The sequence below is a fragment of the Sphingomonas sp. AOB5 genome (genome assembly GCF_029433115.1).
Lineage (GTDB): Bacteria > Pseudomonadota > Alphaproteobacteria > Sphingomonadales > Sphingomonadaceae > Sphingomonas.
This window is the reverse complement of record NZ_JARNTV010000005.1, coordinates 1-55,580: the sequence shown is the minus strand read 5'-3', so window position 1 is coordinate 55,580 and position 55,580 is coordinate 1. Positions and strand designations below refer to the sequence as shown.

General features: G+C 64.9%; 53 protein-coding genes, 3 tRNA genes and 1 pseudogene (1 of these 57 running past the window's edge). 43 read left to right on the top strand and 14 right to left on the bottom strand.

What is annotated here, in order from left to right; translation table 11 throughout:
• The 3 genes from tig to P1X14_RS03745 form a co-directional block, all read left to right on the top strand.
• On the top strand, positions 1-17 hold the final stretch of the coding sequence (gene tig, locus P1X14_RS03755) for a trigger factor (RefSeq protein ID WP_277313976.1). It extends 1,615 nt beyond the left edge of the window; the window shows 17 of its 1,632 coding nt (coding positions 1,616-1,632); its start codon lies off the left edge, out of view; the stop codon is at positions 15-17.
• A 128-nt stretch (positions 18-145) separates the two neighbouring features.
• Positions 146-1,630: a S41 family peptidase gene (locus P1X14_RS03750; RefSeq protein ID WP_277313975.1), complete on the top strand. Its 1,485-nt coding sequence runs from the start codon at positions 146-148 to the stop codon at positions 1,628-1,630.
• A gap of 54 nt (positions 1,631-1,684) precedes the next feature.
• Positions 1,685-2,668: a glycosyltransferase family 2 protein gene (locus tag P1X14_RS03745; RefSeq protein WP_277313974.1), complete on the top strand. Its 984-nt coding sequence runs from the start codon at positions 1,685-1,687 to the stop codon at positions 2,666-2,668.
• A gap of 1 nt (position 2,669) precedes the next feature.
• Here the strand turns inward: P1X14_RS03745 and P1X14_RS03740 are convergent, their stop codons facing one another.
• Positions 2,670-3,677 carry an aldehyde reductase gene (locus P1X14_RS03740; RefSeq protein WP_277313973.1) on the bottom strand — a complete coding sequence of 336 codons (1,008 nt, stop codon included), beginning with the start codon at positions 3,675-3,677 and terminating at the stop codon, positions 2,670-2,672.
• A gap of 63 nt (positions 3,678-3,740) precedes the next feature.
• The gene (locus P1X14_RS03735; RefSeq protein ID WP_277313972.1) at positions 3,741-4,640 is read right to left on the bottom strand and encodes a hypothetical protein; all 900 of its coding nucleotides are present in this window, start codon (positions 4,638-4,640) and stop codon (positions 3,741-3,743) included.
• Positions 4,641-4,833: 193 nt separating this feature from the next.
• On the opposite strand from P1X14_RS03735, the gene P1X14_RS03730 reads away from it, so the two are divergent.
• Positions 4,834-5,466: an ATP-dependent Clp protease proteolytic subunit gene (locus P1X14_RS03730; RefSeq protein ID WP_277313971.1), complete on the top strand. Its 633-nt coding sequence runs from the start codon at positions 4,834-4,836 to the stop codon at positions 5,464-5,466.
• A gap of 225 nt (positions 5,467-5,691) precedes the next feature.
• Positions 5,692-6,948 (top strand): ATP-dependent Clp protease ATP-binding subunit ClpX, encoded by a 1,257-nt coding sequence (gene clpX, locus P1X14_RS03725; protein ID WP_277313970.1) that lies wholly within the window; start codon positions 5,692-5,694, stop codon positions 6,946-6,948.
• 74 nt (positions 6,949-7,022) lie between these two features.
• Here the strand turns inward: clpX and P1X14_RS03720 are convergent, their stop codons facing one another.
• Positions 7,023-7,853 (bottom strand): energy transducer TonB, encoded by an 831-nt coding sequence (locus tag P1X14_RS03720; protein WP_277313969.1) that lies wholly within the window; start codon positions 7,851-7,853, stop codon positions 7,023-7,025.
• A gap of 79 nt (positions 7,854-7,932) precedes the next feature.
• On the opposite strand from P1X14_RS03720, the gene P1X14_RS03715 reads away from it, so the two are divergent.
• Positions 7,933-8,658 carry a hypothetical protein gene (locus tag P1X14_RS03715; protein WP_277313968.1) on the top strand — a complete coding sequence of 242 codons (726 nt, stop codon included), beginning with the start codon at positions 7,933-7,935 and terminating at the stop codon, positions 8,656-8,658.
• Here P1X14_RS03715 and P1X14_RS03710 read toward each other — a convergent pair.
• From P1X14_RS03710 to P1X14_RS03695, 4 genes are all read right to left on the bottom strand, one after another.
• Positions 8,648-9,226, bottom strand: a complete 579-nt coding sequence (locus tag P1X14_RS03710; protein ID WP_277313967.1) for a hypothetical protein — start codon at positions 9,224-9,226, stop codon at positions 8,648-8,650. The two genes, P1X14_RS03715 and P1X14_RS03710, sit on opposite strands and share 11 nt — an antisense overlap.
• Positions 9,227-9,238: 12 nt before the next feature.
• On the bottom strand, positions 9,239-10,687 hold the full coding sequence (locus tag P1X14_RS03705) for an NCS1 family nucleobase:cation symporter-1 (RefSeq protein WP_277313966.1): 1,449 nt from the start codon (positions 10,685-10,687) through the stop codon (positions 9,239-9,241).
• 38 nt (positions 10,688-10,725) lie between these two features.
• Complete coding sequence (locus P1X14_RS03700) at positions 10,726-11,781, bottom strand: serine hydrolase (RefSeq protein ID WP_277313965.1); 1,056 nt, start codon at positions 11,779-11,781, stop codon at positions 10,726-10,728.
• A gap of 1,215 nt (positions 11,782-12,996) precedes the next feature.
• The gene (locus tag P1X14_RS03695; protein ID WP_277313964.1) at positions 12,997-14,691 is read right to left on the bottom strand and encodes a M1 family metallopeptidase; all 1,695 of its coding nucleotides are present in this window, start codon (positions 14,689-14,691) and stop codon (positions 12,997-12,999) included.
• Between the two features lie 88 nt (positions 14,692-14,779).
• On the opposite strand from P1X14_RS03695, the gene lon reads away from it, so the two are divergent.
• The 6 genes from lon to P1X14_RS03665 all read left to right on the top strand — a co-directional run bounded on the left by lon (position 14,780) and on the right by P1X14_RS03665 (position 19,268).
• A complete protein-coding gene (gene lon / locus P1X14_RS03690) occupies positions 14,780-17,188 on the top strand; it encodes an endopeptidase La (RefSeq protein ID WP_277313963.1) in 2,409 nt (802 codons plus the stop codon).
• A gap of 211 nt (positions 17,189-17,399) precedes the next feature.
• Positions 17,400-17,672 (top strand): HU family DNA-binding protein, encoded by a 273-nt coding sequence (locus P1X14_RS03685; protein WP_277313962.1) that lies wholly within the window; start codon positions 17,400-17,402, stop codon positions 17,670-17,672.
• A 170-nt stretch (positions 17,673-17,842) separates the two neighbouring features.
• A tRNA-Val gene (locus P1X14_RS03680) sits at positions 17,843-17,917 on the top strand.
• A gap of 96 nt (positions 17,918-18,013) precedes the next feature.
• Positions 18,014-18,352, top strand: a complete 339-nt coding sequence (locus P1X14_RS03675) for a hypothetical protein (RefSeq protein WP_277313961.1) — start codon at positions 18,014-18,016, stop codon at positions 18,350-18,352.
• A gap of 2 nt (positions 18,353-18,354) precedes the next feature.
• A complete protein-coding gene (locus P1X14_RS03670; protein WP_277313960.1) occupies positions 18,355-18,711 on the top strand; it encodes a hypothetical protein in 357 nt (118 codons plus the stop codon).
• A gap of 98 nt (positions 18,712-18,809) precedes the next feature.
• Positions 18,810-19,268 (top strand): hypothetical protein, encoded by a 459-nt coding sequence (locus tag P1X14_RS03665; protein ID WP_277313959.1) that lies wholly within the window; start codon positions 18,810-18,812, stop codon positions 19,266-19,268.
• 21 nt (positions 19,269-19,289) lie between these two features.
• On the opposite strand, the gene P1X14_RS03660 is transcribed toward P1X14_RS03665, so the two are convergent.
• Entirely contained in the window at positions 19,290-21,926 is a 2,637-nt protein-coding gene (locus tag P1X14_RS03660; protein WP_277313958.1) for a TonB-dependent receptor, read from the bottom strand.
• Positions 21,927-22,347: 421 nt separating this feature from the next.
• Between P1X14_RS03660 and P1X14_RS03655 the strand changes: the two genes are divergently transcribed.
• From P1X14_RS03655 to P1X14_RS03640, 4 genes are all read left to right on the top strand, one after another.
• Positions 22,348-24,024 (top strand): hypothetical protein, encoded by a 1,677-nt coding sequence (locus P1X14_RS03655; protein ID WP_277313957.1) that lies wholly within the window; start codon positions 22,348-22,350, stop codon positions 24,022-24,024.
• Positions 24,025-24,108: 84 nt separating this feature from the next.
• Positions 24,109-26,823: a TonB-dependent receptor gene (locus P1X14_RS03650; RefSeq protein ID WP_277313956.1), complete on the top strand. Its 2,715-nt coding sequence runs from the start codon at positions 24,109-24,111 to the stop codon at positions 26,821-26,823.
• A 158-nt stretch (positions 26,824-26,981) separates the two neighbouring features.
• Entirely contained in the window at positions 26,982-27,893 is a 912-nt protein-coding gene (locus P1X14_RS03645; RefSeq protein ID WP_277313955.1) for an ABC transporter ATP-binding protein, read from the top strand.
• Positions 27,886-28,725: an ABC transporter permease gene (locus tag P1X14_RS03640; protein ID WP_277313954.1), complete on the top strand. Its 840-nt coding sequence runs from the start codon at positions 27,886-27,888 to the stop codon at positions 28,723-28,725. The genes P1X14_RS03645 and P1X14_RS03640 overlap by 8 nt, the downstream gene beginning before the upstream one ends.
• Positions 28,726-28,752: 27 nt before the next feature.
• Here the strand turns inward: P1X14_RS03640 and P1X14_RS03635 are convergent, their stop codons facing one another.
• Positions 28,753-29,415: a 2OG-Fe(II) oxygenase gene (locus P1X14_RS03635; RefSeq protein ID WP_277313953.1), complete on the bottom strand. Its 663-nt coding sequence runs from the start codon at positions 29,413-29,415 to the stop codon at positions 28,753-28,755.
• Positions 29,416-29,525: 110 nt separating this feature from the next.
• Here P1X14_RS03635 and P1X14_RS03630 point away from each other — a divergent pair, with 110 nt between their 5' ends.
• The 14 genes from P1X14_RS03630 to P1X14_RS03565 all read left to right on the top strand — a co-directional run bounded on the left by P1X14_RS03630 (position 29,526) and on the right by P1X14_RS03565 (position 41,012).
• A complete protein-coding gene (locus P1X14_RS03630; RefSeq protein ID WP_277313952.1) occupies positions 29,526-30,548 on the top strand; it encodes an ATPase, T2SS/T4P/T4SS family in 1,023 nt (340 codons plus the stop codon).
• A 55-nt stretch (positions 30,549-30,603) separates the two neighbouring features.
• Positions 30,604-30,680 (top strand) — tRNA-His (locus tag P1X14_RS03625).
• A 131-nt stretch (positions 30,681-30,811) separates the two neighbouring features.
• On the top strand, positions 30,812-31,864 hold the full coding sequence (locus P1X14_RS03620; protein WP_277313951.1) for a Glu/Leu/Phe/Val dehydrogenase dimerization domain-containing protein: 1,053 nt from the start codon (positions 30,812-30,814) through the stop codon (positions 31,862-31,864).
• A gap of 234 nt (positions 31,865-32,098) precedes the next feature.
• Positions 32,099-33,745, top strand: coding sequence for a DUF1800 domain-containing protein (locus P1X14_RS03615; RefSeq protein ID WP_277313950.1), 1,647 nt, complete (start codon positions 32,099-32,101; stop codon positions 33,743-33,745).
• 11 nt (positions 33,746-33,756) lie between these two features.
• Complete coding sequence (locus tag P1X14_RS03610) at positions 33,757-35,136, top strand: DUF1501 domain-containing protein (protein ID WP_277313949.1); 1,380 nt, start codon at positions 33,757-33,759, stop codon at positions 35,134-35,136.
• A 165-nt stretch (positions 35,137-35,301) separates the two neighbouring features.
• A complete protein-coding gene (locus tag P1X14_RS03605; RefSeq protein ID WP_277313948.1) occupies positions 35,302-35,652 on the top strand; it encodes a PilZ domain-containing protein in 351 nt (116 codons plus the stop codon).
• Positions 35,653-35,806: 154 nt separating this feature from the next.
• On the top strand, positions 35,807-36,097 hold the full coding sequence (locus tag P1X14_RS03600) for a hypothetical protein (RefSeq protein ID WP_277313947.1): 291 nt from the start codon (positions 35,807-35,809) through the stop codon (positions 36,095-36,097).
• 52 nt (positions 36,098-36,149) lie between these two features.
• Positions 36,150-36,911 (top strand): heme ABC transporter permease CcmC, encoded by a 762-nt coding sequence (gene ccmC / locus P1X14_RS03595; protein ID WP_277313946.1) that lies wholly within the window; start codon positions 36,150-36,152, stop codon positions 36,909-36,911.
• Positions 36,908-37,036, top strand: coding sequence for a hypothetical protein (locus P1X14_RS03590; RefSeq protein WP_277313945.1), 129 nt, complete (start codon positions 36,908-36,910; stop codon positions 37,034-37,036). The genes ccmC and P1X14_RS03590 overlap by 4 nt, the downstream gene beginning before the upstream one ends.
• Positions 37,036-37,470: a cytochrome c maturation protein CcmE gene (gene ccmE, locus P1X14_RS03585; protein WP_277314061.1), complete on the top strand. Its 435-nt coding sequence runs from the start codon at positions 37,036-37,038 to the stop codon at positions 37,468-37,470. The genes P1X14_RS03590 and ccmE overlap by 1 nt, the downstream gene beginning before the upstream one ends.
• The gene (locus P1X14_RS03580) at positions 37,467-39,392 is read left to right on the top strand and encodes a heme lyase CcmF/NrfE family subunit (protein ID WP_277313944.1); all 1,926 of its coding nucleotides are present in this window, start codon (positions 37,467-37,469) and stop codon (positions 39,390-39,392) included. The genes ccmE and P1X14_RS03580 overlap by 4 nt, the downstream gene beginning before the upstream one ends.
• Entirely contained in the window at positions 39,389-39,916 is a 528-nt protein-coding gene (locus tag P1X14_RS03575) for a redoxin family protein (protein WP_277313943.1), read from the top strand. Before P1X14_RS03580 ends, P1X14_RS03575 begins: the two co-directional genes overlap by 4 nt.
• Positions 39,913-40,341: a cytochrome c-type biogenesis protein gene (locus P1X14_RS03570; RefSeq protein ID WP_277313942.1), complete on the top strand. Its 429-nt coding sequence runs from the start codon at positions 39,913-39,915 to the stop codon at positions 40,339-40,341. The genes P1X14_RS03575 and P1X14_RS03570 overlap by 4 nt, the downstream gene beginning before the upstream one ends.
• The gene (locus P1X14_RS03565) at positions 40,338-41,012 is read left to right on the top strand and encodes a tetratricopeptide repeat protein (protein WP_277313941.1); all 675 of its coding nucleotides are present in this window, start codon (positions 40,338-40,340) and stop codon (positions 41,010-41,012) included. Before P1X14_RS03570 ends, P1X14_RS03565 begins: the two co-directional genes overlap by 4 nt.
• Before the next feature lie 152 nt (positions 41,013-41,164).
• Here the strand turns inward: P1X14_RS03565 and ald are convergent, their stop codons facing one another.
• Entirely contained in the window at positions 41,165-42,271 is a 1,107-nt protein-coding gene (ald, locus tag P1X14_RS03560) for an alanine dehydrogenase (RefSeq protein WP_277313940.1), read from the bottom strand.
• A 136-nt stretch (positions 42,272-42,407) separates the two neighbouring features.
• On the opposite strand from ald, the gene P1X14_RS03555 reads away from it, so the two are divergent.
• The 5 genes from P1X14_RS03555 to P1X14_RS03535 all read left to right on the top strand — a co-directional run bounded on the left by P1X14_RS03555 (position 42,408) and on the right by P1X14_RS03535 (position 45,968).
• Positions 42,408-42,875 carry an Lrp/AsnC family transcriptional regulator gene (locus P1X14_RS03555; RefSeq protein WP_277313939.1) on the top strand — a complete coding sequence of 156 codons (468 nt, stop codon included), beginning with the start codon at positions 42,408-42,410 and terminating at the stop codon, positions 42,873-42,875.
• 135 nt (positions 42,876-43,010) lie between these two features.
• Entirely contained in the window at positions 43,011-44,945 is a 1,935-nt protein-coding gene (locus P1X14_RS03550; protein ID WP_277313938.1) for a potassium transporter Kup, read from the top strand.
• Complete coding sequence (locus P1X14_RS03545) at positions 44,942-45,451, top strand: 2'-5' RNA ligase family protein (protein ID WP_277313937.1); 510 nt, start codon at positions 44,942-44,944, stop codon at positions 45,449-45,451. Before P1X14_RS03550 ends, P1X14_RS03545 begins: the two co-directional genes overlap by 4 nt.
• A gap of 53 nt (positions 45,452-45,504) precedes the next feature.
• A tRNA-Met gene (locus P1X14_RS03540) sits at positions 45,505-45,581 on the top strand.
• A 93-nt stretch (positions 45,582-45,674) separates the two neighbouring features.
• On the top strand, positions 45,675-45,968 hold the full coding sequence (locus P1X14_RS03535; protein ID WP_277313936.1) for a hypothetical protein: 294 nt from the start codon (positions 45,675-45,677) through the stop codon (positions 45,966-45,968).
• A 31-nt stretch (positions 45,969-45,999) separates the two neighbouring features.
• Here the strand turns inward: P1X14_RS03535 and P1X14_RS03530 are convergent, their stop codons facing one another.
• Complete coding sequence (locus P1X14_RS03530; RefSeq protein ID WP_277313935.1) at positions 46,000-46,605, bottom strand: peptidylprolyl isomerase; 606 nt, start codon at positions 46,603-46,605, stop codon at positions 46,000-46,002.
• A gap of 165 nt (positions 46,606-46,770) precedes the next feature.
• On the opposite strand from P1X14_RS03530, the gene P1X14_RS03525 reads away from it, so the two are divergent.
• The 3 genes from P1X14_RS03525 (at position 46,771) to trxB (ending at position 48,243) form a co-directional block, all read left to right on the top strand.
• Positions 46,771-46,908, top strand: a complete 138-nt coding sequence (locus P1X14_RS03525) for a hypothetical protein (RefSeq protein WP_277313934.1) — start codon at positions 46,771-46,773, stop codon at positions 46,906-46,908.
• Between the two features lie 105 nt (positions 46,909-47,013).
• Positions 47,014-47,157 carry a hypothetical protein gene (locus P1X14_RS03520; RefSeq protein ID WP_277313933.1) on the top strand — a complete coding sequence of 48 codons (144 nt, stop codon included), beginning with the start codon at positions 47,014-47,016 and terminating at the stop codon, positions 47,155-47,157.
• Between the two features lie 114 nt (positions 47,158-47,271).
• Entirely contained in the window at positions 47,272-48,243 is a 972-nt protein-coding gene (gene trxB, locus P1X14_RS03515; protein WP_277313932.1) for a thioredoxin-disulfide reductase, read from the top strand.
• A 28-nt stretch (positions 48,244-48,271) separates the two neighbouring features.
• On the opposite strand, the gene P1X14_RS03510 is transcribed toward trxB, so the two are convergent.
• From P1X14_RS03510 to P1X14_RS03500, 3 genes are read right to left on the bottom strand one after another with little or no spacing between them, the layout of a single operon-like run.
• On the bottom strand, positions 48,272-49,069 hold the full coding sequence (locus P1X14_RS03510; protein WP_277313931.1) for a hydrolase 1, exosortase A system-associated: 798 nt from the start codon (positions 49,067-49,069) through the stop codon (positions 48,272-48,274).
• Complete coding sequence (locus tag P1X14_RS03505; protein WP_277313930.1) at positions 49,057-49,776, bottom strand: hypothetical protein; 720 nt, start codon at positions 49,774-49,776, stop codon at positions 49,057-49,059. The genes P1X14_RS03510 and P1X14_RS03505 overlap by 13 nt, the downstream gene beginning before the upstream one ends.
• On the bottom strand, positions 49,773-50,045 hold the full coding sequence (locus P1X14_RS03500; protein WP_277313929.1) for an acyl carrier protein: 273 nt from the start codon (positions 50,043-50,045) through the stop codon (positions 49,773-49,775). Before P1X14_RS03500 ends, P1X14_RS03505 begins: the two co-directional genes overlap by 4 nt.
• A 72-nt stretch (positions 50,046-50,117) precedes the next feature.
• Here P1X14_RS03500 and P1X14_RS03495 point away from each other — a divergent pair, with 72 nt between their 5' ends.
• The 5 genes and pseudogenes from P1X14_RS03495 to P1X14_RS03475 all read left to right on the top strand — a co-directional run.
• Positions 50,118-51,620 (top strand): acyl-CoA ligase (AMP-forming), exosortase A system-associated, encoded by a 1,503-nt coding sequence (locus P1X14_RS03495; RefSeq protein ID WP_277313928.1) that lies wholly within the window; start codon positions 50,118-50,120, stop codon positions 51,618-51,620.
• Positions 51,617-52,831, top strand: coding sequence for a pyridoxal-dependent decarboxylase, exosortase A system-associated (locus P1X14_RS03490; protein ID WP_277313927.1), 1,215 nt, complete (start codon positions 51,617-51,619; stop codon positions 52,829-52,831). Before P1X14_RS03495 ends, P1X14_RS03490 begins: the two co-directional genes overlap by 4 nt.
• Positions 52,832-52,918: 87 nt before the next feature.
• Entirely contained in the window at positions 52,919-53,959 is a 1,041-nt protein-coding gene (locus P1X14_RS03485; protein ID WP_277313926.1) for a spore coat protein U domain-containing protein, read from the top strand.
• A gap of 203 nt (positions 53,960-54,162) precedes the next feature.
• Positions 54,163-54,810, top strand: a complete 648-nt coding sequence (locus P1X14_RS03480; RefSeq protein WP_277313925.1) for an XrtA/PEP-CTERM system exopolysaccharide export protein — start codon at positions 54,163-54,165, stop codon at positions 54,808-54,810.
• 4 nt (positions 54,811-54,814) lie between these two features.
• Positions 54,815-55,580, top strand: a pseudogene (locus P1X14_RS03475) (chain-length determining protein); the annotation flags it as partial.

Genomic DNA, 55,580 nt, shown 5'->3' with positions numbered 1-55,580 from the left:
AGAAGAAGGCCGACTAAGGCTTTTTTCTCCCGAAGGAATCGAACCCTCCGTCCCGACCCCGGGGCGGAGGGTTTTTCTTTTTTACGAGCCAGGGAATGGGCTCGGCCCCTTGCGGCTCCTCCCGGTTTTTGTCTCTACTGCGGTCATGAAGAACGGGATCGCCGTAGCGCTTGTCGTGGCCGTGGGTGGCTTGGGGGTGCTCGGCCCGGTTCCGGCTGCGACGGCTCAGGTCGCGAATAGCGAACGCCTGTCCGCAAAGGCGGTGCGGTCCGATTTCGCGATCCTCTATACGACGCTGCAGGAGGCGCATTTCGACCTGTACGCGCACCGCTCCCGCCGGGAATATGACGCCTATTACCGGTCGCTTATGGCATCGATCCGCGGGCCGATGGATCGGGTAGAGGTCTCGAAGCTGTTCCAGAAGTTCGTGGCCTATGGCCGCATCGGCCATGCCCATATCGATGCGCCGATCACCGCTTTCGTGAGCCATTTGCAGGCTGGCGGGACGGTGCTGCCGATTTTCATCCGCGTCGATGGCGGCCGGGTGTTGCTGACCGAAACGGCGGAGGCGAGCGGGACGCTGCGCGCCGGCACCGAAATCACCGCGATCGATGGCGTGCCGATCCGCAAGCTGATGGATCGTGTGGGAGTCTATGTGTCGGCGGAGCGGCCTTACATGGCCCATGCCCAGATGGAGCGCAGCTTTCCCGCGCTGCTATGGCTGGATCGCGGTACGGTGGCTTCGGCGCTGGTAACGGCGAATGTCGCGGGAAAGCGGGTGACGGTCCGGGTCCCGGCCGTGACGCGCGATGGGCGACGGGCGCTGGCGGCGAAATTTCCTGCTCCGAGCCTTTCCATCGACTTCGGCACGCGCGAGTACAGGCAACTGGAAGGCGAGATTGCCTATCTGCGTCCTGGGCCTTTCTACGAAGCCGGACAGGCGGTTGGCGGCAGCGGGCCTTCCTATCAATCGGCTTCGTTTATCGCCTTTATCGACGATAGTTTCAGCAAGATCCTCGCCAGCGGCGCGACCGACCTGATCATCGACCTGCGCGACAATCCGGGCGGAGACAACAGCTTCAGCGATCCGATGATCGCCTGGTTCGCGAACCGGCCGTTCCGGTTCGCATCGTCGTTCATGTTGAAGGCAAGCGCCGCGACCAAGGCGGACTATGCGCGCCGGCGATCGACGGGCGAACCGATCGATCCCGATTTCGCGAAACAGATGGACGCGGAGGACGCCCAGCCGAACGGCGTCCGCTACAGTTACGAACTGCCGCTGAAACAGCCGCGGAGCAGGCCGCGTTTCCAGGGGCGCGTGTGGGTGCTGGTCAACCGGCACAGCTATTCGAATGCGGCATCGGCCGCCGCGCTGATCCAGGACTATGGCTTCGGCAAGGTCATCGGCGAGGAGACCGCCGATGTCGCGTCGAACTATGCCTCGGTTCAGTCCTTCACCCTGCCGGACACCAAGATCGTGGTGACCTATCCGAAGAGCCATTTCATCCGCCCCAACGGCAGGGACGAGGTGGCGGGGGTCCTGCCCGATATCGTGATCGGCCGCCCACCGATCGAGGCGACCGACGATGTGTTCCTCAGCGCGGCGCTGGCACGCATTGCCGCCCGTTAGGCACCGGCGGATAAAATTATCGAATCGAAACGGTTTCCCCCTTATGGCGGCGGCATGAAGCACAACGTCGCCGTGATCCTGCCCTGCTATAACGAGGAAGCCGCGATCGCGCAGACGGTCGCCAGCTTCCGCGCTGCGCTGCCGGGCGCGACCATCTATGTCTATGACAATAACAGCCGTGACCGGACCATCGAGGTCGCGCGCGAGGCCGGGGCCGTGGTCCGCAGCGAGCGGATGCAGGGCAAGGGCAATGTCGTCCGCCGGATGTTCGCGGACATCGATGCCGATATCTATGTGATGGCCGACGGCGACGCGACCTATGACGCGACGTCGGCCCCCGCGATGGTCGCGCGGCTGGTGGAGGAGGGGCTCGACATGATCGTCGGCACCCGCGTCCATGAGGAGGCCGAGGCGTACCGGCGCGGGCATGTGCTGGGCAACAAACTGATGACCGGGTTCCTGGCAGGGCTTTTCGGGCGCAGCTTCACCGATATCTTCTCGGGCTATCGCGTCTTTTCGCGCCGGTTTGTGAAGAGCTTCCCGGTGCTGTCCTCGGGGTTCGAGATCGAGACCGAGATCAGCGTGCATGCGCTGGAACTCAAGATGCCGGTGGGTGAGGTGGAGACGACCTATTTCGCGCGGCTGGAGGGGTCGGTTTCCAAGCTCAACACCTATCGTGACGGGTTCCGCATCCTGCGCGTGATCGTGCAGCTCTACCGGATCGAGCGGCCGATGCTGTTCTTCGGCTGGATCGCGGCGCTATTTGCGGCGCTGGCGGTGGTGCTGAGCATTCCGCTGGCGATCACCTATGCCCAGACCGGGCTGGTCCCGCGCTTCCCCACCGCGATCCTGGCGACCGGCCTGATGATCCTCGCCTCGCTCAACCTGTTCGCCGGGCTGATCCTCGACACAGTGGTGCATGGCCGCCGCGAAGTCCGCCGGCTGGCCTATCTGGGCCAGCGCGCGCCGCATGCGGATCCGGAGGAGAAAGTGAGTAACTTCGTGCCGGGCCTGACCCCGCGCGAGGCGGCGGAGTAGCCTAAACCAACCCCAACTTCTTCAGGCTCTCCGCTGTGGCGAGGATCGCTTCGGCATTGCTCAGCGGTTCCCAGCCGAGCGCCTTGGCCTTGACGTTGCTTGCCTCGCCGCGAATGCCCAGCCGCGGCACCGCCTCGCGGGCCATCGGGTTGAAGATCGCGAGGGTTCGCACCAGCCAGCTCGGGAGCCGGCGCGGCAGTTTCGTGCCGATCCGGTCGTGCAGGATCACCGCCATTTCGTGCAGCGAGGTGGACTTGCCTGCGACCGCGAGGAAACGCTCGTTCTTCGCTTCCGGCGCGGTCATCGCCAGCAGCTGAAGCGAGGCGACGTCGCGCACGTCGATCACGCCGAACCACAGATCGGGCGTGCCGGGCAGCTTGCCGCTCATCATCTGGCGCACCAGCTCGATCGAGGTCGAAAGGTCGTTGTTCAGCGCCGGGCCGAAGATGCCGACCGGATTGACCACCGCCAGCTCCAGCCCATTGCCTTCCTGGCCAATGAAATCCCATGCGGCACGCTCGGCCAGCGTCTTGGACTTCATATAGGGCTGGACCGCGGGGCCGTTCACATCGGTCCAGTCGGCCTCGGTATAGGGAGTGGCGCGCTGGCCATGGCCATAGCCGATCGCGGCAAAGGACGAGGTGAGCACGACCCGCTTCACCCCCGCATCGCGTGCGGCGCGCAGGACGCGCAGCGTGCCTTCCACCGCGGGGCGGATCAGTTCCTGTTCGTCCCTGGGTTGGTTGAGCGGGAAGGGGGAGGCGACATGCTGGACATAGTCGCAGCCCGCGACCGCCTCGGCCCAGCCATCGTCCTTTTCCAGATCGGCGGCGAAGAAGGTCAGCCGCTCGCCGGGATCGGCGCCGTTCGCCTTCAGCGTCTCGCGGACCTGGGCCTCGCGGGAAAGGTTGCGGACGGTGGTGCGGACATTATGGCCCGCTTCCAGCAGCTGGAGGATGACATGGCTTCCGACGAAGCCCGAGCCTCCGGTGACGAGGACATTGATCATCCACACATGATGGTTACGCAGCCGTGCCGATACAAGCACTGCCTTCGCAACAGGATCATCGCGTCACATTGGGTCGACATTCTCGCACAGGATGTCCTCTTGCCGGCCCGGTGTGAACTTTGGGGAGCCATAACTGCCCCCGCCCTGATGATATTCGAACAGATCGAGCGTCATGAACCTGCACCTGCCATCCGGCATCCTGAAGGCGATGCGGGTGCCTATCTGGCGATATTCGGGCACGCTCGTCACCGGGTTGTGCTTGATGAACCAGTCAGCGTTGTAGATGCCTTGCCGGATAAAGACGTAATCCGGGTGGTTCGCTTCGAACCAGTCGCGGAAGCGCTTCTGCCATGCCGGGTTGGTGCTGCGTGCTGGGGGCAGGCGGACCGAGGCGATCGCGGCGTTGCGATTCTCACCGGCCCGCGCGGCGGCCTGGTTGTCCGATCCCGCGGCGGCGAGCGAAGATTCGATCGCCGCCAGCACCGTGCGCGCTTCGGCCATGTCGGGGAAAACGCGGGAGATCGCCGCGACGAAGCTGCGCCGCGAAAGGATCTCCATCCGCGCCGAGCGAACCGTGCAACTGTCGGTCTCGCCCTTCATGATGTCTTCCCAGCGCCGCACCTCGTCATGCGCGGTGGCCGCGGCGCGGAGGTAGCGGGCGCGTTCGAGGCCGGTTTTCTTCGCATCGACCGGGCCGGCGAGGAAGCGATCGACGAACGCTTCGAAATCGCGGCGCTGTCCCTCGAACGCGGCGATGCCCGCCTCGCAATTGCTCGTGTCGCGCAGATAGCGGGGCTGGGCGAAATGGCGGAAGAATGCCCAGGTGCGCGGGGTTGCGGCGCCGGACAGATCGACCGAGGCGAGGCTCCGGTCGTTCGATGCGATCGTGCGTCCGCCACGCTGGGCGAGCGCAGGCGTGACGATCAGGCATGCGGCGATGCCGATGGCGAGCGGCTTGAGCATGGCAATTCTCCTCCGGCACAGGAGATCGCGCGAAACCGGCGGCTACCCCATCCCATGAAATCGGGAGGGGCGAGTGGGCGGCTTCGTGGTGAACGCGGCAGCCGCCCCCTTGCGCGCCGCGTTCGGAGCGCCGATGTATCAACCGGGCAAAACGACAAATGAGAAATTACCCATGCATCCGCTTTCCGGTCAGATGACCATCGATCCCACCACCGGCTACCTGATCCCGACCGTCGTCGAGCAGTCGAGCCGTGGCGAGCGCGCCTTCGACATCTACTCGCGCATGCTGCGGGAGCGGATCATCTTCGTCACCGGCGGCGTCGAGGACAACATGGCGTCGTCGATCACCGCCCAGCTGCTCTTCCTCGAGTCCGAGAACCCGAAGAAGGACATCTGGATGTACATCAACTCGCCGGGTGGCGTGGTGACCGCCGGCATGGCGATCCACGACACGATGCAGTATATCCGTCCGCGCGTCGGCACGGTGTGCATCGGCCAGGCGGCGTCGATGGGCAGCTTCCTTCTGGCAGCCGGCGAGCCGGGCCTGCGCGTGGCGCTGACCAATGCCCGCATCATGATCCATCAGCCTTCGGGCGGTGCGCAGGGCATGGCTTCGGACATCCAGATCCAGGCGAAGGAAATCCAGCGCATCAAGGACCGGATGAACGGCCTGTACGTGAAATATACCGGCCAGACCCTCGAGCGCGTCGAGCGTGCGATGGATCGCGACACCTTCCTCGAAGCCGAGGAAGCCAAGGAGTTCGGCCTGGTCGACGAAGTCTATGACAAGCGCCCGAGCGTTTCGGAAGACGCACCGGCGGCCTGATCGTTTCGTAACCGGCCCCTGCCGTTCGCGGCCGGGGCCGGCTATCGGCGTTTCACGGGTCCGGCGCAGGGACACCCGACGCCGCATCCTTGCCCTTGTTTCGCCCCGCAGCATGGGCATATTAGGTTTCTTGTTAGGGATGCCGGTGTATCCTCGGCTCCCCGCGCGGCAAGGCGCGAGCAATTGCGTACCAATGGCCTCTGCGGAGGCTCGTAAGGAATTTCTATGACGAAGCTGAGTGGCGGCGACTCGAAGAGCACACTCTACTGCTCGTTCTGCGGGAAGTCGCAGCACGAGGTCCGCAAGCTCATCGCCGGCCCGACGGTCTTCATCTGCGACGAATGCGTCGAGCTCTGCAACGACATCATCCGCGAAGAGACCAAGTCGGCGCTCGTCAGCAAGAAGGACGGCGGCGTGCCCACGCCGCAGGAAATCTGCGACGTTCTCGACGATTACGTCATCGGCCAGAAGCAGGCGAAGCGCGTCCTCTCGGTCGCGGTGCACAACCACTACAAGCGCCTGAACCATGGCGCGAAGGGTGCGGACGTCGAACTGGCCAAGTCGAACATCCTGCTCGTCGGCCCCACCGGCTGCGGCAAGACGCTGCTGGCCCAGACGCTGGCGCGCATCCTCGACGTGCCCTTCACCATGGCCGACGCCACCACGCTGACCGAAGCCGGTTATGTGGGCGAGGACGTGGAGAACATCATCCTCAAGCTGCTCCAGGCGTCGGATTACAACGTCGAGCGGGCGCAGCGCGGCATCGTGTACATCGACGAGATCGACAAGATTTCGCGCAAGGCCGAGAACCCCTCGATCACGCGCGACGTCTCGGGCGAGGGCGTGCAGCAGGCGCTGCTCAAGCTGATGGAAGGCACCACCGCCAGCGTTCCGCCTCAGGGCGGCCGCAAGCATCCGCAGCAGGAGTTCCTGCAGGTCGACACGACGAACATTTTGTTCATCTGCGGCGGCGCCTTCTCGGGTCTCGAAAAGATCATCGGCGACCGTCTGGAAGGCAAGTCGATCGGTTTCGGCGCGCATGTCGCCGCACCCGACGAGCGCCGCACCGGCGAGCTGCTGCGCAAGACCGAGCCGGAGGATCTGCTCAAGTTCGGCCTGATCCCCGAATTCGTCGGCCGCCTGCCGGTGATCGCGACCCTCGAGGATCTCGATATCGATGCGCTGATCAAGATCCTGACCGAGCCGAAGAACGCGCTGGTGAAGCAGTATCAGAAGCTGTTCGACATGGAGTCGGTCGGCCTGCGCTTCACCGACGATGCGCTGGTGGCGGTTTCGAAAAAGGCGATCGAACGCAAGACTGGCGCCCGCGGCCTTCGCTCGATCCTCGAAGGCATATTGCTCGACACGATGTTCGACCTGCCCGGCATGGACGGCGTCGACGAAGTGATGATCGACAAGGACGTGGTCGTGGGCTCGAAGGAACCGGTGCGCGTCTATGCCAAGAAGGAAAAGGCGGGCTGATAGGCCTCGGGCCGTTCGCTAGCCAAACGAAGGGGCGTCGCTGAAGCGGCGCCCTTTTCGTTTGGGGGCAACCGTCAGCGGATCGGCCTCGCATCGTCGTGGCGGATCATCGGCGGTGGCGTCCACAACTTGGTCAGTTCCATGGTCCCCAGCGTGAGGCGGCCAGCGGCGTCCTTCGCCGGATCGAACCGCGCGCGGCGGCGATAGATTGCGCAGGTCGCGTCATCGAGCACCTTGTGGTCCGATGAGTCGATCACCGTGCAGTCGCGTACAAAGCCATAGACGCCGACCGTCAGCCGAACCCGTACGCGCCCGCCGATCTCTGCCCGGCGCGCCGCCACCGGATAGTCGTCTTCGGTCATCAGCGCGTCCTGCGTGCCGCGCAGTTTCGGCGGCGTGCGGGCCGGGGCGCCCGATCCGGCCTCGCGCTGCTTCAGATCGGCGATGCAGCGATCGAGATCGGCCAGTGCCAGCGCGCCCGGCGGCATCGCGATGGCGGGCTTGTCTTCGCCATCCGCCCGCACCGCGATCGATCGCGCGGCCAGGAGCTTCGCCGGTTGCGCCTGATACACCCCGATCCGAAACCCGCGATGATGCGGCCCGTCGTCAATGCCCCATCCGATGCCGTGGACGATCATCAGCTGGCCGTCCGCATCCAGTTCGATCGGGTACTGCCTGTCCTTTTCGAACGACCATCCCGCGCCGCTGGCCGAAAATTCGGTCGATCCGACCACCGTCCTGCGCAGCTCGATCCGCGTCGCCGCCACATCCTTTGCGCTGTGCCCCAGCGTGCAGGCGCCGCCCTGCTGGGTGATCTGCCAGCTGCCGCTCCATCCGAACGGCGTCTGCGCCGCAGCGGGCGTGGCGATCGCGATCAGCGGGATGGCGAAGGCCAGCGTCCTCATTGTGCCAGTGTCAGCCTGTCCCATGCCGGGGTCAATCCTTCGCTGGCAACCGGCTGGGTGCGAGCTATGCTCGCGCCTCGTGACGGACGATGCGATCCAGCCCGGCGAACCGACGCCCGATACGGTGGCATCTGCCGAGCCGCGTCCCGAGCGCAAGCCATGGTTCGCGCCCTATCGTGGGGTCCGCTTCTCGATCTCGCTCAAATGGCTGCTGGCCGGCACGCTGATCTACGCATTGCTGCTGCTGGTGATGATCCACGCCAATCCGCGCGAGGCGACCTTCCCGATCGTGGGACCCAGCCTCTACCTGACTCCGATATTCGGCCTGCCGCTGGTGCTGCGGCTGATGCACCGGCCGGGGCGGATACGGCGGCTGCTCTATTTCCTGCTGCTACTGCCGCTGGCGCATATCGCCGCCAATTATGTCGCCTGGTATTATGCGGTCAGCAATTTCTACCAGCTCGACGCGCAGGCTGTGCTGATCCGCAATTTGACCGCGGGTGCATGGGGCGGGGTGACCGGTGCTACCTTCGCCTTCACCCTGTTGTACCTGACCGGGCTGACCGCGCGCCGCCGGGCCGAACTGGCGACGATGGCGGTGGCCACCATCGCGCTGACCGTGATCGGCGCGCTGGGCATGGCGCAGGGGCTGGTCTTCACCGGGCAATCGGCCGACACGCATGATCGCGAGGCGCTGATCCTGTGGTTCGAGACGATCCATTTGCCGTGGCAGATCATATTCAGCCTCGCGCTGGCATGGCTGATGCGGCCGCCCCGGGCGGTGAAGAAACCGGTCAGCGGTTGAAGCCGTCCGGCCAGGTAAAGGCCTTGAGCAGCGTCATCGCCTCGCCGTCGAAATTGGCCGGGCCGCGCCAAGTGGCGTAATATTTGACCAGCCATTTCCCGCCGGGCACGCAATAGAGATAGATGCTCGACTTGAGCGTGGGATCGGGTTCGCCGCCGGTCGGGAAGCGTGCGCTGGCGTGATAGGCGGCGCTCGCAGTGCGTCCGCTGGGAGAAGTGAAGCGGTCCTCGGACAGGATTGCGCCGCCGCCGCCAGTCACTTCGTTCTTCACCGCGGACCAGTCAGCCGCGCAGCCGCCTGAGGTGGCCGGATAGACATAGACCGCGACCAGACCGCGCGTGCCGTCCGCACCGTCGCGGAAATAGGTGCTGCTGACGTCGTTGCCGGCGGTGTCGTACTGGTTGACCTTGTCGCGTGAGAGCTTGCCGTTCAGTTGGGGGAAGCTCACGCCCGAGGCGTTATGCTTCCACGGGCCGGCCGGGTTCGCCTGCTCGCCGGCCTGCGCCATGGCGGGGGTGGCGGTGAGGGTCAGCAGCGCTGCTGCGGCAGCGATCAGGATCGACTTCATCTTGGACTCTCCTCAAGCGGCCGGCGCGCGGACTCGCATCAGCAGCGTATAGATTGCCAGCGCAATTCCCAGCCCCACGAACCATGCCCAGGTGTAGATCGAGAGCCATGGCTGACCGACCCAGCCGAAGCTGCCGGGAAAGGCGATGGCGAGGAAGCCGGGCAGGTTGGGCAGTACGCCCGCCGCAAAGGCGATCAGCGCCGCGGGGTTCCAGCCGCCGCGATAGGCGTAGCGGCCATCGGCGCGGTACAGCGCGTCCACGTCCAGCTCGGTCTTCCGGATCAGCCAGTAATCCGCGATCAATATCCCCGCGATCGGCCCCAGCAGCGCGCTGTATCCCGCCAGCCAGACGAAGATATATCCGCCGCTGGTTTCTAGCAGCTTCCACGGCATGATCAGGATGCAGATGACGGCGGTGATCATGCCCCCGGTCCGGTAGGAAATCCGCTGCGGCGAGAGCGACGAGAAGTCATAGGCCGAGGAGACGAGGTTCGCGGCGATGTTGCACGAGATGGTGTCGATGCTGATGACGAGCAACGCGAGCAGCACCAGCGGCCCGGCAAAGGTGCCGGAGAGCGCGACCGGGTCCCAGATCGCCTTGCCATAGATTACGACGGTGGCCGAGGTGGTGATCACGCTGGCGAGGGCGATCAGGCCCATCATCGGCGGCAGGCCGACCGACTGGCCGATGATCTGGTCCCGCTGGCTGCGGGCGAAGCGGGTGAAATCGGGAATGTTCAGCGCCAGTGTTGCCCAATAGCCGATCATCGCGGTGAGCGCTGGCCAGAAGACCAGCCAGAACTGGCCCTCCTTCGCGCCGCCCGCGACGAACTGAGACGGTGCCGCGAAGATCGGGCCGAACCCGCCCGCGGCGTCCACCGCCCACCACACCAGCGCGACGCAGACGAGCAGCTTGAACGGCGCGGTCCATGTCTCGAGCCGGCGGATCGTGGTCAGCCCCTTGCGGACGAAGAAGAGCTGGAGGCTCCAGAAAGCGAGGAAGCCGAGCAGCTGGCCGAAGCCGATTCCCAGCACCGGCAATGGCGCGCCGCGCAGATCGCTGCCCAGCGCGATGCCGAGCAGGGTCAGCAGCGCCTCGCCCCCGATCCAGGTCTGGATGCCGTACCAGCCGCACGCGACCAGCGCGCGGGCCAGCGCCGGCAGCCGCGCGCCGATGGTGCCGAACGACGCGCGGACCAGCACCGCATAGGGGATGCCGTGCTTGGCGCCGGCATGGCCGACCAGCAGCATCGGGATCAGTACGATGGCGTTGCCCAGCAGCACGGTGAGCGCCGCCTGACCCGCCGACATGCCCGCATCGATCAGCCCTGCGGCAAGCATCCACGCCGGGACCGCGACGATCATGCCGACCCACAAAGCGGCATAGTGATACCAGGCCCAGTTGCGCTGATCGGGTCCGGTCGGCGCCAGATCGGCATTCCAGAGTGTCTCGTCGGTCATCGCGCGCTCCCCCGAGGCGTTTCGGCGAGTGTCCTTCGTTACGGGGCCGGTTTCAAGAGCGCGGGCAGGATATGCTTCTCGATCAGCGCGGTGGTCAGATCGTGCATGTCGCGGCGATTATAGTTGGTGCTCAGGATCACCACGACCGCGTTCAGATCGGGGAACAGCACCACCTTGTTGCCGCCGTTGCCGGACATGTAGAAGCCGGGCCAGGGCTTGGGATTGCCCGGTTCGCGCCAGTCGCGCACCCACCAGAGATAGCCATAGGCGTCGAGCGGGGTGGCCCTGGCGCGCGGGCGGAGCATTTCGCGCAGCCATTTGCGTGAGACGATCTGCTCGCCGCCTTTCACCGTGCCGCCATCCATCACCAGCTGTCCGATCGCGGCGAAATCGCGGACACGCAGGCTCAACTGGCCGCCGGACTGGATCTCGCCGCTAGGGGAGGTCCTCCACTCCGCCCCGGTGATGCCCAGCGGATCGAACAGGCGGCTCTGGACATAGGCATCGAAGCGCTGGCCGGTCGCGCGTTCGACGATGCGGCCGAGCAGGAAGGCGCCGGCGGTGCAATAGGAGTAGCGGCCAAGGCCCTGAAGGTCGCGCGCATAGTTTGTGGTCAGCGGGATATCGAGCGCGAACCGGGTCCAGTCGCGCGTGTCGTACATGCGCTCCTCATTGCCCGGGCTGGCATCGGCCCAGTCGTCGCAATCGAGCGCGGACGACATGGTGAGCAAGTCGCGGATGGTGATCGTGCGCTTGAGTGGGCCGTCATGGGCGAAGGGTTCGCGGTCCTTGAAGAAGGCGAAGACCGGGGTGTCGACGCTGGCGATCTTGCCCTCGTCGATCGCGATGCCGACCGCGATGGCGGTGATCGACTTGCCCGCGGACCGCGCATCGATGCGGGTCTCGGCGGTGTTGCCGCGATAGCTGGCCTCGAACAGCACCTCGCCGCCGCGCTGGACGCGGATGCCCTCGATATTGCGATACCGGCCGGCCTCGATCTCGGCGGACATGGCGGAAAGGTCGAGCGGAGCGGGGCGTGCGATTGCGGGGGTGGAGAGGAGGAGTGCGGTGGACGCGATCATACGCAGGAACATCGACCGTCTCCGGGATATGCGGGTTCGGGAGGTGGTCTTAGCTTGCGCCATATCCGCGCGAAAGCTCGGTTGACCATGCCTGCATGGCTGCGCAGGATGGCGGCAGGCGAAGCGGGGGCAGCCGATGGCGGATATTTTCCTGAGTTACCAAAGGAACGATCGTGCGTTGGCCGAACGTATAGTCGCGATGCTTCGGACCGAAGGTCTATCTGTCTGGTGGGACGATGACATCACCCCGCGCGAGCGGTGGGACCGCACAATCGAGCGCGAGATCGCGGCAGCGAAGCATGTACTTGTTCTTTGGACGCGAAATTCAGTCAGTAGCGATTGGGTGAAAGAAGAAGCCAATTACGCCAAGGAAAGCGATCCGTGTAAGCTAGTTCAGATAGTATTCGATGATTTGTCGGTGCCGTTTGGTTTTGGAATGATCCAATTCACCAGTATGCCGCGGCGTCTCTCCTCGAGATCTTCGGGCTGGGTTCGTTTGCTTCGATGGCTTGACGATGGAACGGAAGATCGTGTGCCAACAGCATCTGTTGAGGGTAAGCCGTCTCGATCCGAGTCCATCTATGCCTTCCGCCTTCTGCTGGTTGGGATTCTACTCGATATATTTGCCCTCGCTCCTTCTTTCCCGGCTGCGCTGAAGGGCGACCCTCCGTTGGTGGGAATATATGCCTTTCCGTTGATTCCATTTCTATTTGGTGTTCCTTATGCAATCTTCACGCGACATCGGCCGGGGGCATGGAAAAGGTCAGGTTTCTTCATCGTAGGCATAGGTGCTACGGGTATTGTGGGATCACTCTTGGGATTGCTGAGTACCTATTTATTCGTTCTATTGAGTTTTCGCCTCGCAGGAGGTCCTGGCGGCTTACATTCTGACACGCAGAATTTCCTATTTGGTGGGTTTCTCGTAGGCAGCGCTGCTTTGTTCGGTGCAATAGTCTGTATCGGTTTCGGTAAAGGTCTGCGCGTCTTGCGCGGTAAAATATCAGCGAGAGTTCGACTAGGAATCTTGTTCCTTACGTTGCTAGCGACGCTCGTGGGTTCTCTCGGTTTCGGGCTGGCGGGCACCAATGGAATCGACAGCTTCGAGGCTATCCCAATCGCGTGCGGACTGGTCGCGTGCCTAGTTTGCTTCGCCTATATCCTGTCTCAAACTATTGAGGCTGCGGACGGTCGAGAGGGGGGGCACTTAGACCACCCACCTCGTACCCCTCACCGCCGCCGCTGCGCCGCCTCCACCGCTTCGCTCCGCTTGAGGATCCGCGAGTACGGATCCAGCACCACATGCGCCCCATCCGGTACGCTCAGCGTTGCCGTCCCGCCGGTCATCGGCACCAGCTGGACTACGCCATCCACCTGTACTTCCACCGGCAGCGGGAAGGGCTTATCCTTCGGGGCCTTCCAGCGCAGCGTCATGCGGCCCGCGCCACGTTCCATCAGCAGTTCGGGCAGGGCGGCTTCGCGCAGATAAACGTCGAAGAACCAGCCATAATCCTTGCCGGTGGTGATCTTTACCGCTTCGATGAACTCGTCGGACGAGCTGAAGCGCGGCTTGAAATTGCCCGGTAGCGGATCGGGGCGGCCATAGACAACGCGGCGGGTGACTTCCCAGAAGGCCTTGTCGCCGATCGTGTTTCGCAGCGTGTGGAGGATCCACGCGCCCTTCATGTAGATGTCGCCGCCCGGGCCGCCATTCTCGTCCTGATAGACTTCCTCGCTGGTAGGGTTCCTGCCCGAGATCAGCGGGGCGCGGTTGGCGATGGACATGCGGAACTCTTCCATCATCACCGCATAGCGGGCCTCACCCTCGCGCCAGCGGCCGTAGAGCGGCTGCATGTACTGGGCATACCCCTCGTGCAGCCAGAAATCGTCCCAGCGGGCCGCGGTCATCTGGTTGCCGAACCATTCGTGGGCGAATTCGTGCTGGAGCAGCCAGTCGAAGCCGGTCGCGTCCTTGCGATACTCGTTGCCGTACGCGTTGATCGTCTGGTGTTCCATGCCGAGATAGGGCGTCTCGACCACGCCCATCTTCTCGTTTGCCCAGGGGTAAGGGCCGACATTGGCCTCGAAGAAATCGAGGATTGGCGCGAATTCCTTGAACAGGCCCTCGGCCTGGCGCTCGCGGCCGGGCAGGTACCAATAGGTCATCGGGAATTTGTTGCCGAAGCGGCTGGTATAGGTCGCGGTGATTTCCTTGTACGGCGCGACGTTGAGCGAGACGAGGTACGGGTTCACGCTGCCCGAGCGCCAGTGCCAGGTGGTGCGGCCGTCGGCGAGTTGCTCCTTCTTCACCAGAACGCCGTTCGAAGGCGCGGAAAGGCCCGCGGGCACGGTGATGTGCAGATCGACCGCGGCGGGCTCGCCTTGCGGAAAGTCGAGGCACGGCCAGAACAGGTCGCAGCCATAGCCCTGTGCGGTGGTGCTGAGCCATGGCTTGCCGTCGCGAGTCTTGGACCAGACGATCCCGTCGTCCCACGGCGCGCGGATCGCGACATGGGGCATGCCGGCATAGGTGATCTTGACCACCGTCTTCGCACCCGCGCGCAGCGGGCGGGCGAGGGTGATCGACAGGCGGCCCTCGGGATTGGTCCAGGCCGAACTGGGCAGGGCGCGGCCATCGACGCTGATCGCGCTGACGGTGAAATTCTTGTCGAGATCGATCAGCAGCTTCGATTGCGGCGCCGAGGTGGTGAGGCTGAGCGTCGCCACGCCCGACAGCGTCTTCGCGTCCGGGTTCACGTCGATCGTCAGATCGGCATGGTCGAGCCGCAGCGCCATCCGCGCCGGCTCCACATCGCCGCCGGTGCGCATGGTCAGCGGGGTGATCGCGGGAAGGCCGGGGCGCTGGGCATGGGCCGCCTGCGGGGCCAGCAGGGTGAGGGCCAACACGCCGCCCACAGCTTTCATGCCCCTAAGGGATCGCCGCGATTGATGGAATCGTCCGGCTCCCCATATAGTGTCGAAAGAGGTCCACTTGGGCTTCGCCGGAGTCTTCATGAAGCAATCCTATCCCGTACTGCCGCTTCGCGACATCGTCGTATTTCCGCACATGATCGTGCCGCTGTTCGTCGGCCGCGACAAGTCGGTTGCCGCGTTGGAAGCGGCGATGGCCGACGACAAGGAGATTTTCCTGGTCGCGCAGCTCGATCCCAGCGAGGACGATCCCGGTCGCGAGGACCTGTTCGACACGGGCGTTTCGGCCGAGGTGCTTCAGCTGCTGAAGCTGCCGGACGGCACGGTGCGCGTGCTCGTTTCGGGCAAGGAGCGCGGCAAGCTGGACGTGCTGACCGAGGATGGCGCGTTCCTGACCGCAACGGTGCTTCCGGTCGAGGAGGATGATTCCAGCCTGGAGGATGCCAGCGCCGAGCTGAAGGCGCTGATGCGTTCGGTGATCGACCAGTTCGAGAATTACGCCAAGCTCAACCGCAAGCTGCCGGCCGAGACCGCGGTCCAGCTTGCCGAGCTGGATGAAGCGTCGCGCCTTGCCGATGCGGTCGCTGCCAATATCGCGGTGAAGGTTTCCGACAAGCAGGCGCTGCTGGTCGAGGCCAATGCGCAGAAGCGGCTGGAGATGGTGTTCGCCTTCATGGAAGGCGAACTGGGCGTGCTTCAGGTCGAGAAGAAGATCCGCAGCCGCGTGAAGCGGCAGATGGAGAAGACCCAGCGCGAATATTATCTCAACGAACAGCTCAAGGCGATCCAGCGCGAGCTGGGCAATGAGGGCGAAGAGGGCGATGGCGACGAGATCGCAGATCTGACCCAGAAGATCGCCACGCTGAAGCTGTCGAAGGAGGCCCGCACCAAGGCCACCGCCGAGCTGAAGAAGCTCAAGACCATGGCGCCGATGAGCGCCGAGGCGACGGTGGTGCGCAACTATCTCGATGTGCTGCTGGGCCTGCCCTGGGGCAAGAAGTCGAAGGTCAAAAAGGATATCGCCGCCGCGCAGGCGATCCTCGACGAGGATCATTACGCACTGGAGAAGGTGAAGGACCGGATCGTCGAATATCTCGCGGTCCAGGCGCGCACCAACAAGCTGAAGGGGCCGATCCTGTGCCTCGTCGGCCCGCCGGGCGTGGGCAAGACCTCGCTGGGCAAGAGCATTGCCAAGGCGACGGGCCGTGAGTTCATCCGCCAGTCGCTGGGCGGCGTGCGCGACGAAGCCGAGATCCGCGGCCATCGCCGGACCTATATCGGCTCGCTGCCGGGCAAGATCGTGTCGAACCTGAAGAAGACGGGGACCAGCAACCCGCTGTTCCTGCTCGACGAGATCGACAAGCTGGGCCAGGACTTCCGCGGCGATCCGGCCTCGGCGCTGCTCGAGGTGCTGGATCCGGAGCAGAACAACAAGTTCAACGATCACTATCTGGAGATCGACATCGATCTTTCGGACGTGATGTTCGTGTGCACCGCGAACTCGCTGAACCTGCCGCAGCCGCTGCTCGATCGCATGGAGATCATCCGTCTCGAAGGTTATACCGAGGACGAGAAGGTCGAGATCGCCGAGCGCCATCTGGTCGCCAAGCAGGTCGAGGCGCATGGCCTGAAGGATGGGGAGTTCACGCTCACCACCGAAGGGCTGCGCAAGCTGATCCAGCAATATACGCGCGAAGCCGGCGTCCGCACGCTGGAGCGCGAGATCGCCAAGCTGGCCCGGAAGGCGCTGCGCCGCATTCTGGAAGGCAAGACGGAGAGCGTGACGGTCACGCCCGAAAACCTGGCCGAGTTCGCCGGGGTGCAGAAGTATCGCCATGAGCTGGGCGAGGAAGAAAACCAGATCGGCGCGGTCACCGGGCTGGCCTGGACCGAGGTGGGCGGCGAATTGCTAACCATCGAAAGCGTCACCGTGCAGGGCAAGGGGTCGATCAAGACCACCGGCAAGCTGGGCGACGTGATGAAGGAGAGCGTGGAGACCGCGTTCAGCTTCGTCCGCGCGCGGGCACCGACCTATGGCATCAAGCCGAGCCTGTTCGGGCGCAAGGACATCCATGTCCATCTGCCCGAAGGCGCGGTGCCGAAGGACGGCCCGTCGGCGGGCATCGGGCTGGTCACCGCGATCGTATCGACCATGACCGGTATTCCGGTGCGCCGCGATATCGCCATGACCGGCGAGGTCACGTTGCGGGGCCGCGTGCTGCCGATCGGCGGGCTGAAGGAAAAGCTGCTCGCCGCACTTCGGGGGGGCATCAAGACGGTGCTGATCCCGCAGGAAAATGAGAAGGACCTGGCCGAAATCCCTGCGAACATTCGCGAAGGTCTGGAGATCGTTCCGGTCAAGCATGCCGACGAGGTGCTGGCCCGCGCGCTGACCGAGCCGCTTCAGTCGATCGAATGGACCGATGCGGACGAACTGGCGGCGCAACCACCGGCCGGGGTGCCGGGAATCGAATCGGCGCAGCGGCACTGAAAATGCGTCCCTCCCTCGCTTGAGCGGGGGAGGGATTCCGCTTCCGTAACGGTCCGCGGGCAACGTCATCAATTCGCCATTTACGGCAATTTGCCGCCTGATTCCCTTTGACAGCGATATCCGGGGCGTGCTGACTGGCCCTTCCGGCTCGCGCCGCGACTCAATTCAGAAACATTAACGGTTTGACGAAATTACAGGGGGTTATCCGCGAATGAACAAGCAGGAACTGATCGGCACGGTCGCCGATACTTCGGGCCTGGGCAAGGGCGACGCCAGCAAGGCGGTCGAGGCCGTTTTCGACGCGATCACGGCGGCGCTCAAGAAGGGCGACGAAGTGCGCCTGGTCGGCTTCGGCACCTTCTCGGTCAGCAAGCGCAAGGCCTCGACCGGCCGCAACCCGCGCACGGGCGAGGAAATGACGATCAAGGCGTCGAACCAGCCCAAGTTCAAGGCCGGCAAGGGCCTGAAGGACTCGGTCAACTGATTGGTTAGGCGGCACCGGCCCGCTCCCCCACCCGGCCTCCCACAGAATATGCTGGATGGGAGGCCGGGTGGGGGAGCGGGCCGGTGCCGCAAAAGAACAGGGCCTAGGGCTGGACAGCCGGTCCGGCCTTGCCTAAAGGCCCGCTTCCGGTTTTTCCGCTTGGGCGGTCCGGGCGCGTAGCTCAGCGGTAGAGCACACCCTTCACACGGGTGGGGTCACAGGTTCAATCCCTGTCGCGCCCACCATTAAAAGCCCGCCGGTCGCAGGATCGGCGGGCTTTTTGGTTTCCGGTTTCGCTCCGCTATAGCGGCGGACCGCTCAACTCAGGCATCCGGATCGATATGGCCCGCAAGCATTCAAGACACGATCCCTATGATGACCGGGACCAAGAGGACGAAGCGCCCGCGGCACCGGTCCCGTGCTGGCTGTGCGGCCGACCGACCGGCAAGACCATCATCTGGCATCACCCGGTGCCCAAGAGCCGCGGCGGGCGCGATGTCGTTCCGATGCACTCGATCTGCCAGCAGACGCTGATGGCGAACTTCACCAATTCCGAGCTGCAGCGCCACGGCATGGATGTGGAGGGCCTGCTGTTGAACCCCAATGTGCGCAAGTTCGTCGACTGGGTCGCGAAGAAGGACCCGGATTTCACCGCGACCATCGCGAAGAAGCAGCGCTGAGCGTGAAGGATCCGGCGAAGCCCTGGGACGGCGCATTGGTCCGCAACTGGCTGGAGCGCCGCTTTGAGGCCGCACGGCTCGATCAGGCCACGGCGGACAAGCGCGGTTATTCGGCGCAGGACGATTATGACAAGGCAGCGGCCGAGGAATGGGTCTGCCGCGCCCTGAAAACCGCCAACGCCGACGATCAGGCGGCGTTCGCCGCACGCATCAAGGAACTGCTCGTGCAGGACGAGTATCGCGTCACCGGCATCTATGACGACCGGCGCTTCGAGCGGCATGTCCGCGCCAGCCTCAGGAACGTCGCCAAGATGACCAAGGCCAATGAGGGGTTCGGGAACACGCTACACTATCAGTGAGCGTTGCCCGTTAAGCAGTTCGGTTCATCGCCCGGATTGGTTGTCCATGTCATCCTTGCCGGATGAGAAACCCCGCAGCCTGGCTCTGGTGCGCTTTTATGCTCGTCTCGGCCTTCCCGGCCGCGGCGCAGAACGCTTCCCAGCATAAGCCGCCACTCAAGCTGGACCGGCCCGGCTGGCTCCCGCTGACCGGGCCGCAGATCATGCAGACCTTCGCGGATCGCATGCTGATCCTCGACGAAGCGTTCGAGCCGTATCCCGGTGTTCGCGTCGTCACCTTCGGGATGGGCGGCTGTCCGCCGACCGAGACATTCTCGGCGAACGGCGGCTGGACCCGATTTGAGTGTCGGCGCGGCCCGCACACCTATCAGGGTAGCTGGACCACCGAGAAATTTCGCGGCGGTGAGCGGCTGTGCGTACAGGCGCCGGACTTTCCCCGGCTATGCCGCTTCGTATGGGCGGGAATTGCCGGCGACCGGATCATCATGGGGGCGAACCGGGAGCATCAGGACGATCCGCAGACCTACAATCCCTACCGGCTGACCCGCACGCGATAAAGCGCGCGGGTCAGAGGAGCATCAAAACCGCACCCGGATGCCCGCCGAATAACGCCGCTCCGACAGCGCATAGCTGTTCAGCGCGATCGGGCCGACAAGGCTGTATTCGACCGTCGCCGATTCATCGGGCATCAAATTCTGCGCGTTGAAGCTCAGCGAGAAATTGTCGGTCAACGAGATGCCGATCTGCGCGTCGAGCTGGGCGCGGGGGCCGATATAGCTCGGGCGGCCTTCGGTGAACTCGAACACCGCCTCGTCGCGCCAGTTATAGGCGATGCGGGCCGAGAAGGGGCCTTTCTCGAACAGGCCGATGATGTTGTAGCTGTGCTTCGAGGTGGCGACGAGCGGGAAGCCGTTCGAATCCTTGGCGTCGGAATAGGTGTAGTTCGCGATCAGCCCCAAACCGTCGAACGGCGCGGGCAGGAAGTCGAAGAATTGCTGGATGCCGACTTCGAAGCCCTTCACCTTGGCCGAAGCGACATTGTCCGGCCGGGTGAAGGGGATGATCCCCAGCGATTCATAGCCCGGGAACACGCCCAGCGTTGTGTTGGTGGCAATGAAGTTGCTCACGTCCTTGTAGAAGATCGCGCCGGAGATCAGCGACGTGCGTCCGGTATAATATTCGAACGACAGGTCGAGATTGGTCGCGCTGGGCGGGATCAGTTGGGCATTGCCGCCGCTTGCGGTGCGATTGGTGGTGTTGACGAAGATCGACGGCGCCAGTTCGGCGATGCCCGCGCGCTGCATCGTCTGCGAGGCGGAGGCGCGGACCAGGAAGTTATCGGTCACGTTGAACACGATGTTCGCGCTGGGCAGCACGTTGGTATAGCTGCTCTTGTCGTTGACCGGATTGAACACCGGCGCGGCAGTGGTGCCCGACTGGAGCAGTGAGTCGACCGAGAAGTCGGTCGAGATCAGCCGCACGCCGGCATTCACCTTGGTCGGCATGCCCAGCACATGGCCCTCGGCCGCGAACATCAGATAGCCGCCGATCGTCTTTTCGATCAGGTCGTAATCGCGCGCTGGATTGGGCAGCAGGCCGCCGGAGACCGCCGGATTGGGCTGGGCCGCCTGGGCGCGATTGAAGACATAGTCGTAGGTCGGGCCGGTGCTGAGGAAGATGCGCGGGAAATCGCCGGGGATATCGGGCAGGAAATAGCCGTCGCCCGTGACACGCAGATACGGTTCGATCTCGGCCCGGGTCGGTGTCACCTGGCTGCGATAGGCGTTCGAGCGGGCCTTGAGCGCGGTGTAGCGCACGCCGCCATACAGGGTGACGCCGCCATCGAATTTATAGCTGAGGTCGATCTTGCCGGTCCATTCCTCCAGCACGCCGATCAGCCGGTTGCTGCGCACGCCGCTGGTGGCGGGATTGTAGCTGGAATAGCTGGTCAGGTTGAACGGGGTGCGGACGCCGGTGGGACTGATCGTGCCGAGGAACAGGCTGGGTACCGGTCCCGCGCGGAAATCGAAGGTGCCGGGCACCGCCGCGGTCGCCTGCAGCGTGATGATCTGGATCGTCTGGTCGATCGTGCCCTTGCTGTAATAGCCGTCGCCGACGATCGTCAGGCGGCCATTGTCGTATTTGCCGTTGAGCGCGAACAGATAATTCTTGGTCGGCTCGTTGCGGATCTGGCCGGCAGTGGTCAGCGTGCCATTCGAGGTGCCGGCCACGATCACGCCATCGACGATGGTCGGATTGGTGACGATCACCCCGCTGGTCGGCAGGCGCCAGGCGAGGAAATCCTGGAAACGGCCGGTGGTGAGCTGCGAATAGAGGCCCTCGGCAGTGAATACGAGTTCGGGCGTCGCCTCGAACTGGACCGCGCCGTTGAAGCCGAGGCGCGAGCGATCGACCACGAAATGCTCGTACTGGAGCAGGGCAGGGGCGAGCAGGTTGGTCGCGCCGCCATTGTTCTTCGTGAAGAAGTTGTTCCGCTCGAGTGTCTGGGTGGTCGAGGTGCGCTTCTGATATTCGCCCGAGACGAGGATGCCGATGCGCCCGTCGGCGATGCGGGTGGAGAACAGGCCGGTGACGGTCGGTTCGAACTTCTCGCTGTTCTGGCCATAGGTGCCCTGGGCGTTGAGCGAGAACTTGTTGCCCTTGAAGTCGAATGGCTTGGGCGTGACGAGATTGACCGTGCCGCCAAGACCGCCCTCGACCTGGCTGGCGAGGGGCGACTTGCGCACTTCCAGACGGCCGAACAGGCTGGAGGGGACGGAATCGAGTCCCGAGGAGCGGCCAAGCTGGTCGTTCTCCGGCGGCGAGAGGCGCGCCGACCAGCCGAGCAAGGTGCGGCCATCGACTTCGACGCGGACCTGCTGGAGGCCGCGGACCGACACTGCCTGACCTTCGCCGAATACGCGGGTGATCTGCACGCCGGTTACCCGCTGCAGCGCTTCGGCGACGTTCGCATCGGGCAGCTTGCCGACATCCTCCGAGGTAATGACATCGATCACCTGCGGCGCTTCGCGCTTGATCTCGGCGGATCGGGCGAGCGAGCCGCGGATGCCGGTGACGACGATCGCTTCGCCCTCTTGCGCGTCTGCAGACTGCGGCTCCTCGCTGGTCTGGGCCAGCGCGGCCGGCGCGGTCAGCATCGCCGCCAGGATGACACCGGTCGCTGCACCGGATCGCACGAATGCCTTGAACTTCATCAGCTCCACCCCTCTTCAACGGCGGCTTGGTGCCGCTCGCAATGCCGGTTCGTGGAGGGGCGGGCGCGGATTCGCGGTCCCGTGACGGTCCTCTCCACTCATTGCCCTTATTGGGCTTGCAGCGATTGGTAAGGCCAATATGTAACCGGTGTCAATGCAATTGTCCTGACCATTGCGCGCGCGGTGCAGGCTTCCGTTTCCGCCGTGTTGCCCGGGCATTTCCCGCGGATGTGCGCAGCTGTGGTGCGGTGGCCACGTCACGAACTTGTCATGAAATCGTCTCGCGAAAGACTTCGATCTCGCACCGACGAGTCACGCACCGTCCCTAGCGGGAGGCCTGCGACCGGCAGGGGGAACACCGAGTCGCGCTTCACAGCACGACCCCACCCCATGCCCGGCACCCGCCCGGAACGGAGATTTTATGGCCAGCTTCAAGCGTCTCAGCCTCATCCTCATGACCAGCTGCTGCGGCGGCGCTTTGCTCTCGGGCTGCGACGGCGCGCTCAGCGTTGCCTCGCCCGGCGAGGGCGTGATTGTCGTCCCGGCGCCGACCCCGGCTGCCCCGACGCCGACCCCGACTCCGACGCCGACCCCGGGTACGCCCGCGGCTTCGTGCCCGGCCGGCACCATCGATCGCGGCGTCGTCGGTTCGTTCCGCGGCTGCCGTCTGCCGTCGCTGATCACCGGCACCACCACCCTCGCGAAGCTCCCGGGCGTTGCGTATGAAATCAACGGCCGCGTCGATGTGGGCATCGACATCGGCGGCGCGGGCACCGCGCCGGGCGGTTCGTCGGCGATCCTCACCGTCGCTCCGGGCGTGATCTTCTACGCCAACGAACTCGACGCCGATAACGACTATCTGATCGTCAACCGCGGCTCGCGCATCCTCGCCGAGGGCACCGAAACCGCACCGATCATCTTCACTTCGGGCCAGAACCTGCGCGGCACCGCGACCGACGAGTCGCAGGGCCAGTGGGGCGGCGTCATCCTCGCCGGCCGCGCGCCGATCTCGAACTGCAACCTGGGCGGCGTCTCGGGCGGCGATGCGGGCTGCGAGAACGTTGTCGAAGGCACCGGCACCGCGCTGTACGGCGGCAACGCCCCGGCCGATAACTCGGGCGTCTTCCGCTATGTCCAGATCCGTTATTCGGGCACGATCCTGGCCGAAGGCGTCGAGCTTCAGGGCCTGACCCTGGGCGGCACCGGCTACGGCACCGCGATCGATCACGTCCAGGTCCACAACAGCTCGGACGACGGCATCGAAATCTTCGGCGGCCGCACCAACCTGAAGCACATCGCGATCACCGGCGCAGACGATGACTCGCTGGACTACGATGTGGGCTGGCGCGGTCAGGTCCAGTTCCTGCTGGCGATCCAGAAGCCGACCAACACCCAGAGCGACAACTACATGCTCGAGATCGACTCGAACGGTGGTGAAGACGCCCTGCCGCGCACCTGGGGCCAGATCGCGAACTTCACGTTCGTGCACACGACCACCGGCACCAACGCCGCGATCCGCATCCGCGGCGGCGCCGACAGCCGCTTCATCAACGGCATCGTGACCACGCCGCAGGCATGCCTCAACATCGTCGCCGGCGCCGATGCGGGCGGCAAGACCACCATCCGCGCTTCGGACTCGACCCCGTCGACCACCAGCCCGCTGGTGACCGGCTCGCTCGGTGCGCTGCAGGAATATGGCCCGCCGCTGTTCCACTCGATCTACTTCGCCTGCGGCACCAACAAGTATGCCGCCAGCACCGTGAACGGCATCACCGTGACCACCGCCGAACAGCAGACGGTCGTCGAGAACGCGCCGAGCACGAACATCGTGATCGGCGGCACCATCGGTGCGGCTCTGGTCAACATGTACCAGATCGGCACCGGCCCGGCTGCAGTCACCGCGACCAACGCGGCGAACTTCAACCCGGCTCCGGCAACCGGCCTGGCCGCCTTCTTCGTCAACGCGCCGTATCTCGGTGCGGTCTCGCCGACGGCGGGTGACTCGAACGCGACCTGGTTCCAGCGTTGGACCTGCAACTCGAACCGCGCCAACTTCGGTACGACGAGCGGCAACTGCACCGCGGTGCCCGTCAACTAAGCGAAGCGTGAACCTGCGGGGCGGCGGCATGACCGCCGCCCCGCTCGTCACATCGAATTCCCTGAACTCCGACCGGACAGGCACATGAAAAAGCAGCTCGCTTTCGGCACGCTCCTCCTCGCCACCACGATTCTGATCGCCCCGGCCGCGCTTGCGCAGGACGCCGCTCCCGCCACGCAGGACGAACAGGCCCAGGACCCGGCCACGGAAGATCAGGAAGTTGAAATTTCCGCGCCCGGCGCAGACGATACCGGTGAGATCGTCGTTCAGGGCCGCAATATTCCCAACGTCGTTCGCGCCACGCCGCAGGTGGTGTCGGTGCTTTCCTCGGAAGACATCGCCCGTACCGGCGAAGGCGACATTGCCGGCGCGCTCGAGCGCGTCACCGGCCTGTCGGTCGTCGGCGACGGCTTCGTCTATGTCCGCGGTCTCGGCGATCGCTACTCTTCGTCGCTGCTCAACGGTTCGCCGCTGCCGAGCCCCGAGCCGCTGCGCCGCGTCGTCCCGCTCGACATCTTCCCGACCAACGTCGTTGCGTCGGCGCTGGTGCAGAAGAGCTATTCGGCCAACTATCCCGCCGAGTTCGGCGGCGGCGTAATCAACCTGACCACGCGCGCGGTGCCGAAGGAATTCTTCTTCCAGTTCGGCGCCTCGATCGGCGCGGACACGATCACGACCAGCAACCTGGGCTATGTCTATGATGGCGGCGATGCCGACTTCTTCGGCTATGACTCGGGCGAGCGTAACGTTCCCGCCTTCATCCGCGATGCCGGCCGCAACCGCACCGCGATCCTGCCGTCGAACGTCATCACCGGCCTGACCAATGCCGAAACGACGCTGGCGCAGACCAACTATCACATTCCGCCGAACCTCAGCTGGGATGCCAGCCTGGGTGGTTCGGTCGATGTCGGCGGTGTCCGGCTCGGCCTGATCGCCGCGGGCGGCTTCAGCAATTCGTGGCGCACCCGCGACGCGATCCAGCAGTTCGCGATCGACAATGACGGCGGTCTGGCGAAGGACTTCCGCACGGTCACCACCGACAACCGCATCCTCGTCAACGGGATGGTCGGCCTCGGTGCCGAATTCGGCGAGCACAAGATCCGCTGGACCAACATCTATATCCACGACACGCTGAAGCAGACGTCGCTGGGTGCTGGCGGCCAGGGCAATAACTTCGACGTGATCGACGGCAAGCAGTCGTTTCTCGATCAGTCGACCAACTGGTTCGAGCGCCAGCTGATCAACACCCAGCTGGTCGGCGAGTTCAAGTTCGGCGACCTGAGCGTCGACCTGCGCGGCGCCTATGCCAACACCAAGCGCAAGTCGCCGTACGAGCGCTATTTCCGCTACACCTATGTCGATTTCCGCGGCACCGTGCCGATCCACGATTACATCAACAATCTCGGCACGCTGACCCCCGCGACGATCGCGTTCAGCGATCTGAACGAGGATCTGTGGTCGGGTCAGGCGGACCTTTCGTACCGCTTCAACACCAGCTTCCCGTTCTCGGTCTCGGGCGGCTACGCCTATAGCGACGCCGATCGTACCTCGAGCCGCTACTCGTTCCAGTTCTTCGGACCGGGCGGCGTGGCGCTGCCGGACGTGCTGGCCCAGCTGCGGCCGGACTATCTGCTGTCGGACGACACGATCCTGAACGGCTGCCGCCGCTTCATTCCGGGCTTCGATCCGAACAGCACCAACTGCATCGAACTGCGCAACACCTCGGCAAACTCCGGTTCGGCGGAATATACCGCCCAGCTGAAGATCCATGCCGGTTATGTGCAGACCGAAGTCGAGCCGATGGACGGCCTGCGCTTCAACCTGGGCGTGCGCTATGAAAAGGCGGACGAGAGCGTCAACACGGGCGGGGCGGTCAACACCAACCTGAACAACGCCTATTGGCTGCCCGCGGCCACGCTGACCTGGAACTTCGCCGAGGACATGCAGCTGCGCGTCCATGGATCGAAGACGATCGCTCGCCCGCAGTTCCGCGAACTCGCGCCGCAGCTTTACCAGGATTTCGAGAGCAACCGTCAGTTCTTCGGCAACCCGCTGCTCAACGACTCGCAGCTCTATAACGGCGAAGTCCGCTTCGAGTGGTTCTACGCCCGCGAGCAGCGCATCACGCTGGCCGGCTTCTTCAAGAAAATCGACAAGCCGATCGAAACGGTGGCCTTCTTCCCGGGTGGTTCGACCACGCCGCAGGTCGGCTTCTCCTATGCGCCCAGCGCCCGCCTGTACGGTGCCGAAGTCGAAGCGGTGAAATATATCCCGCTCGAGTTCATCTCGCCCGCGCACCGGCTGTTGCTGATCGCCAACTACACTTACACCAAGTCCGAGCTGAGCGTGGACGACAGCCTGGTGCCGAGCCCGCTTCAGGGTGCGGTGGCGACCTATGTCCGTGCGAACCAGCTGTTCGTCGATGGCGATCCGCTGGTCGGCCAGTCGGATCACCTGGTGAACCTGCAGGTCGGCATCGAGAATCGCGATCGCCTGTCGCAGGTCACATTCCTGGTGAACTATGCCAGCGAGCGCGTGACCAATCGCGGTCCGGTTCCGCCGTCGGGCACCGGTATCCCCGAGCCGAACATCATCGAGAATCCGGGCTGGCGCTTCGATATCGTCGCGCGTCAGGGCTTCACCATCGGTGGCCTCGATCTCGAGCTGAAGTTCGAGGCGCGCAACCTAACCGCGCGCCGCTACGAGGAGTTCCAGATCTTCCCGAACGGCGTTCGCCGCGACGTGAACACCTATGACATGGGCCGCAGCTTCTCGATCGGGATCAGCGCGAAGTTCTGATCGCGCCTCGCGATAAAAGGGGGATCAGGCCCCGGAGCGAGGACAGCCGCTCCGGGGCCTTATTCTTTGTGCCGCCGATGGCTTGACGCATCCCGCGTGCTAGTGTCTTATTCATATAAGACAGTTGTGGCGATGGATCGAGGGCGGGACATTATCCGATGATCGAGAATCCGGTTTTGGAGATTGCTGGGCTCAGCAAGACCTATGGCCGCGGCGGCGTGAAGGCGGTGCAGGACGTGTCGCTGACCGTGCGCGCTGGCGAGGTCTATGGCTTTCTTGGCGCGAATGGCGCGGGCAAGAGCACCACGATCCGCATGTTGCTGGGCCTGATCACGCCGACATCGGGCAGCATCAAGCTGTTCGGGCAGGATCTGCGATACGGCCAGCCGTCGCGGCGGCTCGGCTCGCTGGTCGATGGCGGAGCATTCTATCCCTTCCTGTCGGGCCGCAAGAATCTGGACGTGCTGGCGCGGACGCAGGGGCTGGGGCCGGAGCGGATCGACGGCCTGCTTGCGCAGGTCGGGCTGGAGCGGGACGGCAAGCGCAAGGTGAAGGGCTATTCGACCGGCATGCGGCAGCGGCTGGGGGTGGCGGCGGCTCTGCTCAACGATCCCGATCTGGTGATCCTCGATGAACCGGCCAACGGCCTCGACGCAGCGGGAATCCAGGAAATGCGCGGGCTGATCCGCTCGCTGGCCGAGGAGCAGGGCAAGACAGTGTTCCTCTCCAGCCATCTGCTCAACGAAGTGCAGCAGGTGTGCGACCGCATCGCGATCATCGATCGCGGCGTGCTGATCCGCGAGGATACGGTGGCTGGCATCTTGGCGACCGAGGAGCGGTTCTGCATCGTCGCGACGCCGCTGGAAACGGCGCGCGCCACGCTGGCCGGCAAATGGCCGTGCGAAGTGGAGGGCGACGCGTTGCAGGTTCGCGCGGGCAATGCCGATGCGCCCGAAATCCTCCGGCTGCTGGTCGCCGCCAATGTTGATGTGTTCAGCCTCGCGCCGCACCAGCGCACGCTGGAGGAAGCCTTTCTTGCAATCACCGGAACGGAGACGGCCGATGCGTAACACCATCTCCGCCGAATGGACCAAGCTGCTGCCCCACAAGGGCACCTGGATGCTGGTGTGGATCTATCCCGCGCTGTTCTTCGTCGTGCTGACCATCGCGATCTTCGCTGAGGGCAAGAACCCCGATGCCGCGACGGTGAAGGGCTGGATCGATGACACGACGATGGTCTGGTACACGCCGACCATCACGCTGGGCCGCTATTTCATCGCCGCCTATGTCGCGCTCGTCTTTGCGGGCGAATATGGCTGGAACACCTGGAAGCTGGTGGTGCCCCATGCCGCGCGATGGAAGCTGGTCGCGTCCAAATATGCTGTTGCGCTGGGATTGCTCTATATCGCGTGGATCGCGACGGCTCTGCTGTCGACCGTCATGCAATATATCCGCACGGCGGTGGTCGGCGGATCGGTTCCGGATGGCGTGACGTTCGGCGGTCTGCTGGCCGGACACTTCGACCTGATCGTGCTGGGCATCGCGCCGCTGCTGATCGCCGCGACCTATGCCAGCCTGGTCGCAGTGCTGACGCGATCGACGCTGGCGGCGTTCATCGTCTCGCTGGTGCTGATCACGCTCGACGAGCTTTATGGCAAGATCGTGCTGTGGCTCAGCACCTTCGGCATGGAATGGCCCGCCATCCCGTACCGCATCCTGCCCGGCTACCATCTGGAGAATCTGCACAACTGGATTCAGAGCGGCGCGGGATTCCAGTACAAGCTCGTCACCGGCACGACGATCGCCTATTCGCAGGCAGCCTCCCTGCTGACGCTGGGGGTCTGGATCGTGGGGCTGGCCGGGCTGACCTTCTTCCTGTTCCGGCGGCAGGACATCAACTGAGGGCGCTGGCGGGCCAGGGCAGGGGACCTACGCCCAGGGCCGCTCGCGATACCATTTGGTGATCACGTATTTCAGGCCCTTACGCACCGGCATCGCATGGTGCAGCGTCGAGGGATTGGGCGTGCCGTTCACGCGCAGATTGTTCCAGGCGAGCACCTTGCCCGTCTCGGGCTGGACGATCTTGTCGATCGCCTTGAAGCGCGTCGCGCCGCCAGCCTCGACATCGTTGAGGTAGATCATCACCGTCCAGGTCCGCTGGCCGGCGACCGAGCAATATTTGGCGAAATCCTGCCCAGCCGGTTCAAAATAGTCGGTGTGCGCCTTGAACTCCTGCCCGATCTCGTAGCGCTGGCCCTGCATCGGTTCGCCATGGGTGGGATCGAGGCCGGTCAGTTCGGTGATGCGCCGTTCGACTTCCATCACCACCGCATCGCTCGACGGCAGGTCGCAGGTCTCGCTGGTGCGGAAGGCATAGTCGCCATTGCCGTCGGCAATGGTCGAGGGGCGCCGGTCCTGATCGATCTTCATCATCAGCAACTGGCAGATTTCCGGCTCGATAAACGCCTTCCGGATGAACATCGCCACCTTCGGGCTCGGCACGCGCTGCACGCCGGGCTGGCCGCTCATATAGTCCATGAGCGGTTCGGAAGGGTGGCCGCAGCCGAGATTCGGGACGAGCGTGGTTTGCATGCGCTGCTTTTGCCAAATCGCGGGAGCCGATTCCAGCCCGGCGCACGGTTGCAACGCTAACGTCACAAAAGCGCAAGGCACGTGTCACACCCGCTGCCTAGGCGAGTCACATGAGCGCCGAATCCTCGATCCAGACGCTGTCCGCGCCCAATCCGGGCGTCGATCTTGCTGGCGAGATATTGGCGCAGGCGCGCAGCCGCGACGCGACTCACGTCCATATCGAACCGCATGCCGGCGGAACGCGGGTCCGCATGCGGATCGGCGGCCAGTTGAGCGAGGCGCTGAGTCTGCCCGCGCCGGTCGATCTCGACTTCGCCGATCATGGCGTCGACGTGGCCCGGCTTGCGACCCCGCATGGCGAACGCATGGTCCTGCATCTGCCCGAACCGGCGATGCGCTTCGGAGAACTTGAGGCGCTCGGTATGCCCTCGCGGCTCGCGCTGGCGCTGGGCAGCGACCTTTCGCGCGGCGGACTGATGATCATCGCCGGGCCGGACGGGTCGGGCAAGGCGACGACATTGCGCGCGCTGCTGCGTGAGGCCGATGACGGCACGCGCAACGTGCTGACCGCGCAGACCACCGACGAGATCCGGGCGGCGCTGCGTCAGGATCCCGACGTGCTGATGATCGCGAGTATCGCCGATCGCGAGACTGCGGCGCTTGCGGTTCAGGCGGCGGGTGCCGGCCACCTCGTTCTGGGCGGTATCGATGCGCGGGATGCCGTTGCCGCGATCCACCGGCTGCGCGACTGGCGGGTCGAGCCGTTTCAGCTTGCTTCCACCCTGCGCGCCGTGGTGGCGCAGCGGCTGGTGAAGCGCCTGTGCCGCAGCTGCCGCGAGCCGGTTCAGGCGCAAGGTTCGGTTTCCTCGCTGCTCGGTTTCGATTCGGGCGCGGTGGTCTATGCCCCGGTCGGCTGCGACCAGTGCGACGGCGGCTATGCCGGACGGACGGCCGTGTTCGAGGCGATCCATGCCGACGCCGCCTTGCGCCGGCTGATCAACGATGGCGGCGACGGCGCGATAATCGCACGCCATGCGTTCCTCAACGCGCCCAATCTCGGATCCGCGGCGCGGACGCTGGTGCGTCAGGGAATCATCACGCCGGAGGAGGCAGTACGAATTTCGCGAAGCTGACTGCGACACTATCTTGCGCTTGGCCTAAGCGCCCGCTAAGCGCGCATCCTTCGCGGCGACCGTAGTTCAATTGGTTAGAGCGTCGGCTTGTGATGCCGGAAGTTGCGGGTTCAAGTCCCGTCGGTCGCCCCATCGCTTTTTTGTCGGCTAACGCCGACAAGCGGCACCAGCCCGCTCCCCCACCCGGCCTCCCAACGGAAGGGTATTCTATGGGAGGTCGGGTGGGGGAGCGGGCTGGTGCCGCATCCGCAGGATCAATAGAAGTGCTCACCGATTGGGGTTTCCCCGACTTCGACGACCATGAGGGCGTCCACCTGTTCAGCGACCGCGAATCGGGGCTGAGCGCGGTCATCGCGATCCATTCCACCAAGCTGGGCCCCGCGGCCGGCGGCGTGCGCTTCTGGCATTATGCCGACAGCGCCGCGGCGATCACCGACGCGCTGCGCCTGTCGCGCGGCATGAGCTACAAGAACGCCATGGCCAATCTGCCGCTGGGCGGAGGCAAGGGCGTTGTGCTGGCGCCGGAGCCGGGTGCGGTCATCACCACCGCGCAGCTCGAGGCTTTCGGCCGTGCGGTCGAATCGCTGAGCGGGCGTTACGTCACCGCCGAGGATGTCGGCATGTCCGAAGAGCGGATGAAGGTCGTCGCGACCCAGACTCGCCACGTCTCTGGCCTGCCGGTCGCCGATGGCGGCGCGGGCGGCGATCCCGGCCCGGTCACCGCGATGGGCGTCTATCTAGGCGTGAAGGCGGCGGCGAAGCGCGGTCTTGGCGTCGATGGCATGAAGGGCGTTCATGTTGCGATCCAGGGCGTGGGCAGCGTCGGCGGCGGGCTTGCCCGGTTGCTGGCCAAGGATGGCGCTCGCCTGACGCTGGCCGATGTCAATCTCGACCGTGCGAAAGCGCTGGCAGCCGAACTGGGCGCCGAAGTCGTCGCGACCGATGCGATCCTGGGCCTCGACGCCGATATCGTCAGCCCGAACGCGCTCGGCGCGATCCTGACCGAACAGTCGATCGCGGCGTTGAAGACGAAGATCGTCGCGGGCGGCGCCAACAACCAGCTCGCCACGCGCGCCGACGGCAAGCGGCTTCAGGAACGCGGCATCCTCTATGCGCCCGATTATGTCATCAACGCTGGCGGCATCATCAATGTCGGCCTCGAATATCTGGGGCAGGGTGACATGGCCGAGGTACAGGCCCGTGTCGCGAAGATCCCCGAGCGGCTGATCGAGGTGTGGGACGAAGCCGATCGCACCGGCGATCCGCAGAGCGATGTCGCCGATCGCATCGCCCAACGACTGATCGGACGCGGCTAAAGTAAGTAAATTGTCCTAAGTAAAACCACGTAGGTAATCACCCCTATACGTAGTTACCGAAATCCTACGAACACTACGTATCGTGGTTACTACGGTATAAGGAAATGCAGCCGCGGTTAACCTTGTGAGCACTACCTGAGCTCGGGCGACGTTATTGTCGCGAAACGAGTTTGGGGGCTTGGGGTGGACAGGTTCGCGTCTTTTGAAACTGAGGTATCTTCGGCTGGCGAGGCCGTGGTTGATACGACCGGGTCGTCGTCGTTCGGCGCCGCGCCGATTGCCATTGCCGCAGCGCTGACGCTGAGTGCATGCGACTCCGGCTCGTCCGGCGGCATGACCGGCGCAACCACCCAGTCGCCCGCGACCGCGACGCCGGCTGCCGCGGTTGCGCCTGTCGGGATCACCCAGGTGCAGGCCAGCCGGTTTCTGGCGCAGGCGACGATGGGGGCGACGCGCTCCGAAATTTCCAAGGTCCAGTCGCTCGGTTATGAGGGGTGGCTCAATTCGCAGATGTCGATGCCGCGCGCGATCACGCACCTGGACTGGATGGTGGGCAATAGCGCCAACACCGCGATCACCTTTGACAACAGCATGTGGCGCCAGCTCATTTCCGAGCCTGACCAGCTGCGCCAGCGCGTCGGCATGGCCCTGCTCGAGATCATGGTGGTCGGCTTTGCCGGCGTGGATCTGAGCTGGAGGCAATATGCGATGGCCGCCTATGTCGACATCCTGCTCGACAATGCGTTCGGCAACTATCGCACGCTGCTGGAGAAGATCTCCACCAACGCGGCAATGGGATCGTTCCTGACGTTCCTCAACAACCGCAAGGCGAACCCGACGACTGGCGCGCAACCGGACGAAAACTACGCTCGTGAACTGATGCAGCTGTTCACCATCGGTGTGTACAAGCTGAACATAGACGGTACGCGCCAGCTTTCGGGCGGGCTGCCGATCGAGACCTATAGCCAGACCGACGTCAGCCAGCTGGCACAGGTTTTCACCGGCCTGGTGCTCGATACGACCGACACGACCACGCCGGAACGCTACAAGCGGCCGCTGGTAGCGAACGCGTCGCTGCACGAGACCGGTGCATCCAGCTTTCTTGGCACCACCGTCCCTGCCGGAACTGCGACGATGGACGCTATCGGTATCGCGCTCGATGGCATCTTCGCGAATCCGAATGTGCCGCCGTTTATCTCGAAGCAGTTGATCCAGCGTTTGGTGACCAGCAATCCGTCGCCCGCTTATGTCGGTCGCGTGGCGGCTGTGTTCGCTGACAATGGCTCGGGCGTGCGCGGCGATCTGAAGGCGGTCATCAAGGCAATCTTGCTCGACAGTGAAGCTCGCGGCGACGTGGCGTTGACCGCCACGACCACCGGCAAGCTGCGCGAGCCGGTGATGCGCTTCACGGCTTGGGCACGTGCGTGCGAAGTCACTTCGCCTTCGAATGTTTGGGCGATCGGCGACACTACCTATTCGATTGGACAAGCGCTGGGCCGCAGTGGTTCGGTCTTCAATTTCTTCCGTCCCGGCTATTCACCGCCGGGCACTGCGATCACCAATGCCGGGCTGGTCGCACCTGAATTCCAGCTCGTCAGCGAGGTCTGGACGGTCGCCTATGTCAATTACATGACCTATGTGATCGACAAGGGCGTCGCGGATCTGACCCCGGACTATTCGAACCTGATCGCCATTGCTTCGGACGCGCAGGCGCTGACCGACAATGTCAACATGCTGCTCGCCGCAGGGCAACTTGGAGCCAGCGCGGTTTCGACCATCCGTTCGGCTGTAGCCTCTGTTAGCGCAAGCAACACCACGCAGCGCGTCCAGATCGCGCTCGTGCTGACGCTTGCCGCACCCGAATTCCTGACGATCAAGTGAGAGTATCGGACATGACCAGCATTCAATCGCGCCGTGCTTTCCTGCGTCGTGGCGCTGCGCTCGGCGGGGCGTCGCTCGCAGCGCCCTTCGTCACCAATCTTGCCGCGATCGGTGAGGCTGCGGCGGCCACCTCGCCCGATTACAAGGCGCTCGTGTGCATCTTCCTGTATGGCGGCAACGACTATGCCAACACGCTGACGCCCTATGATCAGGCCAGCTACAATGCCTATTACGCCGCGCGTCCGACGCTGGCGCATCGCCGCGATGCGCTGGCCGCGACAGCGCTGATGCCGACCAACGCGCTGGCCGGCGGCGTACAATATGCGCTGGCACCCTCGCTCGCGCCGCTGTTGCCGCTGTTCAACGGCGGTCGGCTTGCCCCGGTGCTCAACGTCGGCACGCTGATGCGGCCGACCACCAAGGCGCAGTTCCTTGCGAAGTCGGTGCCGTTGCCGCCGAAGCTGTGCAGTCACAACGATCAGCAGAGCATCTGGCAGGCTTCCAGCCCGGAAGGTGCTTCGTCGGGCTGGGGTGGCCGGATGGGCGATCTGTTCCAGAGCGGCAACGGCAGCGCAGCGCTCACCTGCATCGGCACTCAGGGCAACGCGGTCTATCTCACCGGCCGATCGGCCGTGCAGTATACTGTCGGTACCGGTGGTCCCCTGCGCCTGAACAATAACGCCACCTCGATTTTCGGCTCGTCGCAGGCGGCCTCGGCGATGCGTTCGCTGATGACCTCAAGCAGCGGCAATATGCTCGCCGACGAACATGCGATTGTGAGCAAGCGTGCGCTGGAGACCTACAATCAGGTGAGCTCGGCGCTCGGTACTGCGCCGGAGAGCGATTTTCCACTGTTCCCGGCGAACAACTCGCTTGCGACGCAGCTCAAGATCGTAGCGCGGATGATCGCGGCTGCGCCACAGCTCGGCGCGAAGCGGCAGGTGTTTTTCGTCAGCATGGGCGGGTTCGACCTGCACGATAATCTGGCGACGCAGCATCCTGTGCTGCTCGCGCAGCTTGCCGAGGCAATGCGCGCATTCCACGATACGACAGTTGCGATGGGCGCATCGAACAACGTCACGACCTTCACGGCTTCTGACTTCGGCCGGACGTTGCTGACCAACTCGGATGGTTCGGACCATGGTTGGGGCAGCACGCATTTCGTGATGGGCGGTGCTGTGAAGGGAGGCCGCATCTATGGCACCCCGCCGGTGATCGGCAACAACACCCAGGACGATATCGGCCAGGGCCGCCTGCTCCCCACCACCTCGGTCGACCAATACGCCGCGACGCTCGCCAACTGGTTCGGCGTTTCCGATGGCGATCTCTCCACCGTGCTGCCCAATATCGGCAGCTATGATCGCTCCACCTGGAATCTCGGCTTCGTCTAAGAGGCTGATCCTTAACGGTTAAGTCACCCCAATTTACCCGGTGAACCGCTCCGGCCTTGCGCCGGGGCGGGAAGCCGTGGGGCGATCCGCGCGTTTTTCCCGAGCGTAGCTTTCCGGATGGATGCGTTCCGACGCCGTTCAGCCGGGATGCGGGATAGGGACATCATGCTCGAACCACGAATCAGCCGGAACCGGGACAAGCGCGAAAGCGTGATGTTGCGGGCGACCGTCTGGTCGCCCGGCGCGCGGGTGCCGAGCGAGCATCGTCTCCGCAACCTTTCGATCTCGGGCGCGGGCATTTCGCATGACGGGCGCCTGCGTCGCGGCGACGAACTGCGCGTCTCGATCGGCCAGGTGGTCGATGTGCCCGCAATCGTGATGTGGGTCACGCCCGACGCGGCGGGCATCCGTTTTGGCTATCCGATCGATGTTGCTGCCGCCCGCAAGCGCGGTACCAGCTATATGCCCGCCCAGTCCGGCTGGGTCGGCACGATGAACGACGCCTACCGCAAATAGGGTTTACGCGGCTCTGACCATTTTTCGACGGAACAACTGGCGCGCTCGCCGATTGGCGGGTTGCGTAGTTTCCCGAAGCGTAGTGCTACGGGGCGTATTCTACCGGGACATCTGGTTTAACTTCCGGAGACTCTGAACAGGCAAATTGAGGCTCATGCACGAGCGTATCTTCACCCGCAGCGACCGCGAAAGCATGAACGCTCGCGTCTGGCCGGCCGGTGCGCCGGCAGCATCCGTGCACGAGATCCGTACGCTGACCATGTGCGGCGCTTGCCTCGATCATGACGGCGAGTTGCAGATGGGCGCCAACACCCGCGTCTCGATCGGTGGCCTCGCCAATGTCCCGGCAATCGTTACCTGGGTGCGTGAGGGGCGAGCGGGGATCCGCTTCGACTATCCGATCGATCTGATCGTCGCGCGCCGCGGAGGCCTTGCCGCGGCCTGAGCCGGCACTTGCGCGGTTTGTCACGGTTCCGTCGCATCGGCGCAAACCGGCGATGGATTCCCTAGTCGAACACCGCTATTCCGCCCGCGTGGCCACGCTCCATGCCCTTGCTAACCCGGCGCGCTTCCTGAAGCTCGCGCGTCCGCTCACGCCCGTGCTGTTCTGGCTCGGCGTGGCGCTGGCGGCGTTCGGGGCGTGGGCGGGGCTGACCCAGACCCCGCCCGATTATCTGCAGGGCGAGACGGTCCGGATTCTTTACATCCATGTCCCCTCGGCCTGGCTCGGTCTTGGCGGGTGGAGCGGGCTGGCGATCGCGAGCTTGTGCTACCTGATCTGGCGGCATCCGCTGGCGAACCTTGCCGCGCGAGCGATGGCCCCGGCGGGTGCGCTGTTCGCGGCGCTCTGCCTCATGACCGGATCGATCTGGGGGCGCCCGGCATGGGGCACGTGGTGGGAATGGGACGGGCGGCTGACCTCGATGCTGATCCTGTTCTTCGTCTATATCGCCTATATCGCGCTGGCGAAGGCGGATGCGGAGCGCGGCGGCGACGGGCGCGTGCCCGCGCTGTTCGGCGTGGCGGGCACGGTGCTGCTGCCGATCATCCGTTACTCGGTGGTGTGGTGGAACACGCTGCATCAAGGACAGAGCATCGGGCTGACCAAGTCGACCATCGATTCATCGATGCTGTGGCCGCTGTGGTTCACGCTGGGCGGCTTCACTCTGCTCTATGCGGGGATCGTGTTGATGCGGATGCGCGCGGCGCTGGCCAGCCAGAAGGTCGAGGCGCGGATGAAGCGGATGGCCGCATCATGACGCATTGGGATTATGTGACCGCGGCCTATGCCGTGACGATCATCGGGACGGTGGGCCTGGCACTTGCCAGCTATGTCGCGATGCGTCGCGCGGAAGCGGCCGCGGAGGAATTGAAGCGGAAATGATGAAGCCCAAACATCAGCGGCTCGCGCTGGGCCTTGCGGCGCTGGCGGCGATCCTGGGCGCGAGCGGGCTCGCGCTCTCGGCGCTGAAGGATGAGGCCGCGTTCTTCTATTCGCCCGGAGATGTCGCCGGTAAACCATTGCCGCTCGGCAAGAATGTCCGGCTGGGCGGCATGGTCGAGAAGGACTCGATCGTGCGCGGTGCCGATGGCGTGTCGATCCGTTTCACCGTGACCGACGGCAAGGCGAAGACGCTGGTTTCGTTCCGCGGCGTGACGCCGGACCTGTTCCAGGAAGGATCGGGAGCGGTCGCCGAAGGGCAGTTCCAGCCCGATGGCAGCTTCGTCGCCGACAATCTGCTCGCCAAGCATGACGAGCGTTACATGCCGCCGCAAATGGCCGGCAAGATGCACAAGACGGACAGTCTCGAGAAATGATCGCCGAGGGGGGGCTTGCCGCGCTGTGGATCGCCGCCGCGCTGGCGCTTGTGCAGTTGGCGCTGGGTGCGGGCGCCGCGCGTTCGGGTTCGGAAGAGCTGATCCTCGCCACACGGCGGATCGCGGTAGCGCAGGGCCTGTTGGCGGCATTGGCCTTCGGCATCCTGATCCTGCTGTTCCTCAATTCCGATATGTCGGTGCTGCTGGTCGCGACCAACAGCCATTCGGCCAAGCCGCTGCTCTACAAGTTCGCCGGCGCATGGGGGAACCATGAGGGGTCGATGCTGCTGTGGGTCACCGTGCTCGCCGTGGCCGGGGCAGGCGTCGCGATGTTCGAGCGCAAGCTCGCCGGACGCGCGCTGGCCGCGACCTTGGGCGCACAGGCAGCGATTGCGCTGGGCTTCTACGCATTCCTCGCCTTCGCTTCGAACCCGTTCCTGCGTCTCGATCCCGCGCCGGCGGACGGGCAGGGGCTGAACCCGCTGCTGCAGGACCCCGGCCTCGCCTTCCATCCGCCGACGCTTTATTTCGGCTATGTCGGGCTGTCGGTCGCGTTCAGCTTCGCGGTGGGTGCGCTGCTGATGCGCGATGTCGGACCGGCCTTTGCCCGCGCGATGCGGCCATGGGTGCTGGCGGCGTGGATATTCCTGACCATCGGTATCGTCGCCGGGTCCTACTGGGCTTATTACGAGCTGGGCTGGGGTGGCTGGTGGTTCTGGGATCCGGTCGAGAATGCCTCGCTGATGCCCTGGCTGGCCGCGACCGCCTTGCTCCATTCGGTAACCGTGCTGGCGACCCGCGACGGGCTGCGCGCCTGGACGCTGATGTTGGCGCTGGTCGCCTTCGCCATGTCGATGCTCGGCACCTTCCTGGTGCGCTCGGGCATCCTCGTATCGGTCCATGCCTTTGCCGTCGATCCTGCGCGTGGCAGCTTCATCCTCGCGCTGCTGGGCATCTATATCGGCGGCGCGCTGGCGCTGTTCGGCGCGCGCGTCGGCACGGTGAAGCAGGGCGCGACCTTCCAGCTGGTCAGCCGCGAGGGCGCGCTGGTGCTCAACAATCTGCTGCTCACCGTGCTGCTCGGCATCGTCTTCATCGGCACGCTCTATCCGCTGGTCGCGCAGGCGATGGGGCAGCAGCTTTCGATCGGCCCGCCCTTCTTCAACAAGGCCAGCATCCCGGTGACTTTGGTACTGATCGTCGCCACCATGGCGGGGCCACTGCTCAAGTGGCGCAAGGACAAATGGTCGGCACTGGGCCAGCAGATGCTGTTGCCCGCCGCCGCCTGCGCCACCGTCGCGGCGATGCTGCTGATCGTGGCGCCGGGGATCGACCTGTTCTCGATGCTGGGCCTTGTCGCCGCCGGCGGTCTCGCCGTCGCCAGCGTGGTGCCGCTGTGGAAGCGCAATTTGCGCCGCACGCCGATGCACATCTGGGGCATGGTGATCGCGCATGTCGGGGTGGCGGTGAGCATCGCCGGCATGGCCAGCGACAGCGCGTTCAAGCTCGAGCGGCTGGCGGCGGTGCGCGTCGGCGAAGTCGTGAAGGTCGGCCCGTTCGAGGTGAAGCTGCACGAGGTCCGCCCGACGCTCGGCCAGAACTGGTCGGCGGTCGAGGCGATGCTGATCGTCCGCCGTGGCGGCGCGAAGCCGTTCGAGCTGCACCCGCAACAGCGCTTCTTCACCGATCCGGTGACGACGACCAGCGAAGCGTCGATCAAGACGATGTTGGACGGCCAGCTCTATACCGTGCTCGGCGCGGGCGAGGGTAGCGGCAAGGACGCGCGCTGGCAGCTGCGCTTGTGGTGGAAGCCGTTCGTCACCTTCATCTGGTTCGGCGGTTTCCTGATCGCGTTCGGCGGCCTGCTGGCGATGGTCGGGCGGCTGCGGCGCGAGCGTCGCACCGAGGAGGCGAGCGAATGAGGCGGGTGCTGATCTGGGCGCCGCTGGCGCTGTTCGTGCTGGTGTTCGGCCTGGTCGCCAGCGGCATCTTCGCGCCGGGGGACCGGGTGGTGAAATCCGCGCTGATCGGCCAGCCCGCGCCGGCCTTCACGTTGCCTGCGCTGCTGCCGGGCAAGCCGGGCTTCGACAGCAAGGCCTTTGCCGACGGCAAGCCGCGGCTGGTCAACATCTTCGCCAGCTGGTGCGGCCCGTGCATCGCCGAAGCGCCGCAGCTGATGAAGCTGAAGGCGATGGGGATCGAGATCGTCGGCATCGCCACCGCCGACACGCCCGAAGCGATGCAGGCCTTCCTGACCCGCAACGGCGATCCGTTCTCGGCAGTCGTTGATGACCGTAACCGCAAGGTCCAGTTTGCCTTCGGATCGGCCGGCGTACCCGAAACCTTCGTGATCGACGGGCGGGGCAAGGTCACCTTCCAGCATATCGGCTATGTCAGCGAGGACGATGTGCCCAAGCTGCTCGAAGCGCTGGCGGCCGCCAAATGAAGCGGGTCGCGATCCTCGCGGTGCTGCTTCTGGCCGCACCCGCGCTCGCGGAATCGAGCCTGCCGCCGCCGGAGCTGGCCTATACCCAGCTCAAGGACCCGGCGAAGGAAAACCAGGCCAAGGTCCTGATGGAAACGCTGCGCTGCCTCGTCTGTCAGGGCCAGTCGATCGCGGACAGCGATGCGCAGATGGCCGGTGACATGCGCGCGCTGGTGCGTCAGCGGATCGAGGCGGGTGAAACCCCCACGCAGGTCCGCGAATGGCTGATCCAGCGCTATGGCGATTACGTCACCTATGACCCGCCGTTCAGCTGGTTGACCGCGCCGCTGTGGGCCACGCCGCTGCTGCTGATCGCGCTGGGCCTGTTCATCGCGCGCCGATCGTTCGGCAAGGTCGATGACGAAGTCGAAGGGATCGAGGCATGAGCGGCTGGATCATGCTGGCGATCCTCGGCGCGCTGACGCTGGCGTTCCTGTGGGCGATCGGTTTTCCGAAGCGGCTGTGGACCGTTGCGGCGACCGCGGTGACGCTGGGCGCCACCGGCTATGCGTGGCAGGGCAGCCCGGCGCTGCCCGGCCATTCGGTGCTGACCGTGGAGAAGCGCGGCGAAGTCGATCCCGGCATGATCGAACTGCGCGAGGCGATGTTCGGCCGCTACAACTTCTCGTACAATTATTTCGCCATCTCGGATTCGATGATGCGGCAGGGCCGCCCGGATCTGGCGGTCACCGCGATGCGTGGCGCAATCGCCAAGGGGCCGGGCGATTCTGCCGTCTGGACCGGCCTGGGCATGGCGCTGGCCGAACATGATCGCGGCGTCTCGCCCGCGTCGCGGCTGGCGTTCGACCGGGCGATGGAGCTGTGGCCTCAGCATCCCGGGCCGCCCTATTTCCTCGGCCTCTATTACGCGAAGATGGGCCAGTTCGTCGAAGCGCGCCGCTGGTGGGCGAAGGCGGTCGAACTGGCGCCAGCCGACGCATCCTATCGCCCGGCGCTGGTCGAATGGCTCGGGCGGCTCGATCAGGTGATCGCGCAGCAGTCCGGCCAGCAGTCCGGCCAGCAGGCGGCGCCGCAAGCCGGGCCGAAACAGCCCTGATTTCCTAAACGCCCTCTCCCATTGGGAGAGGGAGGGGACCCGCCGCGAAGCGGTGGGGAGGGTGAGGGTGGCTCGTCGCTCTGCCCGTCACCCTCACCCTTCCGCCGACTTCGTCGGCTCCTTCCCTCTCCCAAGGGGAGAGGGATTTAAGCTCAGCCCGCCCAAGCCTCGTACGGCAGGTCCAGATCGTCGGCGACTGCCTTGAACGCGATCTTGCCCTTGTAGACGTTCAGGCCGTTGGCGAGGTGCTTGTCGGCCTTCATCGCCGCCTCGGCGCCCAGATTGGCGAGGCGCAGCACGAAGGGCAGGGTGGCGTTGTTCAGCGCAAACGCAGACGTGCGGGCAACCGCGCCCGGCATGTTCGCCACGCAGTAATGGATCACGCCATCGATTTCGTAGACCGGATCGTCATGCGTGGTGGCATGGCTGGTCTCGAAGCAGCCGCCCTGATCGATCGCGATGTCGACCAGCACCGATCCGCGCATCATCGTCTTCAACATGTCCTTGGTGACCAGCTTGGGCGCTGCGGCACCCGGCACCAGCACCGCGCCGATCACGACCTGCGAGCGGGCGACCGCTTCGGCGATCGCGGCCTTTGAGGCGTAGGCGGTCTTGATCTGGCTGCCGAAATGCATGTCCAGCTCGGCCAGACGCTCATTGTTGATGTCGTAGATGGTCACGTCGGCGCGCTGGCCGACCGCCATCTGCGCCGCGTTGATGCCCGAAACGCCGCCGCCCAGGATCGCGACCTTGCACGGCGCCACGCCGGGAACGCCGCCGAGCAGTTCGCCACGGCCGCCCTGTTCCTTTTCCAGATAGTGCGAGGCCACCTGGATCGACATGCGGCCCGCAACTTCGCTCATCGGCTTGAGCAGCGGCAGCGCGCCCGAGTTGGACGTAACCGTCTCATAGGCGATGCAGGTCGCGCCCGACTTCATCAGGCCCTCGGCCTGCGGCTTGTCGGCGGCGAGGTGGAGATAGGTGAACAGCGTGTGGCGCGCCTCGAGCATCGCGATCTCGCCCGGCTGCGGCTCCTTGACCTTCACGATCATATCGCTGCCGGCGAACACCGCGGCGGCGTCCGGGGCGATCTTAGCACCGACCTTGGTATAGGCGGCGTCATCGAAATCGATGCCCATGCCTGCCTTGGTCTCGACCAGCACTTCATGGCCGGCATGGATCAGTTCGGCGACCGAAGCGGGGGTCAGGCCGACGCGATATTCGTGATTCTTGATTTCCTTGGGAACACCGATGCGCATGGCAACTCTCCTTGGGATTTTGATGGTGTAGCCTATCGCGAATGGCCTGCGCGAATCCCTGCAAAGTTCCGCGTCAAACTTGGCCTCGATGCATGAAATTACTATATGTGGTGCTTCGAACGGGGATATTTGCCGAATGGACCGGATCTTCACTTCGATCCTGAAATTGCTCGCAGCCGATGCGCGTGCGCCGGTCAGCGGAATCGCGGCCGATGTCGGGCTGTCGCAATCGGCCTGTACGCGGCGCATCCAGGCGCTCGAATCCTCGGGCCATATCCAGGGCTATGGCGCGCGGCTCGGCCATCGCGAGCTGGGGTTCAAGGTGACGGCTTTGGTCGACATCACGCTCGGTACCCAGAAGGAGGAGGACCTCGCCCAGTTCGAACGTGCGGTCTCGGCGATCGAGGGCGTGGTAGAATGCGCACTAGTCTCGGGCGGTCAGGATTACCGGCTGAAGATCCTCGCCCGCGATCTCGACGATTATGAGCGACTCCACCGCGAACATCTCGGCCGCTTGCCCGGGGTGGTGACCATCAATTCCAGCTTCGTCCTGCGCGCGGTGCCGACCCGCAGCGAGGCCGACGCGCTGTTTGCCGCGCGATGACCGGAACCCGATTGGCCCCGCGGCAGTTGCGCTTCCGAAACGCGTTGCTAGCCCATGCTGCACATGCTAACGCGCGCCACCATTTGAAGGCGAGAAACCGGGTCGCATGACCACGTCCGTTCCCCTCTCACCGGCATGTCAGTTCCGCCCGTGAGCACCCCCGACAGCGCTGCAACCGATCCCGCACAGACCCCTGTGCCCGGGCACGATCACTCGCAGGACGGACTGCTGAAGCTCGCCATCGGTGCGATCGGCATCGTCTTCGGCGATATCGGCACCAGCCCGCTCTACGCCTTCCGCGAAACCTTTGCGGGGCATCACCCGCTGGCGCTCGACGAACTGCACATCATGGGCGTGATCAGCCTGATGTTCTGGTCGATGATGGCGGTGGTGTCGCTGAAGTACGTCACGATCATCATGCGCGCCGACAACAAGGGCGAGGGCGGTTCGCTGGCGCTGCTCGCGCTGATCAATTCGAAGAGCGGGCAGAAGAAATGGACGGCAGGCATCGTTCTGCTCGGCGTGTTCGCGACGGCGCTGTTCTATGGCGATTCGATGATCACCCCGGCGGTTTCGGTGCTGTCGGCAGTCGAGGGTCTGGCCATCGCCGCGCCCGGGTTCGGCGGGCTGATCGTGCCGATCGCGGTGGCGATCATGGTGCTGCTCTTTTCGATCCAGAGTACCGGTACGGCGCGGGTGGGCGCGTTCTTCGGTCCAATCATGCTGCTCTATTTCCTGGCGATCGCGACGCTGGGGACGCTCAGCTTCATCCAGACGCCCGAGATCCTCTGGGCGCTCAATCCGTGGCACGCTGTCCAGTTCTTCATGGACGATCCGTTCAAGGCGTTCCTGGCGCTCGGCTCGGTCGTGCTCGCGGTGACGGGCGCGGAGGCGCTGTACGCCGATATGGGCCATTTCGGGCGCAAGCCGATCCGCGTTTCGTGGCTGTGGTTCGTGCTGCCGGCGCTGATGTGCAACTATATGGGGCAGGGCGCGCTGCTGATGCGCGATGCCGGAGCGATCAACAGCCCCTTCTACAATCTCGCTCCGCAGGCGCTTCAGCTGCCGCTGGTCGGCCTTGCCACGCTGGCGGCGATCATCGCGTCACAGGCGGTGATCTCGGGTGCCTTCTCGGTGACGCAGCAAGCGATCCAGCTGGGCTTCATCCCGCGCCTGCGCATTCAGCACACCAGCGCGTCGACCGCCGGCCAGATCTACATCCCGCTCGTCAACTGGGCGCTGATGGTGATGGTCATCCTGCTGGTGCTCAGCTTCAAGACCTCGTCGAACCTCACCGCGGCCTATGGCATCGCGGTCACCGGCGCGATGTTCATCGATAACTGCCTGCTCGCTGTCGTGCTGTTCACCCTGTGGGGCTGGAAGAAGCGTTATGCGGTGCCGCTGCTGGCGCTCTTCTTTGCCGTCGATCTGGCCTATTTCGCCGCGAACCTCACCAAGGTGCCCGACGGCGGCTGGTTCCCGCTGCTGATCGGCCTGATCATCTTCACCCTGCTCACCACCTGGGCCAAGGGCCGCAAGCTGATGATCGAGCGGCTGCGCGAGAGTGCGATGCCGATCAAGATCTTCATCGAAAGCGCCGCCAATTCGGCCAGCCGGGTTCAGGGCACGGCCGTGTTCATGACCTCGACTCCCGACGGCGTGCCGCACGCGCTGCTCCACAATCTGAAGCACAACAAGGTGCTGCACGAGCGGGTGGTGCTGTTGACCGTCAAGATCACCGATTCCCCATTCGTCGCCGACGAGAACCGCATCTATCTCGAGGATCTGGGCAAGGGCTTCCACCGCATGGTGCTGAAATACGGCTTCATGCAGGAGGCCGATGTGCCCGCCGCGCTCAAGATGGTCAGCAATTGCGGGTCCGAGTTCAAGATGATGGACACCAGCTTCTTCTTGGCCCGCCAGACGCTGCTGCCCTCATCCAAGCCGGGCATGATGATCTGGCGCGAGAAGCTGTTCGCCTGGATGCTGCGCAACGCCGAAAGCGCGATGGAATTCTTCCGCCTGCCGACCAACCGCGTGGTCGAGCTGGGGAGCCAGGTCGAGATTTGAGCGCGCTCGCGCCGATCATAGTGACGGCGCTGTTCGGGCGGCAGGATCAGGCATGGTTCGACAGCCTGCGCCGCGAGCATTTTCCACCCGAGCGTAACCAGCTCGATGCGCACCTCACCCTGTTCCACCATCTGCCGCCCTCGGCCGCGGAGGAACTGAAGCACCGGCTGACGCAGGAAACCCGCGGCATCCGTGCCCCGCGCAGCCGGGTGACCGGTCTGATGACGCTGGGCCGCGGCGTGGCTTACCGCATCGAGGCACCGGAACTGACCGCGATTCGCGAAGGGCTGGTCGAAGCGTTCGCCGGCCTGCTCACGCCGCAGGACGCTGGCCGCTGGCGCCCGCACGTGACGATCCAGAACAAGGTGACCCCCTCGCTCGCCTCGGCGCTGCTGAAGACATTGTCGCGCGATTTCGTGGCGCGCGAGGTCGAGATCGCAGGTCTGGCGAGCTGGTATTATCGCGGTGGACCATGGGAGCCGCTGTCGCGTCACATGTTCGCTTGACCGGCTCGCGGACCCTGCCTATGTGGCCCCCTCGCTTCGGCGACGCCCGGTACGGCGGAGTAGCTCAGTTGGTTAGAGCACGGGAATCATAATCCTGGGGTCGGGGGTTCAAGTCCCTCCTCCGCTACCACCTTCCCCCAATAGGCAGGGGCATCAGCAAGCGTTGTTTCGAGCAGGCGTTCCGCGTTTGGACAGGCATGTGCTAAGCCTGCGGCCGATGCGAATGTTCAAATCCATCATCGCCTGGCTGGATCGCGACTGGGAGCATCGCGGATACAATCCCATCTTCGCCGTGGGTCAGAAGCTCTTCTGGTTCTCGCCGCTGCTGCTGATTGGGATCATCGGTATAATAGCCGGGGTGAAGCCCGGCGACTTCCTGTATGACAAGGGCCTGCTCATCGGCCTTGGCCTGTGCCTGATCCCGTTCTCCATATCGAACTATCGCTGGTTTCGGGGATATGGCCGCAACTCCCGGAATGAGGAGCAGACGCAAAAGCGGAAAGAAGGTCGGGGCTAAGGCTCGACTGAGCGAAGTGCCGCCGTCGGTCTCACGGCACACGCCGTGCAGTGATTATCCGGACCGGCGGGGCCAGCATTTCGCCCTTGAAGTGGCCGCCCTCGGCAACCGGCGATTCCTGGATCTTCACCACCACGTCGAGCCCCTCCACCACGCGGCCGAAGGTGGCGTAGCCCAGATTGTCGCCCGGCTTGGTCGGGTCGGCGTCGAACGAGGGCTGGTCGCCCACCATGATCGTGAAGTCGCCGCGTGCGGTGCCCGGGGTCGTTCGCGCGATCGAGATGCTGCCGTCGAGATGCTTCAGTCCCGTCTGGGTGGTCGGCTCGTGACGGATCGGCGGCAGCACGCGTTTGGCGGCGTTCTGGACGCCGAACTGGACGAAACCGAAATGCGGCGCGACGCGAACGGCGCGATAGAAGACCGTGCCGTCCAGCCGCTTCTGATCGACATAGCGCAGGAAATTGGCGGCGGTGACCGGTGCCTTGGCGCGGTCCACCTCGATCACGATCCGGCCCGCGCTGGTTTCCAGCGCGACGCGCACCGGCGCCGGCGGGGTGGGGGGCGTGGCCGGGGTCTGTGCAGCGGCAGGAACCGCGATCAGGGTGAGGGCCAACAGGGCAAGCAAACGCCGAATCATTCCATCCTCCGCACTATGCTGAGGGCAGGCTAACCGCGGCGGCGGATGCTGTCATGGCGGGACTTCGTAACGCTACCATAAGGAGTTTTCCGGGAACGAAATGTTCGCCTCGCGCATCTATACCCCAAATGGAGGGTAACAAGCTCGCGTAAGGAGAGGTCAGTCATGAGGTCGCTTCACGAAAATGCCGAGGCATTTGCCGGTTCGGATGTCGAGCGCGCATTGCCGCCCGGCGGTGGCCTGCTGATCGCGATCGCCATCTCGATGGGCTTCTGGGGCACCCTGGCCTGGTTCGTCTTCTAAGCGACGCGGAAGCCTGATTTTTCCGAGGCGAATGCCCGAAACGGGTAACATGCCCCTTGTCCGCCGGTGTCATCGCCGCGCATCCTCCTGAAAACGGGAGGGGAAATGCCGAAACATGTGCCGGAGATTCCGGAGTCGTGGCTCGAGTCCGATAGCGACCGCAGCCTGCCGCCGGGAGCCGCATTGCTGCTCGCGATCCTGATATCGGCGGTGTTCTGGAGCTGGGTCGCCTGGTTCGCGCTAAGCTGAGCTTCGCCGCCCGACAGCTTTTCCCGCCTTTGCCGAACCTTCCGCGCAACCCCATGTTGCGTCGTGACGCCCGCACCTCCTAGATGCGGGCCACATGAATTTCGGACGGATTCGATGACCGCTACCCATTCCACGCGCATGCTCATTCTCGGCTCGGGCCCGGCGGGCCTTTCCGCCGCCATCTATGGCGCGCGCGCCGGCCTCGCGCCGATCGTCGTGCAGGGCATCCAGCCCGGCGGCCAGCTGACCACCACCACCGATGTCGAGAATTATCCCGGCTTCCGCGACGTGATCCAGGGTCCGTGGCTGATGGAGGAGATGCAGGCCCAGGCCGAGCATGTCGGCGCGCAGATGATGTGGGATACCATCGTCGATATCGACCTGACCCAGCGCCCATTCCGCCTGATCGGCGATGGCGGCAATGTCTATGTCGGTGACGTGCTGGTGATCGCAACCGGCGCGCAGGCCAAATGGCTGGGTATGGACTCGGAAGAGCTGCTCAAGGGCAAGGGCGTCAGCGCCTGCGCGACCTGCGACGGCTTCTTCTATCGCGGCAAGAAGGTCGCGGTGATCGGTGGCGGCAACACTGCGGTGGAGGAGGCTCTGTACCTCACCAACCATAGCCATGACGTCACGCTGATCCACCGCCGCGACAGCTTCCGCGCCGAGAAGATCCTGCAGCAGCGCCTGTTCGCGAACGAGAAGATCACGGTGTCGTGGAACAAGGAAGTGTCGCGCTTCATCGGCGGTGGCGATCCGCACGGGTTGGTCGCGATCGAACTGAAGGACACGGTGACCGGCGAGTTGTCGCAGATCGAGGTCGATGGCGGCTTCGTCGCGATCGGCCATCATCCGGCGACCGAGCTGTTCCGCGGGCATCTCGAGCTGGACGAGGATTCGTACATCAAGGTCGAGACCGGCAGCACCCGCACCAGCGTGCCGGGCGTGTTCGCGTGCGGCGACGTGATGGACAAGGTGTACCGCCAGGCGGTGACCGCGGCCGGCACCGGCTGCATGGCCGCGCTGGATGCCGAGCGGTTCCTGGCGGAAGCGGATTTCGAGCAGGTGGTCCAAGCGGCGGAGTAAATAGGCCCTCTCCCAAAGGGAGAGGGAATCAGATCAACGCCTCGCGCACCCGTTCGAACAGCCACGCCTTGTCAGCCACGCTCGCAAAGCTGTGGCTGTCGCTGGTCAGTTCGATCACCGTCGTCCGCTCGCGCGCGGCGTCGAACGCCGCTCCCTTCCACGCATCGATGAAGGCGATGGCGGTGTTGTCGCCGCTCGCGATCAGGATCGTTATGGGGAGCTTGCTGGCCTTCATGGCGGCGGCGAGGCGTGCGGGCAGGCTGGCGGGCGGTTGCGACGGCTTCTTGGCTGCCTTCAGCAAGCCTTTGAACAACTTATCGATATTCACGCCGCCACGGATCAGTCTCAGCCATTCCTTGGGATCGCGTAACCGTTCGGCATAGCGGGCGCGGATCGCGGCGGCGGGGGGCAGATCGTCGGTCGCTTCGATCACCCAGGGGTTGGCGATCAGCAGTGCGTCTACGCCGGACGCGGGGCCGAACATCGCCAAGGCGGTGGCCGCATCGCAATTGCCGAACGCGACGACGCGCGTGACCCCCGTTGCTTCGGCGCGGAAGGCGGCGACCGCCGCGGCAATGTCTTCGGCGGTGCTTTCGAACCCGCCATTGCTGCCGGTCGAATCCCCGACCCCGCGCCGGTCATAGCGGAACACCGGCGCGCCGAGCTCGCCCGCCACGCGCGCCGCAAGCAGCGCCATGCCGCGATGCGCGCCCATGCGGACCTCGTTGCCGCCGGAAACAATCAGCAGGCCGGTGGTGCCTGCTGCTTCGTCGAGCGTTGCGGCGAGGCTCTCGCCCGCGCAGGGAAATTCGATCAGCCTTCGCATGTGCGCACCCATGCCGCGATATCGACGGCCAAAAGTTCGGCCAGTGTTGGATCATTGTCGGGTTCGGCGCGGCGCCATAGCGGGCTACCCGGAGCTTTGAGGTCGGCGGGCTTCGGATCGGTTTCCAGCCGCACCGTGCGTAGCTGTTCGCCGTCGAACGGGATCGCCGCGCCCAGATCGGTCAGCAGCTCGGCCGAAACCAGATTGCCGGCGATCGCCACCGGCGGGTCCGCGCTTTCTTCTGGCAGGCTCGAATCGAGATACCAGTAACCGCGCAGCTTCGGCGTCTCGCCGACCTCGGCCTGCTTGATCCGGGTCAGTTCGCGCAGCAGCTCCGATCCGGTCTGCGGCGTCAGGTGCCAGCGCCCGCGCACGTCACCAAGGGCATCGAGCAGCGTGCCGCTGCGCAACGACACCGCATAGGTGCCGCGATCCGCAAAACGCTGTGCCGCCGCCTGATATGCCTCGCGTAGCCGCAGCATCGTGGCCGCTTCGGTGGGCAACAGGCTCTCGCCCGTTCCCGGCAGATCGGGCAGCGCGCTCGCAATCCCGCGTTCCGCCAAGGCACGCAGGATCGTCACCACGAACGCGCGCGTGCGGTTCGCTTCCTCGAACAGCGGCAGCGCCGCCACCACGACCGGGCCGGTATCGGGTCCGAAGCACAGCATCGCTTCGCGGCCGCCCGCCCAGTCGTAATGATCGATCATGTCAGGGCCTTGTCCGCGGCGAAGCGGGTGAGCGCGCCGAACGTCTCCAGCATCTCGCCATCGACTTCGTCGTCTTCGATCAGGATGCCCAGGCGATCCTCAAGCTCGGTCAGCACGCCTGCCACCGCGAGCGAATCCAGCTCGGGCAGGGCGCCGAACAACGGCGTGGTCTCATCGAACGCGGCGGCGCGATCGGCGCTGATTCCCAGCACGTCGCGCAACACGCCGCGAACGGTATTCTCGACTTCGACATAGCCGTCGGGCTGCAATGGACTTCCCCTGCGACAAATTTTCGCTCCCGTAAGGGTTGGCGAAGGTGCTGCCAAGTATATGGTCGCTCCATGACGCCGCTCGACCCCATTCCGAGGCCGATCGACACGCTGACCTTGCGTGGCGCGAGCGACGCCGTGGCGCTGGAAGATAAGGCCGGAACGCTCGATTTCGGGGGGCTTGAGGCCGCGGTCGGCGGTATGGCGCATTGGCTGAGCGGGCAGGGGCTGTCGGCGGGCGACCGCGTGGCAAGCTGGCTGCCCAAGACCCGCACCGCCTGCCTGATGCCCCTTGCCGCGCCGCGTGCGGGGCTGGTGCATGTGCCGGTCAACCCGGTTCTGAAACGCCATCAGGTCGCCCATATCCTGGCCAACAGCGGCGCGCGCATCCTGGTGACGCAGCCCGGCCGCATCGCTGCGCTGGAGCCGGGCGATGTGCCAGAGGGTTGCCGGATCGTCACCGAGGAGGAACTGGCGAGCGACGACGTGCTGCCGCCCTCGTCCGCCGATCCTGCTGCGCTTGCCGCGATCCTCTACACCTCCGGTTCGACCGGACGGCCCAAGGGGGTGATGCTCAGCCACGCGAATCTGTGGCTCGGTGCGGTCAGCGTCTCGCACTATCTTAAGATCGAGTCTGAAGATCGCGTGCTCGGCGTGCTGCCGCTCAGCTTCGATTATGGGCAGAACCAGCTGCTTTCCACCTGGTATGGCGGTGCCCGGGTGATCCCGCTCGATTACCTCACCGCGCGCGATGTGGTGAAGGCGGTCGAGCGGTTCGATGCGACGACGCTGGCGGGCGTCCCGCCGCTCTGGGTGCAGGTGCTTGAGGCCGAATGGGGCGAGACTGCGCTGAAGCTGCGGCGCCTCACCAACTCGGGCGGTGCGCTGACGACGCCGATGGTCCGCGGGCTGCGCGAGCGTTTCCCCAACGCGCGGCTCTATCCGATGTACGGGCTGACCGAGGCGTTTCGCTCCACCTATCTCGATCCCGATCTGGTCGACGCCAATCCCGATTCGATGGGCCGCGCGATTCCCTTTGCCGAGATCATGATCGTCCGCCCCGACGGCAGCCGCGCCGCGCCGGGCGAACCGGGCGAGCTGGTCCATGCCGGGCCGCTGGTCGCGCAGGGTTACTGGCAGGATCCCGAACGCACCGCCCAGCGCTTCCGCGACGCGCCGGACTTCGCGGCGAGCGGCGGGATGGCAGTCTGGTCCGGCGACACGGTGAGCGAGGGCACGGACGGGCTGCTGCGCTTCGTGGGGCGTGACGACGAGATGATCAAATCCGCGGGCAATCGCATCAGTCCCACCGAAGTCGAGGAAGCCGTGCTGTCGGGTGGCGAGGCGGCCGAGGCGGCGGCGTTCGGGGTGAAGGACGAGCGGCTGGGGCAGGCCATCGTGGTGGTCGCGCGCGCCAAGGGCGATCCGGCACTTGCCGAGGCGTCGCTGCGCGAGCGCTTGCGGCGCGAACTGCCCAGCTTCATGCAGCCCATGCGTTACGACTGGCGCGAAACCATGCCGCGCAACGCCAATGGCAAGCTCGACCGCGCGGCACTGAAGGGGGAACTGGCATGAACGGCGCCAAGGCCATCGGCCCGATCCCGGCCGAGTTCGCGAACGGCTTCCCCGCCGAGCAATGGATCGCGCAAGCCGGCGGCACGCCGCTGTTCGTCTATGACTTCACGATGATCGCGGCGCGGGTTGCGCGGCTGCGTGCGGCGCTTCCGGCCGGTGTCGACGTGCATTTCGCGATCAAGGCCAATCCGATGCCCGAATTGCTGGCCGCGATCGCGCCGCTGGTCGACGGCATGGACGTCGCCTCGGCGGGCGAGTTGGACAAGGCGCTTGGCGTCATGGCGGCGCAAGCGATCAGCTTTGCCGGCCCGGGCAAGCGCGATGCCGAACTGGAGGCCGCGATTCGCGCGGGCGTGACGATCAACCTCGAATCCGAAGGCGAAGCGGTACGCGCGCTTGCCATTGCCGATCGACTGGGCGTCCGGCCTCGCCTGGCGGTGCGGGTGAACCCCGATTTCGAGCTGCGTGGATCGGGCATGCGCATGGGCGGCCGTGCCTCGCCCTTCGGCGTCGATGCCGAACGCGTGCCCGCACTGGTGAAGCAGCTGATCGCGGCAGGTGCCGACTGGCAGGGCTTCCACATCTTTTCCGGCTCGCAATCGCTCGATTCGGCGGCGATCAGCGAGAGTCAGGCGCTGACGCTGGCGCTGGCCGGGCGGCTCGCGGCGGAAATCGACGCCGGTCCGCCTTTGGTCAATCTCGGCGGCGGCTTCGGTATCCCCTATTTCTCGGGCGATACGCCGGTCGATGTCGAGGCCATCGGCCGCGCGCTCGGCTTCCAGCTGGAGCGCCGTTCGCCGATGCTGGCGAACAGCCGCTTTGCCATCGAACTGGGCCGCTGGCTGGTCGGTGAGGCCGGGGTCTATCTTGCCCGCGTGATCGATCGCAAGGAAAGCGGCGGCGAGACCTTTCTCGTCATAGATGGCGGCCTGAACCACCATCTCGCCGCCTCGGGCAATTTCGGCACGGTGGTGAAGCGCAATTATCCGGTCGCGGTGGCGGGCAAGATCGGCGCTGCGCCCGAAGAGGTCGCCTCGGTCGTCGGTCCCTTGTGCACCCCGCTCGACCGGCTGGGCGACCGCGTCGCACTGCCGAAAGCCGAAGTCGGCAATATCATCGCGATCTTCGCCTCGGGTGCCTATGGCCCCACCGCCAGCCCATCGGCATTCCTCGGCCATCCGGCGGCAAGGGAACTGCTGGTCGGCGCCTGAGCCGATTTCGTTTCGGCCCCGGCTTAGGTAGCAATACCGGTTGCGCCGGTGGGATTTGCGCAAGCAGTAGCTCCTATCTGCGCCGTGATGCGTTTCAGGACCTACCCGATCATGCTGGCGGCATGGGTCCTCGGACTCGCGCCGGCCAATGCGCTTGCCTGCGACGTCACGACGCCCACCAACGTCTCGGTAGGCAGCCATTCCCCTGCCGCGCTCAAGGCGGCGGCAGTGCCCCTGACGCCGACCCTGGGCGGGTTCAGCTGCAGCAGCGCCAACATCCTGACCCTGCTCAGCGGCAATTTCCTCAAGGCAACTGTGCCCGCCGATACGGTGCTGAAGCTTAGTTCAGCGACGACCGCGGATACCGTGCCGTTCAAGCTCTATGCCGATGCCGCCGGCACCAACGAGTTGAAGCCGGGTACCGAGGCCTATTACATCAACGGCACGCTGCTCAATCTGCTGAACCTTTTCGGCAACGGCGCGATCGATGTTCCGGTCCATTTCAAGCTGGCAACCGAGGGCTATGTCGCGCCGGGTACCTATACCGGCAGCTTTTCGATCCGGTGGGACTGGTATTTCTGCTCGGGCATCGGCCTTCTCGGCCTGTGCATCGGCGCGCCCGACAGTGGGGGTAAGTCAGCCACCGTCAATGTCACGCTGACCGTGGCGCACAAGCCGCCAACGGTCATGGTCGAGACCGGCGTGACATTGTGGAACCCGATCGAAGGCATCCTCAATCCGAAGGCGATTCCGCGCAGCAAGCGACGGATCAGCGTGACGATCACCAATACCGATATCGTGCCGCTGGAACCGGGGGTGCTGAAGGTCCAGCTCCCGACGCCGAACCGGCTGGCGATTGTGCTGGATGGCGACGGCACGGGTCTAGGCCCGGTGATCCAGACGCGCCAGGGCAATCCCGCCTCGGGCCTGACGTTGAGCTATGCTGCGCCCGGCAGCACCACCGACGATGTCGATTTCTCCTCCGATGGCGGCGCGACCTGGGGCCATCTGCCGGTCGCCGGAGACAGCGCTTCGCAGGGGGCGGTGACGCATGTCCGGTTCCGTCCGGCTGGAAACATGGCGCCGCAATCCTCGTTGACGATATCCTTGCCCTATTCGCTCAAATAGCCCGAATCGAGCCATGTTCCCGCCGCGGGACAGGCCCGGGAGGTTGTGAGAAGGCGCCGGTCGGCCAAGGCCGCATTTCCTCGCAATTCCGGCCAACCCCTAACGGTATGTTTACCTCTACCGCTCCATAGCTTTCCCCGATCCAGCACGGGTGCGGCCGAGACGTCGGTTGCGAATGCCTGCGCTCGGAAGGGAGCTCGAGCATGCGTTTCTTCGGTAAGAGCAAGATTGTCGCGGCGCCGCTGATGGCTGCGCTGGCCCTTTCGGGCTGTGTCGGAGGCGGGGGCGGACGCCCCGAGCTTCCCTCCGCGACGCTCGTCGGCAGCCGCGAGGCGCCGAGCGAGGAATATGTCATCGGCCCGTCGGACCAGCTCAACATCTTCGTGTGGCGCAATCCTGATCTCTCGGCGAAGGTCACCGTGCGCCCCGATGGCCGTATCACCACGCCGCTGATCAACGACATGCCGGCCGTGGGCAAGACGCCTGCGATGCTGGCCGACGACCTGCGCTATGCGCTCAGCGAATATATCAAGGACCCGATCGTCTCGGTGATCATCGAGAATGCGGCCGGCGTCCCGAGCCAGCAGATCCGCATCGTCGGTGCGGCCGAAAAGCCGGCGCTGGTGCCGTATCGCGCCAGCATGACCTTGCTCGACGCGATGATCTCGGTCGGCGGCCTGTCCGAGTTCGCGTCGGGCAACCGCGCGCGGCTGATCCGCAACGACAAGCGCACCGGCCGTCAGGTGGAATACCGTCTGCGTCTGGGCGATCTGCTGAAGAATGGCGACGTCTCGGCGAATGTGAAGCTCGAGCCGGGTGACGTCATCATCATCCCGGAAAGCATGTTCTGAGCTGATGGGCAGCATCTTCGACGAGATTCGCGCCGCGATCCACGCGGTCTGGATGCGCCGGTGGATCGCACTGGCGGTCGCCTGGGGGCTGTGCCTCGCGGGCTGGCTGGTCGTGTCGCAGATGCCCAACAAATATGAGAGCCACGCGCGCGTCCTGGTGCAGCTGCGTCAGGTCCTGCCGACCGACAATGCGATCACTGAAGCGGCGCAGCAGCGCGATATCGACCGGGTCCGCCAGATGATCACCTCGGCGATGAACCTCGAGAAAGTCGTGCGCGGCACCGATCTGGCCAAGACGGTCGCCAACGATCGCGATGTCGCGGATCGCATCCTGGCGCTGCAGGGTATGATCAAGATCACCGCCCAGCAGGACAATCTGTTCGAGATCACCGTCACCGCGGGCAATGGCCGTCTGGCCAAGCAGATCGCGCAGAAGCTGATCGACCTGTTCATCGAGGACAATCTGGCCGGCTCGCGCGACGAGACCAGCGCGTCGCTGCGCTTCCTCGACGAGCAGATCGCTTCGCGCCAGAAGGCGCTGCAGGACGCCGATGCCAAACGCGCAGACTTCCAGGCCCGCTATCTCGGTTCCCTGCCGGGCACCGGTTCGCTCAGCGAGCGGATGAGCCAGGCACGTCAGCAGCTTGCGCAGGTCGATTCGGATCTGGCGGCGGCACAGAGCGCGCTCAACACGATCAACGCCCAGATGTCGGGCACCGCGGCCAATGTGCCCGGTGCCGGCGGCGGCGCGACCGCGGGCCCGGCCCGCG

What these genes read in the sequence shown, in the direction of transcription:
- P1X14_RS03750 (WP_277313975.1), top strand. Translation starts at nt 146, where the DNA reads ATGAAGAACGGGATCGCCGTAGCGCTTGTCGTGGCCGTGGGTGGCTTG.
- P1X14_RS03745 (WP_277313974.1), top strand. Translation starts at nt 1,685, where the DNA reads ATGAAGCACAACGTCGCCGTGATCCTGCCCTGCTATAACGAGGAAGCC.
- P1X14_RS03740 (WP_277313973.1), bottom strand. Translation starts at nt 3,677, where the DNA reads ATGATCAATGTCCTCGTCACCGGAGGCTCGGGCTTCGTCGGAAGCCAT.
- P1X14_RS03735 (WP_277313972.1), bottom strand. Translation starts at nt 4,640, where the DNA reads ATGCTCAAGCCGCTCGCCATCGGCATCGCCGCATGCCTGATCGTCACG.
- P1X14_RS03730 (WP_277313971.1), top strand. Translation starts at nt 4,834, where the DNA reads ATGACCATCGATCCCACCACCGGCTACCTGATCCCGACCGTCGTCGAG.
- clpX (WP_277313970.1), top strand. Translation starts at nt 5,692, where the DNA reads ATGACGAAGCTGAGTGGCGGCGACTCGAAGAGCACACTCTACTGCTCG.
- P1X14_RS03720 (WP_277313969.1), bottom strand. Translation starts at nt 7,853, where the DNA reads ATGAGGACGCTGGCCTTCGCCATCCCGCTGATCGCGATCGCCACGCCC.
- P1X14_RS03710 (WP_277313967.1), bottom strand. Translation starts at nt 9,226, where the DNA reads ATGAAGTCGATCCTGATCGCTGCCGCAGCAGCGCTGCTGACCCTCACC.
- P1X14_RS03705 (WP_277313966.1), bottom strand. Translation starts at nt 10,687, where the DNA reads ATGACCGACGAGACACTCTGGAATGCCGATCTGGCGCCGACCGGACCC.
- P1X14_RS03700 (WP_277313965.1), bottom strand. Translation starts at nt 11,781, where the DNA reads ATGTTCCTGCGTATGATCGCGTCCACCGCACTCCTCCTCTCCACCCCC.
- P1X14_RS03695 (WP_277313964.1), bottom strand. Translation starts at nt 14,691, where the DNA reads ATGAAAGCTGTGGGCGGCGTGTTGGCCCTCACCCTGCTGGCCCCGCAG.
- lon (WP_277313963.1), top strand. Translation starts at nt 14,780, where the DNA reads ATGAAGCAATCCTATCCCGTACTGCCGCTTCGCGACATCGTCGTATTT.
- P1X14_RS03685 (WP_277313962.1), top strand. Translation starts at nt 17,400, where the DNA reads ATGAACAAGCAGGAACTGATCGGCACGGTCGCCGATACTTCGGGCCTG.
- P1X14_RS03675 (WP_277313961.1), top strand. Translation starts at nt 18,014, where the DNA reads ATGGCCCGCAAGCATTCAAGACACGATCCCTATGATGACCGGGACCAA.
- P1X14_RS03665 (WP_277313959.1), top strand. Translation starts at nt 18,810, where the DNA reads ATGCTCGTCTCGGCCTTCCCGGCCGCGGCGCAGAACGCTTCCCAGCAT.
- P1X14_RS03660 (WP_277313958.1), bottom strand. Translation starts at nt 21,926, where the DNA reads ATGAAGTTCAAGGCATTCGTGCGATCCGGTGCAGCGACCGGTGTCATC.
- P1X14_RS03655 (WP_277313957.1), top strand. Translation starts at nt 22,348, where the DNA reads ATGGCCAGCTTCAAGCGTCTCAGCCTCATCCTCATGACCAGCTGCTGC.
- P1X14_RS03650 (WP_277313956.1), top strand. Translation starts at nt 24,109, where the DNA reads ATGAAAAAGCAGCTCGCTTTCGGCACGCTCCTCCTCGCCACCACGATT.
- P1X14_RS03645 (WP_277313955.1), top strand. Translation starts at nt 26,982, where the DNA reads ATGATCGAGAATCCGGTTTTGGAGATTGCTGGGCTCAGCAAGACCTAT.
- P1X14_RS03640 (WP_277313954.1), top strand. Translation starts at nt 27,886, where the DNA reads ATGCGTAACACCATCTCCGCCGAATGGACCAAGCTGCTGCCCCACAAG.
- P1X14_RS03635 (WP_277313953.1), bottom strand. Translation starts at nt 29,415, where the DNA reads ATGCAAACCACGCTCGTCCCGAATCTCGGCTGCGGCCACCCTTCCGAA.
- P1X14_RS03630 (WP_277313952.1), top strand. Translation starts at nt 29,526, where the DNA reads ATGAGCGCCGAATCCTCGATCCAGACGCTGTCCGCGCCCAATCCGGGC.
- P1X14_RS03610 (WP_277313949.1), top strand. Translation starts at nt 33,757, where the DNA reads ATGACCAGCATTCAATCGCGCCGTGCTTTCCTGCGTCGTGGCGCTGCG.
- P1X14_RS03605 (WP_277313948.1), top strand. Translation starts at nt 35,302, where the DNA reads ATGCTCGAACCACGAATCAGCCGGAACCGGGACAAGCGCGAAAGCGTG.
- P1X14_RS03600 (WP_277313947.1), top strand. Translation starts at nt 35,807, where the DNA reads ATGCACGAGCGTATCTTCACCCGCAGCGACCGCGAAAGCATGAACGCT.
- ccmC (WP_277313946.1), top strand. Translation starts at nt 36,150, where the DNA reads ATGGATTCCCTAGTCGAACACCGCTATTCCGCCCGCGTGGCCACGCTC.
- P1X14_RS03590 (WP_277313945.1), top strand. Translation starts at nt 36,908, where the DNA reads ATGACGCATTGGGATTATGTGACCGCGGCCTATGCCGTGACGATCATC.
- ccmE (WP_277314061.1), top strand. Translation starts at nt 37,036, where the DNA reads ATGAAGCCCAAACATCAGCGGCTCGCGCTGGGCCTTGCGGCGCTGGCG.
- P1X14_RS03580 (WP_277313944.1), top strand. Translation starts at nt 37,467, where the DNA reads ATGATCGCCGAGGGGGGGCTTGCCGCGCTGTGGATCGCCGCCGCGCTG.
- P1X14_RS03575 (WP_277313943.1), top strand. Translation starts at nt 39,389, where the DNA reads ATGAGGCGGGTGCTGATCTGGGCGCCGCTGGCGCTGTTCGTGCTGGTG.
- P1X14_RS03570 (WP_277313942.1), top strand. Translation starts at nt 39,913, where the DNA reads ATGAAGCGGGTCGCGATCCTCGCGGTGCTGCTTCTGGCCGCACCCGCG.
- P1X14_RS03565 (WP_277313941.1), top strand. Translation starts at nt 40,338, where the DNA reads ATGAGCGGCTGGATCATGCTGGCGATCCTCGGCGCGCTGACGCTGGCG.
- ald (WP_277313940.1), bottom strand. Translation starts at nt 42,271, where the DNA reads ATGCGCATCGGTGTTCCCAAGGAAATCAAGAATCACGAATATCGCGTC.
- P1X14_RS03555 (WP_277313939.1), top strand. Translation starts at nt 42,408, where the DNA reads ATGGACCGGATCTTCACTTCGATCCTGAAATTGCTCGCAGCCGATGCG.
- P1X14_RS03550 (WP_277313938.1), top strand. Translation starts at nt 43,011, where the DNA reads ATGTCAGTTCCGCCCGTGAGCACCCCCGACAGCGCTGCAACCGATCCC.
- P1X14_RS03535 (WP_277313936.1), top strand. Translation starts at nt 45,675, where the DNA reads ATGTTCAAATCCATCATCGCCTGGCTGGATCGCGACTGGGAGCATCGC.
- P1X14_RS03530 (WP_277313935.1), bottom strand. Translation starts at nt 46,605, where the DNA reads ATGATTCGGCGTTTGCTTGCCCTGTTGGCCCTCACCCTGATCGCGGTT.
- P1X14_RS03525 (WP_277313934.1), top strand. Translation starts at nt 46,771, where the DNA reads ATGAGGTCGCTTCACGAAAATGCCGAGGCATTTGCCGGTTCGGATGTC.
- P1X14_RS03520 (WP_277313933.1), top strand. Translation starts at nt 47,014, where the DNA reads ATGCCGAAACATGTGCCGGAGATTCCGGAGTCGTGGCTCGAGTCCGAT.
- trxB (WP_277313932.1), top strand. Translation starts at nt 47,272, where the DNA reads ATGACCGCTACCCATTCCACGCGCATGCTCATTCTCGGCTCGGGCCCG.
- P1X14_RS03510 (WP_277313931.1), bottom strand. Translation starts at nt 49,069, where the DNA reads ATGCGAAGGCTGATCGAATTTCCCTGCGCGGGCGAGAGCCTCGCCGCA.
- P1X14_RS03505 (WP_277313930.1), bottom strand. Translation starts at nt 49,776, where the DNA reads ATGATCGATCATTACGACTGGGCGGGCGGCCGCGAAGCGATGCTGTGC.
- P1X14_RS03495 (WP_277313928.1), top strand. Translation starts at nt 50,118, where the DNA reads ATGACGCCGCTCGACCCCATTCCGAGGCCGATCGACACGCTGACCTTG.
- P1X14_RS03490 (WP_277313927.1), top strand. Translation starts at nt 51,617, where the DNA reads ATGAACGGCGCCAAGGCCATCGGCCCGATCCCGGCCGAGTTCGCGAAC.
- P1X14_RS03485 (WP_277313926.1), top strand. Translation starts at nt 52,919, where the DNA reads ATGCGTTTCAGGACCTACCCGATCATGCTGGCGGCATGGGTCCTCGGA.
- P1X14_RS03480 (WP_277313925.1), top strand. Translation starts at nt 54,163, where the DNA reads ATGCGTTTCTTCGGTAAGAGCAAGATTGTCGCGGCGCCGCTGATGGCT.